This window comes from Lactiplantibacillus nangangensis, from assembly GCF_005405065.1.
In the GTDB taxonomy this organism is placed as follows: Bacteria; Bacillota; Bacilli; order Lactobacillales; family Lactobacillaceae; genus Lactiplantibacillus; species Lactiplantibacillus nangangensis.
The window spans coordinates 1-57,671 of the sequence record NZ_BJDI01000006.1 but is presented as its reverse complement, the minus strand read 5'-3'; the positions used below and the strand labels follow the sequence as shown (position 1 = coordinate 57,671).

Below are 57,671 nucleotides of genomic sequence, written 5' to 3'. Positions count from 1 at the left end.
CTATCGTGAAGTGGCCAAATTAGGATTAGCCCCCGTACTCTTCAACATCGGCGAACCTGTGATGTATGGCTTACCAACTGTTTTGAACCCACTACTGTTCATTCCATTTATTCTTTGTCCAGCAGTGCTTTCTGGGGTCGCTTATGAAGCCACTGCCTTAGGTTGGGTTCAACCCGTCACTCAAAATATCACTTGGGTGATGCCACCAATTCTTTACGGCTTCTTTGCAACTGCTTTCGACTGGCGCTCAATTGTCTTATCATTAGTCAACTTAGCCCTAGCAACCTTCATTTACCTCCCATTCGTAAAAATGGCCGATCACGAAAAAGTTGCTGATTAAGCAAAAACATCTTTAGACGAATTGAGGCTGTGGCACTTGTCACAGCCTCATTGTCAATTATAAAAAGGGATTTGATATTTGATGAAATTTGAAGTTAAAGACCAATTTGAACTCAACGGTAAACCGTTCAAAATTCTTTCGGGCGCCGTCCATTACTTTCGGATCCACCTTAGTCAGTGGGCTGACACGTTATACAACCTGAAAGCCCTGGGATTTAATACAGTTGAAACCTATATTCCTTGGAACTTCCATGAGCCTCAGCCCAATCAGTTTGATTTTAGTGGCCAACTCGACATAGAAAAATTCATTCAGACTGCTCAAGCACTCAATCTATATGTTATTTTACGGCCAAGCCCATTTATTTGTGCCGAATGGGAATTTGGTGGCCTGCCAGCTTGGCTACTAAACCAGCCCAATAGCCGTTTACGTGCCAATGACCCACAATTTTTGGCAGCCGTTGAACGCTATTACCAGAACTTGCTCCCTCATTTAGTCCCTTACCAAGTGGACAATGGTGGCCCCGTTTTAATGATGCAAATTGAAAATGAATATGGCTCATTTGGCGAAGACCAGGCTTATCTCAAACAAGTTCGTGACGATTTAAGGGCTGGTGGGGTCACGGTGCCGCTCTTCACTTCCGATGGGACTTGGCCGGAAGCTTTAGCAGCCGGAACGCTCATTGATGACGACGTATTAGTGACTGGTAATTTTGGCTCGCATGCGGTTGAAAATTTTGACGCAATGACCGCATTCTTTAATGCCCATCATCAACAGTGGCCATTAATGTGCATGGAATATTGGGACGGCTGGTTCAGTCGTTGGGGTGAACCCGTCATTCGTCGCGACATTCCGGAAATGATTGCTGATTTAAAGGCCCTGCTACAACGTGGTAGTCTCAACTTATACATGTTCCGTGGTGGGACTAACTTTGGCTTCATGAATGGTTGCTCGGCCCGCAAAAACCACGACTTACCACAAGTCACCAGCTATGATTACGATGCAATCTTATCTGAAGCGGGCGTGCCAACCAAGAAATACTTTGCGCTACAAAAAATGCTAAAAGAACTCTGGCCGAACTTACCACAAGCGACACCGCGGACACCCAAGTTAACGGCCTATGCAACGGTTGCGGCCGATGGACAAGTTGGCCTGCTGACTTGTGCCGATTACTTTACGACGACCATTAGTCGTTATCCGTTATCGTTTGAACAATTGGCCCATTATTATGGTTACGTCCTCTATCGCACGACTGCGAATACGCCGCGGCCGACCGAAGCCTTAAAAGTAATCGACGCCAATGATAACGTCCAACTGTTCGCAAACCAACGTCTATTAGCTAGTCAAACGGGTGAAGCCATCGGTGATGAGCTCACCTTTGCTGCGCCAAAAACAACGACTCAAATTGACGTGCTCGTCGAAAATCAAGGTCGCGTCAACTACGGTTATAAATTACAAGCACCTTCACAACGCAAAGGTATCAAGGGTGGGGTCATGGTTGATCATCAATTTCAAATCAACTGGCAACAAATTTTAGTTGATTTTGATCAGGAATTACTCGCGCGATTACCATATCAACCGGTCACCACGCAACATCCAACACAACCAACCTTGACCCACTTTACGGTTCATTTGGCACAGGTTCAGAGTACTTTCATTGACTGCTCCGAATATGGTAAAGGCTGTATCATTGTTAACGGCACTAATATTGGGCGCTACTGGGCACGTGGGCCAATTCATTCTTTATACGTTCCAGCTGGACTATTAAAGCCAGAAAATGAAATTGTCGTTTTTGAAACGGAATACACCAGAGTTGACTCACTCAAATTTCTCGACCATCCCTTAATCGATCAGGAAAACCCAAGTTAACTCAGTCGTGTTTTTCAACCAGCTGGGCTAAAATGACCCTGTAATCTAATTTTGCTTTTGAAAGGATGTCAAAAATGGTCAAACGACTTTTGGATTGTACTGCTAGCGACTATGCTGCCATGTCTGCGGCTGACTTAAAACAAGCCATTTACGCGGCGGAGGGCCGCACGATTCTGTCTGAAAATGTGGTTAGTTTGCAACCGATCGTGGACAGTGTGACCAACAGTGAAATCGCCGCCTTCGCAGGTGCCGACCTCATTTTGCTCAACGCAATCGACCTCAATCAGCTTGAAATCAAAGGGCTACCTGCCACTGACGGCAACCCGATTAGTGCTCTGAAACGCTTGGTCGGCAAGCCGATTGGAATCAATTTGGAACCGGTGGCACACGAGGGACTCATGAGTACCCAACAAGCGATTAGCACCGGGCGGCAAGCCACCCTCGCAACGATTCAGCAAGCTGAAAAGCTCGGTGTTGATTACATCTGTTTGACTGGTAATCCTGGCACCGGAGTCAATAACGCCCAAATCCTAGCCACTATCAAATTAGCTAAACAACATTTCAGCGGGCTGATTATTGCTGGTAAAATGCACAGCTCGGGTGTTGATGAACCAATCATCAACGCCAAAATTGCCACCGACTTTATTGCCGCTGGCGTCGACATTTTACTCGTGCCCGCCCTTTACACCGTCCCACGTATCACCAAGGCCTTACTTGCAGAAGTCATTCAAGTTGTGGACGCCCACAATACACAAGTGGCTAATCCTGCTGATAAAGTGCTCACGATGGCCACGATTGGGACAAGTCAGGAAAGTAGTCCAACAGAAGTTATCACTAAAATTGCCTTAGAAGACAAAGCTTTAGGAATCGACATCCATCATATCGGCGATGCCGGTTACGCTGGGATCGCCTTTCCAGAAAACATCAACGCTTTAGGCTTAGCTGTTCGTGGTGAACGACATCAATTACGAATTCGCGCCCGCTCATTACGACGTTAACTAAAAAAATGCGCTTCGTCGCGGCTACCAACAGCCAATGACGAAACGCATTTTATTTTGAGTTAATTTTAACGAACCACTAAGACTGAAATGGGCGCATGTTTCGCCATATACGCGGCTTGTGAACCAAAATACTTCCGCACGCCTTGCTTAGAAATGGACCCAATCACGAGTAGATCCGGTTTAATTGCGGGAATAATATCCTTAACAATCGTTTCGCCGGGATCGCCTTCATCAACGATCGAGCGCACTTCTTTGACGCCGAATTGCTTGGCTAGCTTCTCATATTGCAGCACATGTTGTTCCAAATCAGCCCGTTGACCATGCACAAAATCCTTGCTCATGGCTTCGTAAACATTCATATTATCCTGTTCCAAAATTGACACGATCGTCAACTTAGCACCATCCGTTTTGGCCCGATTAATCGCATACCGAAACGCTAATTGTGCATCATCTGAATCATCAACACCAACTAAAATATGCTTAAATTCCTTAGGACTCATTTCTGACATTAATAATGCCCTCCCCAATTGGTTCAAATTTAGCTTGCTATTTAATGGTCAATTTCATTTTCACCGACTCTGATACAGTTGTCAACCTAGGCGTTTGGTTTGTTTTCTTTCAAGACCCGGGCTGGATTGCCGACCACGACCACGTTGTCTGGGAATGAGTGCGTCACAACTGACCCCGCACCCACGACCACGTTATTACCTAACGTGACCCCGGGTAAAATCATGGCACTCCCACCGATCCAGCAATCATTACCGATCGTGATTGGTGCCGTCCGTTCAGCTTCAGTCCGCCGAACTGTGGGATCAAGTGGGTGAACTGGCGTGTACAACCCGACCTTGGGGCCAAATTTACAATCATTACCAATTGTCACGCGACCTTCATCACAAATTTCAACACCATGGTTGGCATAAAAATGATTACCAATCGTAATATTCACACCGTAGCTAAATTCAAAAGTTGGTTCTACAAAGAACCGGTCGCCAACCGAACGTAACAGTGATTTCATACCGGCATTACGTTTGTCGTTATCGGCAATTTGATTATAAGCCATGATCTTAGTCCGCACATCATTACGCAATTTAAGTAATTTAGGTGATTCCATATACAATTCACCGTTGATCATTTGTTGATAAGCTGGGTCATTATCGATTTCCATACTGAACTTCCTTTTAAAAATATTTTAGTCCTTAAATCTGTTGATAGTCTTTTCATTGCCACTCTGGTTGGGTCAGAATCGGCTGGAACGTGGTGGCCACGTTTGTGAGCCAAAGTGCGGTCTCACAAGCCGGGCTTTATCTAAGCCGCAAAACCAGCGACTAAGATAAATAACACCACTGAGCCAATTCTGACCCGCCCGACGTTCAATCATCTTGAGCCATGACATCAAGCTACCCATTAACAATCAACTAAAGTGTCCACGACCATTGAGATGTTTTAGCTGAGTACTAGCTCATTTTTTAAATGGTCGATGCCATTCTAGAATTTTATCAACCAACTAGTCAGAAACGGCCAACCGACGACTTTTTCTTAGTAACTGTCAGTCGTTATCTGACTATTCTTACCATTTAAGCATACCACACTGAGCGAAGTTGCTGTATGATGACCCTATCAAGGAGGTCCTTCACGTTGAACGAAGCAACTTTAGAACGACAAAATCATGACAAGCGTCAAAAAACAATCACGGCTGAACAGTGGGCCGCAGAACGAACACGGACTGAAAACTTTCCATTAAGCTCAGGTGAAACCGCTAAGCTTTACATTCACGAACCCAATTATGTCCCTTCAAAAGGCATTATTATTGATTTCCATGGCAGTGGTTTTGTGCATTTGCACAACGACCATGACAGCTACTTCTGTAAACGAATTGGTATTGCGACCCAATATACAGTGCTCGACTTCGACTACCCATTAGCGCCGGAACATCCTTTTCCAGCTGCGTTAGATGCCTGCGATGAACTCGTCCAAGCGGTCCAAGCACATTACTCGGACTACTGTGCGGCAATCCCACAGAAACTCATTCTCATCGGCCACAGTGCCGGTGGTAATTTAGTTGCCGGCACTCAGATGCGAGCGCTCAAGGCTGGCCGACCAGTCGCAGATCTCGCCGTTCTAGACTACCCGGCATTAGATTTAGATACTGATCCGGACGATCTGACCTATCCAACTGGCGCCGTCATTTCTGCTGAACAGGCAAAACGGTTTAATCGCTTCTATCGTGCAAACACGCCGCTGGGTAATCCAGAAGTCTCACCAGTGTTAGCCTCAGTTCCATCACTAGTTGGTTTTCCACAGACAGTCATTCACACGGCTGATCATGACACGTTGGCTCCTGAAGGTGAAACTTTTGGGCATCATTTAGCCTTAGCGCATACACCAGTCACGACTAAACGCTATGCCAACTCACTGCATGGCTTTACCGTCTCATTGACCGGCGCGTATCAGGAGTCATTTAACGACATGGTCCAACAAATTCAACGACTAGTTTAGAAAAGAGTTATCCACATGCTAAAATACGTTATTTTTGATTTAGACGATACGCTGCTCGATTTTAGTCGTGGGGAACATGAAGGCCTCACCTACCTGTTGAAAAAGTATGGTATTACAGATTTACAACACGGATTACAGGTCTATCAAGCCCATAATCATTGGCTTTGGGGACAAATTGAACAAGGTGCGGACCCAGAACCCCTGCTGAATCAACGGTTTGCCGTTGTCTTTCAGCAGCTCGGCATGACGGTGAACGGCCCTGCCTTGCAGCATGAATACAGTGCCATCCTAGATCACAACTTTTACGTTTTACCCGGTGCTACCACTTTATTGGCCAATCTACAACAAACTGGACTTAACTTAATTGTTGGTACCAATGGCGTGAAAACGACCCAGTTAAGCCGTTTACAGGGCTCGGGCTTGGCTCAGTACTTTCCACAGGTCTTTATTTCGGCTGACTTGGGCGTAGCGAAACCAGATCCGCAGTTCTTTACCGCAATTTTTGATCAGAATCCAGCCATGACCCATGACAACACCATCATGGTTGGGGATAACTTAGGTTCAGATATCAACGGTGCCATCCACGCACAACTAAAAAATATTTGGTTTAATCCACAGCATCGTCCTAATCCGAAAAGTTATCAACCGACTTATACTGTGGATAACTTTCAACAACTAGAAAAATTATTACTGAACTAAAAAAAGACGTCATCATGACGTCTTTTTTGACACTTCTAATGAATGATACTACTCTTCGATTTGAACAAAGTGCGTGTTGCCGAGGCCACCACCGACTTGCATCACACTGCCACCATGTCTGAGCTTGCCTAAGTTAACGGGCCGAAAATTCAATGGTCGCACTAATGCCGCAAAGGCTTTCTTCGCGGCAACATCGTCACCGGCATAAAAGAGTACCCGGCGACCCTCACCAACCACATGACCATCCATAAACTTTGGCGGCAACGTATTGAAAGCCTTAATCACGCGAGCATTGTGGGCGGCTTGTGCAACCACTTCACTACCAGTTAATGGTGCCGTTTTAATTTTCTTAAAGTCAGCCGTAAATTGGTTCGTAACATCGACCACGATCCGCTGATCGTAATCTGCCACTTGCCGTAAAACCACGGGTGCTTGCTCAAACGGGACAGCAATAATAACTAACGGTTGTTGCAACGCTACTTCGACTTCTACAAACGTTACTTTGGGCGAAAATTCCGCGCGCCGGGGAACTAAACTCGCAACACCACTGTGCCGACTGAGTTTCACTTGGTTGTCGCCGCGCGCAAAAGTTTGTGCTAAAACGGTACCGACAGTGCCAGCACCAACAATTCCAATTTCCATGAACTCACCTACTTAACCATGATTTAATAAGTTCATTTTAACGAAAAGGCCACTCAAAAGGAAATCTTAAGGAAGTCATCGTTTAAACTGTTCTGAAAATCAGCCAATAAAAAGTAGCACGCAAGTTATTTCAGCCATAACCAGCACACCACCTTTAACCATTTAGTTTTGGGTCATATAAGCTTCGATACCAGCCTGCAACCGTTGCAGCCCATCCGTCAACTCTGCTGTTGGACAAGCAATGTTGATTCTGAGAAAATGCTGCCCGTCGCCACGATAGACATCACCCGCAGATAGAAACAGCCCGGTCTTGGCACGAATGAAATCGGCTAAATCACTCGCATCCGCCGCAACCTGGCTAATATCTAGCCAGATCAAATACGTTGCTTGTGCTTCAATAACTTTGACTGCTGGCAGATTATCAGCCACAAAAGTCTGCAATTGACGCTGATTGGCGGCAATTTTTGTCCGTAATTCAGCAACCCACGCATGACCATCCCGATAAGCAGCTAAACTCCCGGGAATCGCAAACGAGTTGGGTTCAGCCAATTCATCGTTATTGATGGCTCGACTCACGCGTTCTCGAATCGCCTGCGCTGGCATAATCAACGTTGCTGCGTGTAGAGCCGCAACGTTGAAAGTTTTGCTAGGTGAAATACAGCTAATACTATTTGCTGCCACATCAGCACTCAACGATGAAAATGGCGTGTAGTCATGATCATTTAACGTCAAATCACAATGAATTTCATCGGCTAATACTAACACATGGTGTTTTAATGCTAGCTCGCCGATTCGTTGTAAGTCTGCTCGTGACCAGACTATCCCAATCGGATTCTGTGGATTGCATAAAATCATCATGGTCGTCAGTGGTTCAGCCATCTTCTGAGCTAAATCGTCAAAGTCAATTGTATATTGACCATCACGTTCAACTAAATCACTTGATAAAGTGTGCCGGCCATTATTTTCAATTGAATGATAGAACATGTTATAAACCGGCGCTTGCACCAAAATGTTATCTCCAGGCGCGGTCATTTTACGCACAATTGACGAAATTGCTGGCACGACACCGGTACAGAACATCAGCCAATCGATTTGTGGTCGAAAATGATGCTCAGTCGCCCACCAATCGGCAACGGCCTCATAGTATTCAGTGGGGATCTCTTCATAGCCGAAAATACCAAACGCTGCCCGCTGCTTTAAGGCCGCAGTAATCTCTGGCGCCGTCTGAAAATCCATATCGGCGATCCACATTGGTAATTCACCGGGTTTAACATCCCACTTTGCGGAATTCGTGTGACGGCGGTCGATCACGGTATCAAAATCATACGGCATGGCGGGCACGGCTTTCATTGTCCACAGAAATCACCGCTTGATGCGGATCGATTTCTGGGTCGTCCATGATGATTTTTTGAATCGCAGTCGCATGAATCTTACCGCTGATTGGATTCTTAACACTGTCGATGCTTGAAACGATATCCGCATCAATATCTTTACAGTATTCAAAGGCCAAATCAGTGTTTAATAACGTGCAGTTTTCAAGTGTCAGCCCGTCCATGTAACAGAGGCCTTGATCACTTTCAATCGTACAGTTTACAAAGCGAACATTTTTAGAATTCCAACCTAAATATTCACCAACTATTTTTGAATCATAAACTGTGACATTCTCACAGTTCCATAACGCATCCTTCGTCATTAACGTTGCGTTGTGGATCTCGATGTTTTTAGCCCCATCAAACGCATAGTTCCCGACTAAGTCAAAATCACGAACCTGAATATTTTCGCTATTCATGCCAAAATAATCACCCGCGGCTTGGACATCATGAATTTCAATGTCGTGACTGTTCCACAACGTTTCTTCAGCATGTGGCATATGCACATGATCTAGCTTAATATGACTTGCCCGCCGGAATAATTTAGGCGCTTGGAGCGTACTGTTCGTAATCGTAATATCATCGGTATACCAAATACCAGACCGTGACATCTCTTCAAAAATCGAGTTATTGACCCGAATATGACGACTGTACCAAAGTGGGTATTTCCACTTAAAAATTGATTGTTCCAATTCAATGTTGCGGCTTTCTTTTAATGGTGACTCGCCGTTAGCAAAAGTGCTATTTTCAATGTGTAAATCGTGCGCCTTAAATAACGCCCGTTCACCAGTTAATAATTGTTGGTTAATATTCTTCATCTGATCAAAACTTCCTTTTCCAAATAACCATGCTAATTAAGACTACGTTGATTACTTTACTAGCTTCTAGTTGGTCTAAGGCAAGTGTTTATCCTGAAAAATTTAAAAATAAATCAATCTGGTTCCTGAACGGCCTGATCAACCGGCTGATTTCTGAAAACCAGTTGAATCAGACCAGTCGCTAAAAGTAGGCCGCTTCCTAGCACAACTAGAGCCCATGACCCCGTCCATTTCACCAATTGTGGGGCTAAATAGGCCCCTAAAGCCGTCGTGCCATCTGTAAAAACTAGCGTCAGAGCTAAGAGGCGGCTGACAAATGCGACTGGGACGCCCGTTTGTAAAGTCGTATAAAATTTCAAATTAAATAAGCCGCGCAAACACCCTAACATCCCCATCCCAATAGCTAGTAACGGTGGCGATGGCACTAGTAATCCCAAGCTCAACGGTAACCCATAGCTGATTTTAGTCATCGCTAGGGTTGGACCCCAACGCTTAATTAGTGGTGCCATAATAATGCCGGCCGCTTCACATCCCAAATAACCACTCAAAGCAAGCTTCGACTGCCAAGTAGTTATGACGAGCCAAGGAACAAATACCGCAACGATTGCATCCGCTAAACAACCGATAATTGCCAGGCTGGTTAATTTTGCTAAATCAGGGCGATGCCAAAAAAGCCGCCAAGCAGGGGCTAATTTAGGCCGAACGACTGTTTCACTAACTGCCTGTGGGCGTAACTGAAACTGATGATCTAACCAAGCGGAGCCTAAAAATGCCAATCCCATGACTAAAATCAAACACCGCGCAGAAATCACCAACAGCAAACCAGCTATGATCATCGAAGCACTAATAATCGCCACTTGCCGAACTTGCGTCTGAACACCATTCACTTTCATAATCTGCGTTGGGGGAAATAATTGCGGCACAATCGTTTTATTACCTAGTTTGTAAAAGACCCCAATGACCTTATTGACAACTGAAACCGTCGCTAAAACCATGACTTGCCATGTCGGATTAGCCATCATAACGGCCGCCCCAACAAAGAGTAGCCCAGTCAATAAGTCAGTCACTAACATAACAATTTTGGGATTGGTCCGTTCAATCAGGATCCCCGCCACCAAATTCAACACCAAGGCTGGTGCCATTGTTAATGCCAAGACGTGCCCCAACAAATTCGGGCTTCCGGTTGCTTCAATTAATTGCACGGAAACCAAATACATAAACCCATAAAATCCAAAGAACGTAATCGCCATACTGCCTAAATAACAGTTAAAGTTACGCGTTGTTTGCCGCATCAGTTAATACTCACCACTTCCACTATCATCTCTTTAAACGTTGTCAGTTTTTGACTGGAAATTTTCATTAACCAGCTTATCACTGTCCTATACATGAGTGACGCAACCAACAAATTTGTAATAACTCTATTGTACGCGTCACAAATCTTGAAAACTAGCGTGTTTATTTTTATATTTTTGAATAAATTTACTGCTAAAAAAAAGAGGTTGGATTTCTCCAACCGCTACTAATAATTATGATCAAAACGGACAATAAAGTGCCGTTCACGCTGTTTACTTTAATTTGACCTTAACTTTAATCTTCTTAGGATACGGTGACTCTCGGACTCGCAAAACTGCAATCACCAAGTTAAATCCACTCAACAACCACATGGCACCAGCAGTTAAAACGGCTAACTTTCGTAACATTCACGCCACCTCACGTTCATTTTACGTCCAGCTTAACACAGTTCTACTTAGCGTGCGCCGAGTTTTGTAATTGAATCATATCGTAGTAATAACCCTGTTGCGCTAACAAGTCATCATTAGTCCCACGTTCCACAATTTGACCTTGATTCAAGACTAAGATCAGGTCGGCGTTTTGAATCGTGGACAACCGGTGCGCGATCGCAATTGTCGTCCGGTTCTGTTGAATCCGACTTAATCCGGTCTGAATCATCTCTTCGGTTTCCGTATCCACGTTCGCCGTCGCTTCATCCAAAATCAAGATTTTAGGATCCGTCACGATCGTCCGCGCAAATGAAATCAGTTGACGTTGGCCCGAAGAATAACTGGCACCACGTTCAATCACTCGTGAGTCATAGTTTTGTGGCAACTCATCAATAAATTCATCCGCAGTCACAAATTTTGCCGCAGCTTCCACTTGCTCATCCGAGATCGTGTCATCAAACATCCGAATATTTGACTTAATGTCACCATAAAACATGAATGGTTCCTGCAAAACGAGACCCAGCTTTTGCCGCAACTCTTTAGCTGGATACTCACGAATATCACGGTCATCGATCAAGACCTCACCAGACTGAAATTCATAGAAACGCATCAAAACATTGATTGTCGACGTTTTACCGCTCCCAGTCTGACCAACTAAGGCCACGGTTTGACCAGGTTCAGCGACAAAAGAGACGTCTTTCAACACTGGATTGACCCCATCATAGGCAAAGGTCACGTGTTTAAATTCAATTTTGCCACGCGTAATTTTTGCCGCTGGATCAGCGTGCTGGGCTGGTGCAATCGTTGGGTCGTCCATCACTCGTAAGACCCGTGAACCAGCAACGACCCCATCTTGGAAGTCAGAAAGGTTATCCATCATTTGCGTCATCGGATTATAGAAATTATCCAGATAAGTGATAAACGCGTAAACGACCCCAGCTGCCACGTAACCATTGAGGCCACGAACCCCAAAGAAGCCCAAAATCATGACGGTTCCTAAGGCATAAAACAAGTTAATGATTGGACTCAATAACAGTGAGTTGGTCCGAATCATCGCTTGACGTGTCTTGAAGTAAGCATTATTCGTCGTATCAAATTCATCGTTGATCCGTCGCTCTTGTCGGAATTGTTGAATCACACTGATTCCAGTAATCGCTTCGCTTAATTTGGTATTCAATTCACTCAAACGTTCCCGCATTCGCCGGTAGACCCGCGAACTGTAACGTTGATAATACCAAACAGATACCGCTAAGAACGGCATAAAAACGAGCAACCATAAGGCAATTTCACTATCCGTAAAATACATCGCCAAAAACGACGAGATCACGGCGAAAAACGCAGTAAAGAGCGTATTAAATAGTGCCCAGAAGTTCGAAAACGACATCGTATCATTGGTCAACCGTGACAAAATCGACCCACCTGGGACTTGGTCGAAATAACGCATGCCCATCCGATGCAACTTTTTGAACATTTGGCGTCGCACATTTTCCAACATGTACTCGGCACCCATCGTACTCGTGTAGTTCTGGAAGAATTGCATGGTGACCCGTACAATCATGCCAAAGAAATATAAGCCCGCGAAATACCACATAATCGCAATCGTCGCATGCCCGGTCCGTAAATAGCGGTCAATAAACAATTGTAAGACTTTCGGTAAATAAATATTAACTAAACTAATTAAACCCGACATTAAAATCGTCGTAACAAAAAACCACTTGAATGGCTTGGCGTAAGGTAACAACCGGCGAATAACGGTTAGCTGCTCTTTGACCGGCATGCTCCGCGCCCAAACAGATTGACGTTCTGCCATTATTGCACCGCCCCTTCCACTTTAGTTTCTAATTGTTGGCGCTCAAAAATTTCTTGATACCAACCGTGTTGCTGCATTAATTGTGAATGCGTCCCACGTTCGACGATGCGACCTTCATCCATCACGATGATTTCATCCGCATTCATGACTGAGCTTAATCGGTGCGCCGCGATAATCGTCGTTTTGTCAGCACGTTCTGCTTTCAAATTGGCAAGAATTTCAGCTTCCGTTTCCGCATCGACCGCTGACAACGCATCATCCAAAATCAACAATTCCGGATTAATCAATAACGCCCGCGCAATCGCCAAACGTTGCCGTTGACCACCAGAAAGTGAGATACCTTGTTCACCTACCTGTGTATCATAGCCGGCCGTCATTGACGCAATCTGACCGCTCAAATCACTCTTAGCGGCGACGTCTTCAACAGTGGCTTGTGAAACTTTGGGATCAGCAAACCGAATATTTTCGCGAATCGTATTTGAAAAGAGAAAACTATCCTGAGGCACATAGCCAATCGCTGGTAAATAACTGTCGAGCGCATAATGCTTGATATCATGTCCACCATATTGAATCTGGCCGTCATAATTATCAAACTCGCGCAAAATCAATCGCATAATCGTCGACTTACCGGAACCAACCCGGCCAACGATCCCTAACGTTTGACCGGCCTTTAAGTCAAAGTGAACCTCACTCAGACTCGTCCCAGCGTCATTAGGATAATTAAACTTATCGACGGCATAGTGCATCCCGCCAGTTGGCCGTTGCGCTATACCATTTTTGCGATCAATAATCGCACTTTTTTGATTTAATAATTCCATCACGCGATCATATGAAGCATTACCACGTTCCATCGTATTAAATAGCATGCCGACCGCAAACATCGGCCAAACCATCATCCCGAGGTACGTAATGAAGGATACCAAATTACCAATCGTGATTACGTGGTTCACCACATACATCCCACCAAGGATGATGGTCGCCGCATAGGACAACGCAATAATTAACGTAATCGCTGGATCAAACAACGAATCTAAAAAATTAACATGTCGATTAATTTTAATCGTCTGATCAATCTGATCATTAAAGTCATCGACATCCGCTTTTTCTTGACCAAGCGCCTTGATAACTTTAATCCCACTGATACTTTCCTGAGCCTTATTATTTAGTCGTGAAAAGGCTGCCTGTGAGGCACGGAAGGCAACGTGGATTTTTTGACCTAAATACCATGAAACTAAAGCTAATAAGGGAAAAGGTACAACCGCAATCAAAGTTAGACGCCAATCAATCAACATCATCATCGCAATCAAGGTTGTCCCACCGGTGATAATGGAATCTGCGAATTGCAAGATACCCCCACCGGCAACCCGTTCAACGGCAGTTAAGTCATTAGTGGCATGCGCCATCAAATCCCCAGTCCGATACTTTTGATAAAAAGTCGCATCCATCTTCATAAAATGCCAAAAAAGTCGTTCGCGGAGTGTCCGTTCAAGACCAGCTGCGCCGCCCCAAATCGCATTACGCCATAAATAACGCGTCAGATACTGTCCAATTGCGGCGGCCGCGATAATCGCTAAATAAATTGTCAACGACTGGGCAGTCAAGCTATGTTGATTAATCCCATCGACGACATCCCCGATAATTCTTGGCGGCACAATCCCGATGACCGCCGTCAAAATAAGACCAATTACTCCCGCCAAATAAAGCTTCCATTCCCGGCGAAAATACCAGCCTAACTTTAAAAATATGCTCAAAATTGCGCCTCCAAAATAAGAAAATTAAAATTCACTGTGACAACAAATAAGCATACCACACTTAGGCCATAAACTAAGCGTTGCTGTTCGCAAACTGCTAACTGTTTGCTGGGGCCATTTGGGCAAACGAAAAGCCCCAAGTAGCGAACCACTCAGGACTTATCGATTAAATCTTATTTGCCAGCTTTCATCTGAATTGGTGCTTCAGCTGATTCTTGCATGTTGTGTTTCTTCAAGAAGACCATTGAGACCCACAAGAGGAACAATGCGACAATGGCAAAGATTGCCAAGATAACGATCGATGAGACGAACGTCCCGTTGCCCCAGCCACCAGTTAAGGATTGCCGGAACGCGAGAATCGAGTACGTCAAAGGTAAGAATGGATGGATCACATTGAAGAAATGGTTCGTGATTTCCATTGGGAAGGTCCCACCAGAACCGCCCAATTGAAGCATCAATAAGACCATCGCAACAAATCGACCTGGATTATCGAATAACATCGACAAGAACATGACGATGAACATCGACGCCAGTGCGATCACAATCGCCGTCGTGAAGTAACCAGCCATGCTGATTGGCTTCAAACCAACGATGAGTAAGGCCACACATTCAATAATTGCCATCAAGATAGCAACCGGTGCGCCAACCGCAATCTTGCTTAAGAACCATTGTGTTGGTGTCCCATCATCGTCAGACATCCGCCGAATTGGGTAAGCGAAGTTGAAGACGATTGCCCCAACATAGAGGGCTAAGGACAAGACATATGGCGCTAAGGCATGACCATAGTTTGGCACATAACTGTAGTTAGAATGGGTCAACTTAGAAGGCGTTGCGAACATTTGCGCATTCGCATTCTTCAATGGCGTTGCATTGACCGTATCGGCACCACTCTTCAAGGAAGTGGCTAAAGTGCCATTTCCATTCTTGATTTTCTTGTTACCAGCCAATAACTTGGCTGAGTTGGCATCCAATTGATCAGCACCATCAGCGAGTTGTTGAACGCCACCGGTTAATTGACCAGTGCTGCCTTGTAATGTTTGCAAGCCAGTGTTTAATTGACCAGCACCGGTATCAAGTTGTTGAACACCTGAAACTAACGTTGGCACTTGACCGTTCAGTGTATTCAAACCAGTAGTCACTTGACTAGAGCCACTGAACAACTGTTGAACACCGCTTACTAAAGCTGGAACTTTGCCATTCAAGGTTACTAAACCACCAGTCACTTGACTAGAGCCAGCCGTTAACTTCTTAACGCCAGAAACCAAAGTAGGCACCTTGCCATTTAACTGAACAAGGCCAGTCGTTACTTTACCAGAGCCGTCGACTAATTTGACAACTCCGATTTGGACAGTGCCAATACCATCAGTAACCTGCTTAGAACCATCCGTCAAGGCGTTGATTCCAGTAATCATAGCAGGCACACTGCCATTAACTGTCTTCAAACCACCCGTAACTTGTTGTGAACCAGCTAATAACTGTGTTACACCAGAAACTAGGGTCGGCACACTAGTATTGAGCTGGTTTGCACCAACAGCAAGTTTCGTTGAGCCAGCCGTTAACTCAGCTGATTTAGCAGTTAAGGCTTTAGCACCGGTACTTGCTTGGCTAATCCCACCAACCAATGCAGGAACTTTATCATTCAAGCCTGCTAAGCCAGTACTAATCTGACTAGCGCCACTATTTAGTTCTGCTGATTTAGCAACCAACTTAGTCGTGCCAGTAGCAAGTTTTGTTGAACCATCTGATAAACCATTGATTCCGCCAACTAAGCCAGGAACTTCACCATTCAATTTAGTCAGGCCAGCACTTAAGTTTGCAGTTCCTGCTTGTAATTGTGTTAAACCGCCTGTAATTTTAGCTGAATTAGTTCCTAACTCATTAATCGCATCAGCCATTGAATCCACGCTAGTCGCTAAACTATTAACACCACTTTCGAGGGTTTCAAAGTTCTTGATTAGACTCGCCATTGAGTCATCCGTTGCTGCCTTATTCGTTGCTAGAACGGATTGTAATTCGGTCATGTTTGACTTCAAATCACTGGCAGCCTGCGTATTAGGCTTCGTCTGTGTCTGACTAACACTAGCCAAGCTAGCTTCCAATGCTTTAACCTGTGCATCAGATAAGTTTTGTGAGGCCTGTAATGCTTCAATTTTCTCATTGATTTGCTTAGTAATCGCTGAATTATCAGTCGTCGCATTACTATCAGTCGTCGTTAATTGGGCCACATTGTTTTGCATATTGCTCATTAAACTATTGGCTTTAGTCGTACTTGCGCTGGCTTGAGCCTTAGCAGCCATTTGTGCTTGAACGCCTTGCAAAGCCTTGTCCATTTGAGCCATACCAGTCTTCAAAGTAACAATTTGCGCCTTAGCATCATCGCTGGTTACCGTCGCATAAAGATCATTTAACCCTTTTGTCACTTGTTGACTACCATCCTGCAACTCAGCTACCGTTGCATCTGCGGTACTAGCACCGGTACTTAAGCTTGAGACACCAGTGGTTAAGTCACCAGTATTACGCTTCAATTGAGATAAGCCATCATTGACCGACTTAGCACCATCATTAGCAGTAGAAACGCCGGTAGTGTAATCAGAAAGTCCTTTGGTCAACCCGCTAGCACCCTTAGTTAATAAGGTCACACCACCAGAAAGTTCACCAGTCTGACTATCCATCTTTTGTAGGCCTTCAGAAAGCTGATAAACACCATTAGTATATTGCACCACACCAACTTTTAAAGCCGTTGAACCACCAGCAAGTTGTTTAGCACCACTTGTCAGGTCACCAGTTTTACCATTTAGAACAGTTAAGCCACCAGTCACTGCTTTAGACCCCTGATAGAGTTTTTCAATACCAGCAGGTAGATCCTTAGTCTGTGTTTTCAGTGTGACTAAGCCATTAGTTACTTTTGCTGAACCTTTTTTTAGTGCTGGTAACTTGCCATTCAACTGTGTTAAACCACCAGTGACTTGGCCAGATCCCTTGGTCAACTCACTAACTCCGCTAGCCAACTGCCCAGTACTGCCATCTAGCGTTTTCAAACCAGTCGTTACTTGACCAGAACCATCAACTAACTTTGTGACACCAGTTGCTAATTCACCAGTGCTACCGTTCATGGTCTTCAGCCCATTAGTGACTTGGCCAGAACCATCCGCCAACTTGGTCACACCGCTAGCTAATGCGCCGGTACTACCATTCAACGTATCTAACCCCGTCTTCAAGGCACTCCCGCCATTTGCTAATTTAGCGATACCAGCTGGTAATTGTTGCACTTTAGTATTGAGTTCAGTCGTGCCGTCCTTCAACGTATGCACACCAGTTGTGTAAGTGGTCAAACCATCTTGTAAGACGACCCCACCATCTTTCAACTGCTTAGCGCCATCTGCAGCTTTACTAAAGCCTTTTCCAGCAGTTTTCACTTGGTCAAACATTGCTAAGGCATAAGCTTTAGTCACTGAGGCCCGCACGTTTTGGTTCAGCTGGGTCGCACCAGCATCACTAATCACTTTAGCAATGTAATTCAGCGACGCGTTAGTTGAGTAATGTAACTTCATCTTTTGCGGATGCTTACTCGTTACCGTCGTTGCGTGTTTTGAAAAATTAGCTGGAATGGTCACAACCGTATAATACTTGTGATCAGCTAAGCCGGCTTGGGCTTCGTCCGCCGAAACGAAGTGCCATCCGAGTTGGTCATTTTTCTTAATGTTCTTGACCATCTCTTCCCCAACTGCTAATCGTTTACCTTGATAATTCACCGGTTTATCGTTATTGACAACCGCCACCGGTAAATTCTTTGTATCCCCGTATGGATCCCAGACCGAAGTCAGGAAGAAGACACTATACAAAAATGGAATTAAAACCATGACCGCCACCGAAATCCATAGAATCTTACTATGGAAGATCGACCGCCATTCTCCACGAATCATTTTCACAACCTGAAACCTTCCTTCACAGAATTTAAATATGTTGTTCTAGTGAGAACAACGACGCTAACGTTGTCTCAATTGCTGCCTGAATTTTTGGATCACCACCGTCACGGCGATCGTTATTTAACCATTGCACAATACTAGTAATGGCCCCACTAACTAAGTAGGCTGTTAAATCTGGCTGGCGCGCATTTCGAATCATGACAAAGACCCGATCCATGGCCCCAGTGTGCGCAATCGTCAAGAAACAGTCATTGATCACTTGTTGCGAGCGCGCATTATCACCCTCGGTATTGGTCACCAACAAATGTCGCAAAACTTGGGTGTGCGTCCCGATATATCGCGACATCACCACTGAACCAGCGGCATCCGTCTGTTCAACGGCCAATAACTCTTCTAAGGCGCGCATGACCATCTGGGCCAATAAATCAAACTTGTCAGTGTAGTAGCGATAAAAGCTACTCCGATGAATCAACGCTCGCTGACAAATTTGTTCCACTGTAATTTGTGAGATTGACTGCCGTTCCAATAACTCGTACATCGCACGTTGAAGATCCAGCTCCGTCCGAATTGAAATTGCCACCACCCCTTTTTATGGTATTCGTTAATTCGAATATAGGAATATAATAGTCCGAAAACAACGTTGCTCCCGCGGCAACGACTTTAGTCCCCTAATGTAAATATGGCTTTAACTTGAGATCTTCTCGTAAAGTATGAATTAAATGTTCAACTTTAGTTAACGGACCATCAAACGTCACACGATAGTAATTACGCGTGCCTTGACGTTCAACACTAACAAAATGATGATCTTTTAACGTTTTAAGTTGATGGGACACCGCTGGCTGCGAAATCTGCATGATTTTGGTCAATTCCCCGACCGTTAACCCCTGAGCATGCTGAGTTAATTCAATCATGATCTGCTGCCGGCGTTCATCCGCTAAGACTTCAAAAATCGGAATCGTTTCGCGGAATTCTTGCAAAGCTGCTTCGTTTGGATTCATTTAGTTTCCTCCTTATATTCTTATATTCAAATATTAGAATGAATCAATATTACCCCCATTTTCCACTTTTTGCAACAGTTAATTGAAACTGTCTGATTTCAATACAGATTGACTAAAATGGTCTTCTTAGCACAATAGATAGCGCTTACAATTAGACCAAATCAACTTGGAAGGCGTGTTCAGATGAAACCATTAAATCAAGATGCCATCATTTTACGTTTAGGCTTAGTGACCGGTTGCTGGTTACTCGTCCAATTACTATTGCTTCCTTCAGCCTTGCACGCTAATGCAACCGTGCTACAACTTTCTGGCGTGGCACTCCTCGCAATCATTGCCACGATTGGCCTGCTCGATTGCTATCGGGCCTGGAAACAACGGCTCAATTGGTGCTATGCAGGAACTGACTTAGCCTTATTGATCTTAGTTGCACTCTTGTTATGGTAAACTCCGACACCTAAAAATCTCGAAGCAACATGTGCATCAGTTGCTTCGAGATTTTTTACGATACTATCGATTTGATTGTCGTTGGTTAAAATGATCATAGATCGAACGTTTGTTGACAATTAAGTCAACAATTTCATCAGCGCTTGTCACTGCAATATTTTTTCGAGCTAAAAAATTAATGAATTGTGGAAAGAATTGTCGCAACTGTGCCGTCAATGACAAGATAAACACTTGTGTGGCTGTCTTAATTTGCAAGTCAAAAAAATCGGGATTAAAGTCAAACGGTGAAAATCGCTGGCGCCGCTGATAAATAATTTTTGCCTCAATGATCTCATTATAGTCAATGACGGTCGTCGTTGGATGATTGGTTAGCAACTGTCTTAATTTTCCTAAGTTACTGTGTTCGTAGCTTGTAATATCAAGTTCCTTTTGTTCAATGACCCAATAGTCATGAACAGTAACTGGCAAGACAAACACCACACCTAATAAAAATACGCCAAGGGTCAGCCAAAACGGTTGGTAACCAAATCCCGTCAAAAAAGCCGTAATGCCCGCCCATAAAACCATTGCCAACAATGCTTTAAAGTAACTATAACGATGACCAACCAAGTAGGGCTTCTTAAAAAACGGACTTCCCTGAACCAATTCATCTAAAGAAACGTTATACAAATCAGATAAAGCTAAAAGATTATCAATCGATGGCACAGCTTGACCCAGCTCCCACTTAGAAACCGCCTGCGTTGACACAAATAGTTTTGCGGCAACTTGAGCCTGCGTGTACTGATGTTTCAATCGTTGCAGCTTGAGAATAGTCTGAATTAACATTTAAATCCCCCCACTTCTTTAGCCTCAGTATGGCGTTACCCCGACATTTTTTCAATCAACTCATGGTTGAATTGGACTAAATAGCCATTTACACGCAATTAAAAAAATTATCTGTGTCACAACTACAACCCGTGACTCGTGTATTAATTATGCGAATCGGCTTGGAACCTAAACGCGTCCGACTTCATGAAATTACGCTACTTTTTTAATCGTGCGATTGACGCAACAAAAAAACGCCTGACAAATTGTCAGACGCTACAAGGGTCTTAATTCCAATCAGACTGATTGAATAGTAATAACATGGTTGGGAGCCACGTTAGTTATATGGAAAAATCACAGGATTCTGGGAAGGAATGACCAGTGATCAGAGTCTAATTTACTGACTAAGCGTTACTTGCTAATTATATGAGAGAAAAATTGCAATTAACGGCGGTTAAGCAACGCTATGGCATTAGTATAGCGAGTTTTTCTATCTTTGCCAGCACTAAAAGTCCTCGGTTGTCGCAGAATACGACAATTTTCAAAGATTGTCGTAATTTTCATTACTAATCGCCCAATCTATTGCTAATGGAAACGGTTAATGGGACAATCTGATTGCACTTAAAAATCTTATGGAGATGAAGCTATGCAATCAAAATTTTACCCATACCTCGCCTTTGATAACGCCAAAACTGCGATCGACTACTACCAACGAGTCTTTGGCGCGACTGACGTTTATCGCTTAAGTCCTAAACCAGAACAGGCCCAACAATTTGGGTTACCTACTGACGCTAATTTAGATGACTTGACCATGCACGCTGGCTTTACCGTGTTAGGTGTTGAAATCGAATGCGCTGATGATTTTCGTCACACGGCCAAACCGACTGATCAAATTACATTGATGATCGATATTAACAGTGAAGATGAAGCGACGGCCCAAGCCGCCGACGACTTTTATCAACACTTAGTTGATTCCGGTGAAGTCAAGATTACCATGCCATTTGCCGAACAATTCTGGGGTGGCAAAATGGGGCAATTCACCGATAAATTCGGTGTTAATTGGAGCCTACACACCTCACCTTGGTCCATCGCGTACGATCACCAGCCAGAATAACAGCGACAAAATCCCAGCTAACTGACAACTCCTTAGCTGGGATTTTCTGATTAATTGAGTGCTTTTTTAACCGCTTTATAGCCATACTTGACCAATTCACGTTCCACTTGTTTGGACGTCGTCGTACTGCTTGAATAACGACTCGCCTTCGTATTAGCCGTACTCGTCACTTTGTCTGCACCAGCGACCTGCATATTGCTGTCGGCCTTACCTCGGCCAGTCGCATAGTCAAAGCTGACGCCTGGCTCAACGTTCCAAATATACACATTAAAATTGACGCTGCCATCCGTCGAAACGGCCTGTGACCAGTAACCGCGTGGCATCAATTCATTGCCTCGGAAAACGGTCGTCACCCGATAGATGACCTTTTTACCTTGTTCCAGCGCAGTCCGCACCTGATCTTCATAGATCTGCATTGTCCGCTGGTTAGAATAAGCCGTTTGCGTGGCTAAGTTCTTAGGGTTATCCAGACTGCCATCCTCGCCGGAACGATACTGACCGTCTTGCGTTAAATTGAACGTAATCGTATACGCAATCAAATGGCCCCGATTTTGTGGGTAGACCCGCTTGCCATTGACGGTAATTGGTTGATTATGCCACCCCGTTGGACTCCAGTTTTGCGCTGCCCGGCCAGCTGAACGGCCTAAATTAGCTTTGCTCAAATAAGCCGTATCCGTGGTCGTTCGATTCAAGCTATCCAAGTTGCCATAGTCGATCTTCGACTTTTTCCACAAACTACTCTTTAAGGTACTCTTACCACTATTGACTTTGATCGCCGCTGCGCCACCAGATTGATAGGTTTGCTTCGCCAAACTTGCATAGGTGGCTTTGTCATTGCCAGTCGTGCTGGCAGCCGAACTTGCCGTAGTCGTCTGGCGACTGCCAGAACTGCTATCCGACGTCAGTTGGTCCAGTGTGCTGCAACCACTGAGTAAGACTGTCAAGCCAATGAGCCCCATCAAACGCGCCAATCGCATTCGTTTCATCATGTCATTTCCGCCCCATCTTTTTTAGATTACAGTCTCTATGATAACCTACTTCCACGAGGGGAACAAATGTTTTTTAATTAGATTTTAGGGTGGCGGCGCAACCAGTCTGTCCGTAAGATACCGTACTTCATTGAGTCGTAATACTGCCCCTGCCAATACCGTACTTGTGGAATCTGGCCTTCTAAGTTCAAGCCAACCGCAGTCGCTAGATGCGTCATACGCGTATTTCCTGACCAAGTCGTCAGACCAATATGCGGCAAAGCCGTGCCGACCGTAAATAAATGCGTTAGCCACTGTGTGAGTGCCTGCTGCCCAATATGCTGGCCCCAATGTTGATCATCATAAATTAAAATGCCGACCTCTAGCCAGCGTTGCAAGGCGCCATCGACAAAGTGCTGATTGACACTGCCGACAATCTGACCGTCAACTGTGATCACCCAATTTTTCTGGTGAATCAACCAGTCACTGGGGCCAATCACCGTTTCAAAATCTGATTGGCTTGGTAACACATCATGAAAATACGGCCCATTCCATTTGGTCCAGGCGGCCTGCGGATCACTAAAGCCTAATTGCCAAATCGTCGTTAATTCCGTCGCTTGAGCTGGTCTAATTTTGACACTTGTCATGCACTCATCCCCGTTTCAATTTAGGCACAGTATAGAAAAAAGCCACTCTAGAAACAACTAAAGTGACCGTTAGCTTAACTTGGATGGTGCGCAAGCTTCGATTTTTCTACAAAATGGGGCCGTTTGGATTGCGCGGGCCGGAACACGAAAATGTTCACCGCCACCCCAATCACAAGTAGCACAAAGGCCAGCGCCATAATGTGATGCAACCCATTATGCAAAATGGCCCGCATCGCTGGTAATAACTTGGCTGGTAGCCCTTTGGCACTGTTAGCATCACTCAACTGATTCATCATGTTCATGGAAATTTTACCGTTTGATTGCGCCACGCCTTGCGTTAAGGAATGATTCAAGACAACACTGTAAATCGACGACATGAACGTCTGACCCAGCATCCGCACTAACAAACTAAACGACGTCGCAATTGGGACATCACGATGCGCCGCCTGTTGCTGAACGCTGACTTGCAAGACCGTAAAGCAAATCCCAATCCCGCAGCCTTGAAAGGCCCCGGCAACTAATAGCAACCAGTAATTGGTCTGCTGACCAGCGAGGGCCAATAAACCAGCCGCAATCAACATGCCAGCGAACCCAATCATGACCACGGTCCGTGTTGACCATTTACGTTCCAAATTCGAACTCCACTGTGCCCCCATAAAGTTGGTGATGGAACCCGGGATCTGTGTGACCCCACCAATGACAGCGGTCGTTCCGAGCAAGCCTTGCGCCCACATCGGCACGTATACGTTGAACCCGACGAAGAAGCCATAAATCAGGAAGAACATCACAAACGACGCCACTAGATAACGATTTTTAAATAAGCGACTAGGTATGATTGGATCGACCGCCTGCGCCTCCGCTGCAACCAAACCAGCTAATAAGACTAATGCTAAGGCCATAATCGCGCCAACCCCAAGCAGTGGTAGTTTACCAATCATTTCAATCCCAACTAGCAAACTGACCAACCCCGTCGTCAATAGCGCCGCGCCGAGATAATCCACTTTCGACGCCGCCACTTTGACCTTTGGCGCTTGATACAACCATTGAATAATGGCAATCGACGCTAGCCCAATTGGGACATTGATATAGAAGACCCAGTGCCAGCCAAAGTTATCCACAATAAAGCCACCCACTAATGGACCAATAATGGCAGCTGTACTGAAGCTCGCCGTGACATAACCAAAGACCTTACCACGTTTAACGGGATCTTTGTAAATTTCAGCATAAATAATATACGGAATTGCGGTCATCCCGCCACTCCCAATCCCCATAATCGTCCGGGCAATAATTAGAAAATAAATATTCGGTGCGAGACCTTCAAATAGCGCCCCTAACACAAAAATGGTGGTCGAAATTTGATACGCCCGTTTATTCCCAATCCGTTCGCCCAGCTTACTCCACAACGGGGTCGTGACGGCACCACCCAACAAGAAGACGGCAACGATCCACCCCATCAGCTGAATCCCATGTAAATCACTAATAATCGCTGGTAAGGCAGTACTAATAATTGTACTATCCAGCCCATTCATCGCATTTGACAGCAGCAATGCCACTGTCACGATCATAACTACTTTCTTCGACAACTTACTTCCTCCAAAATGCCTATGTACGACAATAAACTTAAATCAGCGATTACCAACTTATTCTAAAATAACCGTTATCTACTAGACTACACTATTTTCTGAGTAGCGACTACGATTTTTCTGAAAACAGGCCAGACAAAAAGCGTTCCCAATCCGGCTGAAGGACTGAGAACGCAACTATTTAGGACGATTCTAGTTAAATGCTGCTGAGCATTTAACGCTGAGGCTTACTCAACGTTTACAGCATACGACCTGAAACGCGTTTCAAGTCAAGCACTTTTGGCAATTAACCAGTCTTTTTTCGATAAGGCATACCGCATGACGTGAATCAGTTCACCATCATCTAAAATGAAGGTGTCCATCTCGCCAAGATCATGCATGCCAAGCTTCGCCATCACTCGGCCAGAGCGTGGATTGACGCTAGCGTAATGGGCCTCAATCCGGGAATAATTCAACGTTTCAAAGCCATAGGCCATCAAAGGACGCCCCGCTTCAGCGACATAGCCATGGCCCCAAGCGTCAGGACTGAGCGCATAAGTCAGCTCACCCGTCGTTGCCTCAGAATGGAATTCATAAAAACCAATTAATTGGTGATCACTTTTGCGTTCAAGCCCAAAGACCGTGTGCGCATCCGCTAAAAAGTGCGTTTTAAAACTTTCAGTAAATTGGGCGGGCGTTTGCAGCACGCGGTAACGTAAATAAGCCACCACGCGTGGATCTAACAGCATCGCTTGTAAGGCGTCATGGTCGGTTGGCCGCATTGGTCGAACGATCAAACGGTCCGTTTCAAATTGTGTCACTCGGGTCACCTCAAATTAGAATTAATGCCAATAAGTTTATTTCAATGACCTGACTTTTTCAATTATTTTGTTCACTAAACACCCAAGGTCAAGCGGGCGGCCCGTGACATCCGCGCAATTGACCAAGCAGGTGACCAAACCAAATTGATGTCAACTGTCTGAACACCAGGCAAGTCCTGCATCGCGGCGGTAATGTCATTCGCCAACACGTCCGTTAACGGACAACCCATCATCGTTAAAGTCATCGTGACCACACAATGACCGTTATCGTCCAGCGTCACATCATAGATCAAGCCGAGTCCAACCACGTCAACGCCCAATTCTGGGTCAATCACGTGGGTTAACGCCGCCATCCCGGTCGCTTTAAAAGTTGCCATTAGCCAATCGATCCTTCCATTTCAAAACTGATCAAGCGGTTGAGTTCCACGGCATATTCCATCGGAAGCTGTTTCGTAAATGGTTCCACAAAGCCCATGATGATCATTTCCGTGGCTTTTTGTTCAGAAATCCCACGACTCATCAAATAGTACAATTGGGCTTCCGAAACTTTCGAAACTTTCGCTTCATGTTCCATCGAAACATTGCCATTTAGAATTTCATTATACGGAATCGTATCACTTGAAGATTGGTCATCCATGATAATCGTATCGCATTCCACATGCGCAAACGACCCATCTGAATGCCGGCCAAATCGGACCGTCCCACGATAGTCTACCGCGCCGCCATCCTTAGCAATCGACTTGGAAACAATCGAAGACGTCGTATTCTTCGCATTGTGAATCATCCGTGCCCCCGTATCTTGGTCAACGTTATGCCCAGCGACGGCAATCGAGAGCATCGTTCCGTGGGCCCCTTCACCGTTCAAATAAACGGACGGATATTTCATTGTAATCTTCGACCCAAGATTACCATCGATCCATTCCATCGTGGCATGTTCAAAGGCTTGCGCCCGTTTAGTTTCCAAACTATACACGTTGTTCGACCAATTTTGAATCGTGGTGTAGCGACAAGTGGCGTTCGCCAGTACATTCACTTCAACGACCGCTGCATGCAAGCTATCTGAATCATAGCTTGGCGCCGTACAGCCTTCGACATAATTTACGCTGGCGCCCTCATCAACAATGATCAGCGTCCGTTCAAATTGACCGGTTTTCTCCGCATTCAGTCGGAAATACGCCTGAATCGGGGTCGTCACTTTGACACCCTTGGGCACATAAATGAATGACCCACCTGACCAGACGGCGGCGTTCAAAGCCGCATAGCGATTGTCAGTTGGCTTCACGAGTTGCCCAAACCACTTTTTGAACAGCTTCGGATAGCTTTGTAACGCTGTATCAGTATCGGTAAAAATAATACCACTCTGTTCGAAAGTCTGTTGCATCCGGTGATAGACAACTTCCGATTCATATTGTGCACTCGAACCCGCTAAATACTGCCGCTCAGCTTCCGGTACACCTAAGCGGTCAAAAGTTTGTTTAATTTTATCCGGCACATCCGCCCAATCACGGTATTGTTTGTCAGTTGCTTTTTGGAAATATTTCATATGGGCCATATCCAGTCCTGATAAGTCGGGGCCAAACTTGGGCGCTGTCGAGTTTAAATAAATCGCGTACGCGTTGAGGCGGTAGTCTAACATCCACTGTGGCTCGTGTTTTTCGGCTGAGATTTGCCGGACTACGGCTTCACTCAGCCCTTCACCCGTTGAATAGACCGGTGTCACGTCATCATGAAATCCATACTCGTAATTTTCAGTCCCATGCACAACGTCGTTCAGTTTTTCACTCATGTTTGCTTGCCTCCTCTAATCCTTGCGCAGCCGCATGCCAGGCCAGCATGGCACAGCGAATACGAGTTGGAAATTCTGCCACACTCCCTAGCACCGCAGCGTCACCGAGTTCCTTTTGGGATGCTGCTGAAATCGGCTCACCCATGACCAACTTTGAAAACTCCGCAATTAACGCCTGAGCCTCAGGTACTGAATGACCCAGCAAAACATCCGTCATTACGCTGGCCGACGCTTGCGAGATCGTACACCCAGTTCCCATAAATTGTAACTGGTTGATTTTGTCAGCGTCGACAACGAGCTGAACTGTAATGACATCGCCACAGGTCGGATTATTCAGCGTTGTTTTTTGCACACCGAGTAACTCACCCTGATGATGTGGCGCTTGCGCATGTTCCAAAATCACCGTTTGATATAATGCGTTCAGTTTTAACAAGCTCATCGCTGAAAGAACTCCTTTACTGCCTGCAAGGTCGTCAAAAAATGGTCGATCTCAGTGGTTGTATTGTAAAAGGCCACACTCGCTCGCACCGTCGCGGGGACTTGTAATAATTGCATCAGTGGTTGCGCACAATGATGACCCGCTCGAACTTCAACGCCGCCCAAATCTAGACCAGTTGCCAAATCGTGGGGATGAATTCCCGCCACGTTAAACGCAACCACCGGCCCGTGTTGTGCCACTGATTGCGGGCCATAAACCGTCACCGCTGATTGCGCCAATAAGCCGTTCAGTAAAGCTTCAGTCAAAGCTTGTTCTTGCGCTTGAATCGCCGCAAAACCGATCTGTTGTAAATAGGTCAAAGCGGCCCCTAAACCAATCACCCCACTGATATTCGGCGTTCCGGCTTCAAACCGTTGCGGGATTGGGGCAAATTCTGTCCGCTCCCAAGTCACATCGCTGATCATTTCACCGCCAAATTGAGCCGGTGTGAGGGTCTGTAACAGACTGAGCTTACCGTATAAAACGCCAACACCCGTTGGCCCATAAATCTTATGGCCTGAAAAAGCATAAAAATCAGCGTCAAGGGCCTGCACATCAACGGGTTGATGGGCCACCGTCTGCGCCCCATCGACCACGATAATGGCCCCATGTTGATGCGCCACTTGCGCTAACACCTTGATTGGATTCGTGACGCCTAAAACATTGGAACTGTGCGCCACGGCCACTAAGACGGTTTTGTCACTAATGAGTTGCCGGGCTGAAGCTAAATCTAGCTGACCATCCGGCTGTAATTGAATCACGCTTAATTTGGCCTGCTTCCGTAACGCTAACTGTTGCCACGGGACCAAATTACTGTGATGTTCCATGGCCGTCACCACGATTTCGTCGCCGGCTTGTACAACTTGTTCACCATACGTTTGAGCCACCAAGTTCAAACTATCCGTCGTCGACCGTGTAAACACAATACTTTCCCGTTGTGGCGCATGGATAAAAGCGGCCACTTGGTCCCGCACCGCTTCATATTGCGCCGTCGCTCGCGCCGCCAACGTATAGACTCCACGATGAACATTTGCATTATCCGCCGTATAGTAGGCGCTAATGGCATCGATAACGGCTTGTGGCTTTTGAGTTGTCGCAGCATTATCCAAATAAATCAGTGGTTCATCATTAATTTTAGTTTTTAAAATAGGAAAATCAGCCCGAAACTCAGTGATTGCCATCAGTTAGCCGCCTTTCAATTAACCCGTTCAGTTCAGTTCGCAATTGTTGCGATCTCAGTTCAGTAATGACCCCTGCTAAGAACCCACGAATGACCAAACGTTCAGCGACAGGCCGTGGAATCCCGCGACTGAGCAAGTAATAGAGCTGCTTTTCATCGACCCGCCCAACACTGGCAGCATGACCGGCTTCCACATCGTTTTCATCAATTAACAGGATTGGATCAGCATCTCCTCGCGCTTTGGAAGACAACATCAACAACCGATTCTCTTGATCAGCCTTCGCGCCGTGAGCGCCTTTGACGATGTGACCAATCCCATTAAAGATCAACGAAGCTTCATCTAAAACAATGCCACGCTGCACGATATTAGCCGTTGTTTGTTTCCCATAGTTTGTCACCCGGGTGTCGATTCCCTGGGTTTGTTGGCGATTCGCAATCGCAATCGTTTTGATTTGCGCCGCCGAGCCCCGGCCTTTTAGTTCAGTATCAAAGTCAGCGACCACGCGACCCGCATTCATTTCAGCCAGCTCCCAATTCAACTGGGCATCCGGCGCCAGCACCCCACGCCGATTCAAATAAGCCGTCGTATTCGCACTAAGTTGATCAATGCCCGCAAATTCAACTTGAGCTGCATCTGCCGCAACGACTTCCACCAAAACATGGGCCGCGTTGGCGTGTTCACCTAACGTTTTCAACCGTTGAACCACTTGAACCCGACTGTTTTCGCCCGCAATCACTAAACTATGATTGAAAAAGTTCTGCCGTTGCCGACTATCGACGAATTGGGTGATTTCAATTGGGGCCGTCAATTGCACATTAGCTGGCACATACAAGAAAAACCCGTTAGTCATGAGGGCCGTGTTCAAGGCAGTTAGTTTATCCGTCCCCAGTTGCAACGCTTTTTGCATTAAATAGCGTTGCACTAAATCACCATGCGCTCGAATCGCATGCTTTAAATCAGATAAGATGACCCCGCCTTGAATCGCTTCCGTTGATAAACTAAGCTGAATGGTCGTTGTGCCCACTGAGTAAAATTGCTGCCCAGCACCCAGATTTTCCACTGGTTCTGCACTCGATTGTTCAGTTGGCATCTCAAAATCAAATAATGGCCAATCACGATAATTAATTTTTTCAAATTTAGGCAGTGGCAGTTTCTGATAAACGGCGACGGCTTGTTCACGCAACTTTAATAACCAACTGGGTTCATGTTGCGAACAGGAATACGCCTGAACTCGCGCTAATAAATTTTGTTCAGTCATGACTCAACCTCGTCATCCGTCAACGCCACGTCCAGTCCAAGTTCATCGCGTAAGCCAGCGTAACCTTCCGCTTCCAAGGTATTGGCTAATTCAGCGCCACCAGTTTTCACGATACGGCCGTCCATCATCACATGAACAAAATCGGGAACGATGTAGTTCAGTAAGCGCTGGTAGTGGGTGATCATGAGCGTCCCGAAATCAGGCCCTTGCATCGCGTTTACCCCTTTAGCAACGACTTGTAAAGCATCAATATCTAACCCGGAGTCAATTTCATCCAGAATCGCAAACTTAGGTTGAATCATTAATAATTGCAAAATCTCATTGCGTTTCTTTTCGCCACCCGAAAAGCCTTCGTTCAGATAACGTTCAGCCATGGCATCTGACATATTCAATAAGGCTAAATTTTGATCCAATCGGTCTAAGAATTCCGTGACTGGCAATTGATCAGCCGCATCACGTTGGGCATTCACTGCGGCCCGTAAAAATTCAATGTTCGTCACGCCTTTAATTTCGGCTGGATATTGCATCGCTAAAAAGAGCCCGGCCCGTGCCCGTTGATCGACCGTTTGACGCAATAAATCAACACCGTCCAGTGTCACACTTCCACTGACAACGTGGTAGGCCGGATTACCCATAATTGTTTCTGACAAGGTCGATTTACCCGTGCCGTTAGGTCCCATGATGGCATGGGTCTCGCCGGTTTTAAGCGTTAAATTCACACCTTTGAGAATCAGCCGTTCTTGTTCGTTTTCTGTGACTGATACTTTTAAATCTTTAATGACTAATGTAGACATTGCAAGTTCCCCATTTCTAACAATCACTACTTTATGTAGTTGACCATTCCAGCTGGACTACTAGTGATTGTGTTTGAGCTAATGTTTCTAGTATACGTTATTGTCAGCAATTCTGGTGAGCCAATTGCAAACAAGTTAGTCAAGCTTAGCCAACTTTTTACCCGTTTGGACAGACACAATCAGTCGTTAGTTGGCGTTAAATTAGTGCCCGCTGAGCAGATAGTTTGGCCGTCCAATCCTAAACTGGCGCAACTTTAGTTAAAAAAGGTCGAAAAAAAAGCCGGCGAATTTGCCGGTTAGTGCTAATTACGAAAGCTGGTCAATCACTGTTTGTAACATCCGTTGCGCCACCCGTTCAAACTCAGGGTCAGGCAGTCGCTGAACATAACTCAAAATCCCCACGGCGCTTTGAAAAGTTAGCCAACTGGATGTCAGTGACGATAATGCTGGTAACGGCCCATACCCGTTCAAGAAAGCCTGTTGTAACGACTGGTCACCGGCAAAGTCTTGATAAAATAGTTTTTGAAAATCAACTTGTGGCACTCCAAGATGGGCTCGTTCAAAATCAATCAGCACGAGTGAGCCATTAACTAGTTGATAATTTCGGCAACCGGCATCACCGTGTAACACGACTGGCTTGACCTGACGCAATTCGGTTTCAATGACCGGCAGTTGTGACTCGTATAAATGCTGTAATTTCAACAACTGCGGGTAAGCCGGGGCCTGACGGAGACCGTTAATCTTAGTCATCACCATTGAAGGCTGATTGGTCGCTGCCGGTAAGTGCACCGTCCGATGAAAACGCGCTAAGACTGACCCCATTTGCTGCGCCAATTCGGGTGTCAATTCGGCTGATAACGGGGTCATAGGTAAATCGCGCATGACTAAAACCCACTCGCCCGTTGCCAATTGACTGCTCATCAACACCCGGTTATTCAGCTGTTCATTGACGGTTCGTTCGGTTGAAAACTTCCCAAAACGGTCTGAGGCAAACACTTTGACAAAGAGCTGGCACTGCCAACGGCGGCTAAAGCCAGTAAACATCGTATTGAATGACGGATGATCTAAGCGTGCCAAGTCGGCTTGTAGCAGCATTCCCAACGTTGTTTCAAGGGTCATAACAAACGTTACTCCTTTCTGAAACTAGCAAAAAAGACTCAAGCAAGTTGCTCAAGTCCTTTCCAACAATGATCGGTTATCCGACTACCAATTAAGATAGTTGCGATATGTGCCCCGTCATGAATCCTGCCCATTCCGAGAGGTATTAGCTGCCGCCAAACTTAACTTGTTCCATCTGAGGTGACCGATCCAACCATCGATAGCTAAATGTTTGGTGCAAAATATGTATAGGCCAGTTTTAACCATAAACTCAGTATAACTGGCTAATGTTGCTATAGAGTGTCGGTAATGTTACAAACAGATTACATCCAGTATAAATCGGTTAAAAACGGGGTACTTGCTTAGAAGTGCTCTGTCTGATAGGCATCCGTAGCCAGTTAATGAAAAAGATCCCGCATCGCGAGACCTTTTTCATTAAGTTAGTTGTGTTCCTGAACTAATTGTCATCCGTAAGCTGACAGTATGGGCTTACGGGCGTAACTGATGATCAACTTGAGCCTGCATCACTTGACGACGTCGACCGGTTAAAAAGAAAATCGTGATCAATCCAAAGACAATGACGGTAAAAAGAATTGTTTGCCATTCAAACGCGTCTGGCTTAGTCATCGTTTGTGACCCAGAAGCCATCATGCTGAAAATGTCGACCCCAGCATGAATCGTGATTGGCACCAACAGACTGCCAGAATATAAATAACTAACGGCCAAAAAGCACCCCAGTGAAGCGGCAAAAATCATTTGTTCAACAGTCGCCGCTAAGGATTGACCCGCCAAAGCATTCGTTAAGTGCCAGAGACCAAACAGCCCACTGCTCAAGCCGACAGACCAATCTAATTGATGACGACGATGCTCAAAAGCTTTCAAAAACAGCACCAAGACGGCAAACCGATAGAGCCACTCTTCCGCAATTCCCGGCTCCAAGCCACCTAAAAACATTTTCCAAGAGAGTGCCTGTAACTTAAAATCAAATTGGGTAAAGGTCGTCCGCCAAGTCTCCCCAACGCCGAATGCGTTCCAAATGATAAACGCCACACCAGCCAGCGCAATCAGTACAAGCCAATGCCAGTCGGCCTTTTTTGCCAATCGCCAACTTGGCCAATGAAAGCCCCAAGCAGTCGCTAACAAGCCGACAGTGACAACAAAGCCGATTGCGCCCAAGACACCACTATCACTAACCAGATTGAAAACTGCTGGTGCCTTTAGTAAAGGTAACGCCATAAACGTCGGCTGAGCACCAATCAAGCCACTAAACACCACTGAAATGAGCAGTAAGATTCGCCCAAGCAAGGATTTGACTGGTCCCATCGTGACATAGCCAATTGGCACAAACAACCACATCAGATAGAAGAACGCGACCGCAATCAGGCCTTGCTCATCCAGTGGCGTCCACCGTTTGAGCATGACGACCAAACTCATCAACAAAAATGGCATGAACATAAATTGAAAAATGGCTTGAAAATAATGATTAAAGCGTCGAAAACGCGGCCAGTCACGATAATCAGTTCCCGTTTCAAAAACTGGCAATAGGCCCCCTAAGAATAAGAGAATCAGCAGCAGACCGACAGTCGCGAAATAATCTCCATTTTGAATGATCAATAATTGTAACAACGCCGCCCCCATTAAGACAATGAGCTGACCTAGATACCAGCGACGCAACAACTGGTCCACCTCTGTGGTCATAAAAAAATCCCCCAATCTAGTTATGATGTAATCATAACAGATTGAGAGATTCGATTGGTCAGGATTTGTTTAATTTAAGCTGCGGATTTACTAATATAAATCCTGGACGCGGCCTTGCGTGGCTTCATGCGACAAATACTCGTCATAAGTGGTATCGCCACGGTCAACGACCCCTTTGGCACTCACTTCAACAATATGATCCGCAATCGTTTGGATAAATTCGTGGTCATGCGACGTGAAAATGATGGCCCCCTTAAAATCAATCAAGCTATCGTTCAAAGCCGTGATTGATTCCAAGTCCAAGTGGTTGGTTGGGTCGTCGAGCAGCAAGACGTTGGCCCGACTTAACATCATCTTAGACAACATCCCACGGACTTTTTCGCCCCCAGAAAGCACGTTTACCTTCCGTGTCACGTCTTCACCAGAGAATAACATCTTCCCTAAGAACCCGCGCAAGAACGTATTATCACTTTCTTCTTTAGGGGCATATTGACGTAACCAGTCGATAATCGTTAAGCTATCATCAGTAAATTCATCATTAATATCACGTGGCAAATACGTCCGCGACGTTGTTTGACCCCAAGTCACCGTACCAGCATCTGGTTCAACGGCGCCGGCAATAATTTGCATCAACGTGGTCGTTGCTAAATCACTGCGACTGATCAGGGCCGTTTTTTCATTAGGACGGAGTGTAAAACTGATATTGTCTAAAATCTTTACACCATCGATCGTCTTAGACACATTTTCTACCCGAACCAAGTCGTTCCCAATTTCGCGATCCGGCGTAAATTTAATAAATGGATATTTACGTGAGGATGGTTTGATATCATCCAGCGTAATTTTTTCCAATTGCTTTTTACGAGAAGTCGCTTGTTTGGATTTTGAAGCATTCGCACTAAACCGCGCCACGAATTCTTGTAATTCTTTGATTTGGTCAGCCTTTTTAGCATTGGCATCCGTTTTTAACTTCGCTGCCAATTGGCTAGATTCCATCCAGAAATCATAATTTCCAACAAATAACGTAATCTTACCAAAATCGACGTCACACATATGCGTACAAACTTGGTTCAAGAAATGACGGTCATGAGAAACGACGATGACAGTCTTGTTATAGTCAGCCAAGAAGTTTTCCAACCAACTAATTGACTGCACGTCTAACCCGTTGGTCGGTTCATCCAAGAGCAAAACGTCAGGACTACCAAATAAGGCTTGGCCTAGCAAGACTTTAACCTTTTGAGGTTCTGTCAATTCACTCATTTTTTGATGTTGCATCGATTCGTCAATACCCAAACTTTGTAACAACTGGTCAGCTTCGGATTCAGCATTCCAACCGTCCATTTCAGCGAATTCGCCTTCAAGTTCAGCGGCACGAATGCCATCAGCATCGCTAAAATCAGGTTTGGCGTAAAGGGCGTCCTTTTCAACCATGATGTCATAAAGCTTTTGATACCCGCGGATCACCGTTGATAAGACTTCTTCATCTTCAAAGGCGAAATGGTTTTGGTTCAAACTGGACATCCGTTCGTTAGGACCCATTGACACATTCCCAGAAGTTGGTTGAAGCTTGCCTTCCAAAATCTTCAAGAAAGTTGATTTACCGGCACCATTCGCACCAATCACGCCGTAACAGTTGCCCGGCGTAAATTTCAAATTAACATCATCATAAAGCTTGCGCGTCGAGAATTGCATACTGACATTACTTACGGTTAACATTCATATACCTCACTTTTTAAGAGTGCTAGCAGCGCCGTCCAGCTGGCGAGCATGGCCTAGCTAAGCGCCTGATGCGGTTTTAGCATCGGGTGATTAGCGTAGCCAAGCGGAACCCGCTGGCGCTGCTAGCACGTTTCGACAATATAATTAAGTACTAATCATTCAAACATATCGGTTTAACCCTCAAACACAATATAAAAGAGGTCAGGAGTTTGCTTCCCAGCCTCTGTTTCGTTTCCATCTAGTTGAAGTGTAGCATGGCGCCGCCCTATTTGGCAATCAAAAGCCTAGCCATTTTCAGAAATCAGCCCATTATTTTCGTAAAATTTCATTTTCAATGTAGGTTAAGACCCCGTCCTGCTCGTTCGATTCGGTAACAGTATCACCTTTCGTCTGCATTTCGACCGGTGCATTGCCCATCACAACACCCGTTTGCACGTAGCGGAGCATTTCCAAATCGTTGGTGCCATCGCCGAAAGCAACCATTTCAGTTGACCGAATGCCTAAACGATTACCCAATAGTTTCAAGGCCCGACCTTTATGCATACCTGGTTGGATCAGATCCATACTGCCCTGACCACCAGAAGCTGGCACCGCAATTTCAGCCAATTTTGGCGTCAGTTCATACACCAATTGATCCGTCATCGCAGGCGCACAAATAATGTCAAATTTTACCACTGGGTCGGTGACTTGCGTTAGCTCGTCAACAGTTTCCAATTGATAGTAATAATTTCCCATATCTGCCACGAAGCCTGGGTCCGCCTGTTTAAGCACGTGCACCGTTTTCGTGCCACATAGGGCAATCTGAATTTCTGGATAGTCCGCTAAAACGCTCAAAATTTGTTGCGTCGCCGCTGCCGAAAAGGTCTCAGCCGTTAGCCCAGCTTGCGCATTCATCAACTCGGCCCCGTTACCGCCAATCATCCACATGTCTGGGTAGTCTTTAAAGAAGTCGACCAACTCGACTGCTTGATGCCCACTGGCAATTACAAATTGAATCCCACGCCGCTGTAATTCGGCGTAAATTTTAGCAAAACGTGGTCGATTATAGTCTCCGTGATTGTTGAGAAAAGTCCCATCCATATCCGTAGCGATTAATTTTATTGTCATTGATCCTCATCCATTCGTTTCCATTTATGTAAGCCTTTACTTTGACAAGCGTACCGTTAATTGGACTGGACCGCAACCCTTTCCACTAGAAAGGTCGTCGGCCGACAAAAAGGGCCGTGACAAAACGCCACCGCCCTTTTAAGACATTCATTGCCTCAATTTAGAAAGCCCCGCCACCAGAACCGCCGCCGAAACCACCGGAACTGCCACCGGAGAACCCACCAGACCCACCAGATGGGGAACTGGCATTGTTCGAGGCATCGAGCGCACTGGAAAAGCTATTACTTAAAGCTCCTGACAAGTCAAAATCAAAGCCATCATTGGCGAAAAAGATTGGGTAGTAGACCCCAATACCAGTAGCTAACGCCGTGGTCCCAAAATCAACGGCCAGTTTGTACGCAACCTTTTCTGCCAACCCAAACGCCGCCGCATAAGGCAAAATTTGTTCCCACAAAATCAAATCACCAATTTCAGCGGTATTAAAATGACCGATGTCTTTCAACATTTGGCGAAACCCATTGATTTGATTGACTAAGGCAAGTCCCTCATCCGTATTGATCGTAATGCGGCGATAATTAATAATTGCTGTAGTCCAAGTCGTTGCCGTCAAAATCACGGCCACAATTCCAGTAATCAAGGTCGTGCGGGGACTTATCAAAGCGCCCGCTAAGGTGGCAATGGCACTTAAAATCGTTACCGCCACGCCAAAACCTAACCAGCGATTACGTAGCCGATAATTCGCCTTATCTTGGTACCCAGCCACAACTTGGTTAACCGTCTTTTGCCAGTGACCGAACCATTTATTCAAGCGGCCTTTTTGATCTTTTTTACCGTAAGCTTTTAATTGGTCCAGTTGCAACTCATTGCCTACCGCAATCTTATCAAAACAGTGCGCCAAAAATGAGTTGGAAATCGGCTGTAACTTTGTAATTTTAACGGTTGGCTGCCGTTTAACAGCAATCGGCTCTAACGTGATCTCTTTAGCTGCGGCAGCCACTAAAATTTCCGCCGACAAAGCCTTCGTATCTGGCGAAGCCGTTCGCCATAACGCTTGGGCCACAGCGGGTTGTACTGCTGGAACTTCAAACGAATGATTGATTGGAATCGGCCGCTCATGCTGATTTCGCGGATGACGCTTGAACCACCATAAGTAAGCCACCACCGTAATCACTAATACCGCCAGTGCTAAACCATAGATAATCTTGCTCATTAGCACTTGACGACGACGTTTTTGATTGGCCGCCGTGGCAAGGGCGGCTTCTTGTTTTTGAACCGCTGCTTTACGCTGCTTTGAACTTTTCCGTTGATTAAGTGGCGTCACACTTGTCGGAAAGAGCAAGTGGCTCTCGACAAATGAGTTCGCTGGATTACGTGGCAACGTCATGTTAACGCGACCAGCGGCCTTGTCGACAGTCGTTTTGCCAACTAGCGGACCATGTGTCCATGCTTGCAGTGCTTGGACTTTTTTACTTGGGAGTTGAATCGTTAACCGCACGTTTTTCAACGGCTCATCCCAGCCGGTCCCAATAATTTTCCAATTCAATTCGGCCGTATCAGCGTAATTCGTCACCACACCGAGTAATCGGTACCGATAAGTCACCCGTAATTCATCGTTGTCTTTGACTGAACGATAGAGTTTAACGCGAAATTTTTTGTCAGTTTGAGTCAGTTGATAAGTATTATCCGCATCGGTGGTTGCGGCCCGCGCCGTCTTCGTCATCCCACCATTTAAACGCGTGGCAACCCCTTGAAATTGGGCGCCTTGAACGCCTTGCAAATCTTGAACATTAAAGACCCCATGATAATCGTCATCAAAATGATAAGTCATGCCTTGACTCACATCGGCACTACCATCTTTTTGCACATCCACATGCACATCATAGTCGCTAATCGTATAATCCGCTAAAGCAGTCAGCGGTCGCCAATTGAGTGTGACGACTGCCAAAAACACACTCGCAATGATGAACCACCAAAGTCGTCGTTTCATATGCCACCCCTCATTTCCCCGATTTAGCTCAATTTTACCATACCAATTCAGGGGCACCTAATTTAACGATAAGCGGTTACATTTTCTTGCTTTTGCGACGCACAACTCATCATTGACTGACACTATAGTTAGTCAATTGAGCAATCCACCACTGAACATTGACTTAATCGAGTTATCCCTAAACGCCCACCAAAAATTAGAATTAAATTTGAATTTAATGAGAAACAAGTGTATTTTTGTTTATATTAAGAAAAAAGGTGGGTGGCAGCAAAATGCGCAATGTAACGCGAATTTTAACGCTTAAGAATGGGTATCATATTTGGACACATACGAACAATCTTGGGGGAAAAACCAAGCTACTCTGTTTACACGGTGGCCCTGGCGATACGCATGAAGTCTTTGAACGCTTTGGTCCCGAATTGGCTGACCTCGATATTGAAGTCACGATGTACGACCAACTCGGCTCATGGTACTCGGACACCCCCGACTGGGACGATCCCGCCATCAAGGCCAAATACCTCACTGAAGATTATTATTTGAGTGAAGTCGCCGAAGTCCGTCAATTACTGGGTTATGACCACTATTTCTTAGCGGGGCATTCCTGGGGTGGCATGCTCGCGATGACTTACGCTGCCCAACATCAAGACCAACTCGACGGCCTGATCATCATCAGTATGATCGACAATATTCCAGATTACGTCGATCATATCAAAGCGATTCGCGCGGCTGAATTTTCACCGGCGGAAAATGCCTTTATGCTTGATATCGAACAGCGCGGACAGTGGTCAAATCCGCACTATCGCGACTTAATCAAACAACTTTATCACGGTTATGTGAACCGGCGCCAACCCGAAATTATGTCACACAACGTCGATATTCAAGCCAAACCCGTCTACAACCATTTTCAAGGCGACAACGAGTTTGTGGTCGAAGGTGACCTCGGTAATTGGGACTTTTCAGACCAATTAAAAACGATCCAATTACCCACTTTGCTGGCTTTCGCTGACCATGAAACGATGCCGCTCGCCACAGCGCAACGCATGCAACGCGATATGCCAAACGCTCAGTTAGTCGTCACACCGGATAGCGGCCACAATCACATGGTCGACAATCCGGCTGTCTTCTTTACAAATTTGAAAAATTATTTCTTAGATTTACAACACGGCACATTCAACCAAGCTAAGGGGGAATAGCGAATGGCAGTTAATCACGTTCCAAGCGACCATATCGCTAAATTAAGCGATTTTGGTTATAAACAAGAACTCGACCGCACGCTTTCGGTCAAAGACTTAGTCGTCTACGGGTTGATTTTCATGGTACCAATCGCACCAATGGGCATCTATGGTTCCGTTATCTCAGCGTCACGTGGGATGATTGCCCTCACTTATGCGATTGGGATGGTCGCCATGTTTTTCACGGCGTTAAGTTACGGCCAAATGTCACGGGCCTTTCCCATCGCCGGTTCGGTGTATGCTTACGCCAAACTAGGCATCAATAAAACTATCGGCTTTTTGTCCGGCTGGATGATTATTTTGGATTACATTTTCGTACCCGCCCTACTTTACATTATTTCTGCAAACTCATTAAAATCCTTATTACCGGCCGTCCCGACTTGGATCTGGTTAGTCATTTTCATCACGATTAACACTTTGATCAACGTGCGCGGAATCGAATTCACCGCAATTGCTAACCGAATTTTCTTAATTGGTGAACTGATCGTGCTCGCGTTCTTCGTCATCATGGGCGTGTACGGCTTAATGCACGGTGTCGGTAACGGTTTTACGTTAAAGCCATTCTATGACGCCAAACAGTTCAATTTGAACTTTGTCATGACCGCAACTTCCGTGGCTGTTTTAAGTTTCCTAGGTTTTGACGGGATCAGCACGCTCGCTGAAGAAACCACTGGCGGTAATAAAACGGTCGGCCAAGGCATCATGTGGTCATTAATGATCGTCGGCGTGCTTTTTATCGCTCAAACGTATCTCGCAGCGCTGATCGTGCCTAACTGGCAGTCATTCAGCGACTTGGATACCGCCTTTTACGTTGTCGCTGGTAAAGTCGGTGGGCCATTCTTAATGTACATGACCACGATTGCGACCATTCTATCTTGGGGTTTTGCGAACGCTTTAGCAGCCCAAGCCGCCATCTCTAGAATCCTGTTCGGGATGTCGCGGGATCGTAATTTGCCAAAAGTCTTAGCCAAAGTGCACCCTAAATATAAGACACCGTATGTTAGCACCATTTTAGTCTCAGTCATTTCACTGATTGTCGGCCTGATCTTCATGAACAACAGCGGCGTGCTCTCAGAAATCGTCAACTGTGGCGCTTTAACAGCCTTTTTAATCATTCACGTCGCCGTCGTTAACCACTTTCTGATCAAGGGACATTCCCACGATTACTGGCACCATTTGATCGTGCCGATTATCGGCTTTGCGGTCATCTTATTCGTCATGATCAACTTGAACATCTTAGCGAAAGAAATTGGCGGCGCTTGGTTAGTGATTGGCCTGATTTACTACGGCATTTTGCGGCTGACTCAGCGGAATACTGAAATGAATCTCTAGCCTAATTCACCTTTGAAAAAGAAACCTAACTGTTATCATGACTGCTTTTACTGCTAGTCATGTTATGATCGAGTTAAGTTGAAAAGGTGGTTAATTATGAAAACGACTTTCTCACTGATGATAGCTTATCAAAACTTTGATAAAATTCTGCAACAACTTAGTCCTGGAAGCCAGCCCGTCACCATCCAAACGCAACAACATCGTCATGATTTAATTATAATAAACAAAAAAGATTATAACGCCCTACAAGAAACCCTATTCCTAGCCAACGACGGTACACTTGCGACAGTGGCAAAACGGGAAAAAGATGTTAGTGGCTTCACTAATATTGATAATCTGAATTGGCACGCATTATAAAAAAACTACTCAGTCGACGAGTTAACGTCAACTGAGTAGTTTTTTTGAGCTTTAAGCTAATTGTGCATCTTGTGGTAACTTTAATAATTGTGGCCGACTGAAATAGTAACCTTGCTTGAGCTTAATGCCTAATTGCTTGCTCAATTGGTTATCTTCATGGTCTTCAATACCTTCTAGCACCATCCGTAAGCCGTATTCTTGGCTAATGGCGTGCCAGAAATGAATTTTCTTTTGGATATTGGGATCTTTAAATTGTTTGTTAAAGTTCTGCAAGGCGAATTTCAATTCTGAAACAAGTGGTAATAAATCTTGAATTTCATTAAAATAATTATCACCGGTCCCAACATCGTCCAATGAGAGTTGCATCCCTTTGCTTAAGAATGTTTTTAGTTGTGGCAATAATTCAGCGATGGTGTACTTTTGCGGACCATCATCTTCAGTTAATTCAACCGTTAATTTGGTGGGATAAAGTTGTTCCTGACTCTTAATAATTGCCGCCGCAATGGACGTTGTCATCAGCTGTTCACGACTCACGTTAACCGAGCAGTAGCGCACTTTTAATGACAATACACGCGTCGATTCAACTAATAGGTCCGCGATGATCTGCGGATCAATGGCTGAAAATGACTCCGGTAAACGCCAGCCTTCTGGCGTCCATTGTTTCATCAGTAATTCATAACCAAAGATTGACTTAGTATCAGTATTAATTTGTGGTTGTACGAAAAAACGATAAATTGGCTTCAATAAATTTTTCTCCTATAAATATCGACCTAAAGGTTTAATTAAATTAACAGTATACTATAATAAAGTAACTAATTGTAGAAAGAAAGGACTATTTTCATGAAAGTTGTTGTAATTGGGTGCACCCATGCAGGCATCGCTGCAGTGTCCCAAATTTTGAAAAATTATCCCGAGGCAGACATCACCGTATTTGAGCGCCAGGCCACGATCTCCTATCTGTCTTGTGCAACTTATTTACATATAAAAGGAACTGTCAAAACCCTTTCAGATGCATTATACGCCGAACCGGCCGACTTTGTGAAACAAGGGGTTCATATGCAGATGCAACATGACGTGATTCGGATCGATTCACAGGCACATACGCTGTTAGTGCAAGACTTAGACACTAAGGCTATGGCAACCGTTGATTATGATAAATTAATTATGGCGACCGGCTCCGTCACCGCCATTCCCGCAATTACTGGGATTGAAAATCCAAAAGTCATGTTGTGCAAAACTTATGACCAAGCGCATGACCTTTGCCAAAACACTGCCGCTGTCAAACGCATCTTAATCGTTGGTGGTGGTTACGTTGGGGTCGAGCTCGCAGAAGGCTACGCTGATTCTGGGCACGAAGTCCTGCTGATCCAACAACCAACTCATTTGCTCAATGCCTACGTTGAACCAGAGCTTTCTGAAAAAGTCCAACAAGTGCTCACTGAACACGGTGTTAAAGTGGTCACTGGTACCACGGTCACTGCGTTTAAAGAAAACGATACCGGCGCAATTGATGTTGAAACAGACGACCAAGACTATCAAGTCGATATGGTCGCCATCAGTGCCGGCATCATTCCGCAAACAGACCTCTTACAAGGTAAAGTCAAAATGACGCGCAACGGCGCAATTGAAACGGACGGTTACATGCAAACGTCTGACCCAGACATTCTCGCAGCTGGCGATTGTGCCCTCGTGCATTTTAATCCAACTGGGACGATGGTCTATGCACCTTTAGCGTCACATGCCATCCGTCAAGGTGCCCTCGCAGGCCTGAACGTGTTTGAACGCCGGGTCCGTTCGATTGGAACGCAGGTTTCCACTGGGATGTACATCTTTAAGCACACGGTCGCTTGTACCGGTCTGACACTTGCTGCCGCTAAAGCCGCAGAATTGAACGCTGCTTTAGTCAGTTACACCGCGCCATATCGGCCCTCATTTATGCCTGACGCTTATCCGGTAACGGTCGAACTGATTTACGACCGCAATAATCGCCAAATTTTGGGTGCGCAATTAATGAGTGAACATGATGTGTCACAGTCAGCCAATGTCGTGTCGTCACTGATTCAAAATGGTGGGACAATCGACCAACTCGCTTTCTTAGACATGCTATTCTCGCCAAACTTCAATAATCCCTTCGATTACTTGAACATCGTTGGCCAAAAAGCCGTCGAACAAGAACACGGTTATCTCCGGACTTAAATTGATTTGATTGTGTTGAAAGTATTTGGTTTACTTTTTCATCTTGATATCGTATAGTGTGGTTATGGATATGGTTTTTACACAAAAATTGGTGATTCTCTACCGTAAGTGAGAACTTTAAAATTGGTGATTCTCTACCGTAAGTGAGAACTTTAAAATTGGTGATTCTCTACCGTAAGTGAGAACTTTAGTAGGGCTGGACATCAGCCCTTTTTTTATTACTTTTTTTGGGGGAAAGCAATGAAATTAGTCTATATTGACGATACTTATATCAAATATTTAAGACAATTCGATACTCGCGTACTTTGGAACAAAGAACGACGGCCATACGTTGGTATCCTACTTAGTGTAAATAATTTTACTTACTTTGCACCGCTAGAATCAGCCAAACAAGGTAAGCGTACCAATCGCCGGTTGGCTTTACAAATCTGGAATAGGATTAATATTGACAAGGATCCAATTAGTTTTCTGCTCATCAATGATATGATTCCAGTTAGTAAAACCAACTGGCGTCAAATAGACTTAGAGACTGAAAAAAAGCGTGATTTAAACAAATACTTGATGCTAATGAATGAACTTAACTATCTTCGTCCACGAGAAGTACAAATTATAAAACAAGCACACTCTGTTTATAACAACACCACAGTTAAAAAAGTTCCTTTCTTTAAAAAAATGTGCCTTAACTTTAAACTATTAGAAACAAAATCACTCGTGTTTGACAATCGAAATAATAACACTAATTTGTGATCAAACACTCGTTCAACAACTGAATTAACCCTCGCCAAGGCCGACCAATCAGCCACGTTGAAAAGACAATGGTCCTTGATTGACGCTGTCAGTGATAACCGCTACGCTTAGGCTATCAATCAATCTGGAGGGATCATTCATGCCAATCACACCAGCTCACGCGCAAGACGTTTGGAAAGACGTCGGCGAACACGTTCAATTCACCGTTCTTAACCTGACCCGCGAAAATCAGCAACAAGCTCAAGCCGTTTTCCAAGAATTTGCCGACCGTTCTCAAGCCATCATCCGTTCATTGCGCATCCGCGATGCCAAGCCGGAAACCGGCACACAACTCAAAGTGAGCATCGGTATCAGTAATGCCGCTTGGGACTACCTCTTCCCGAACGCCCCGAAACCCCACGAGCTTGAAACTTATACCACGTTATCGGGGCCCGACTATACGATGCCAGCTACGGCGGGTGATTTATTCTTTCACATTCGCGCCAGTAACGAAGCGGTCGTGTACGAATGCCAAACGCAATTCCGACGCGTCTTAGATGCAATTACAACGGTAGTGGATGAAACTAAGGGTTTTCGTTACTTCGAAGGCCGTGCCATTATTGGTTTTATTGATGGCACCGAAGCGCCGGCAGTGGAAGACGCGGCCGACTACGCCTTAGTTGGTGATGAAGACCCCAAATTTGAAAACGGTTCTTACGCATTTGCTCAGAAATGGCAGCATGACATGCCCGTTTGGGATCACCTGCACACCGAAGAACAAGAAAAAGCGGTTGGTCGTGAGAAGTTCAGTGATTTCGAACTCGCCGATGAAGACAAATTTAAGAACGCTCACAACGTTGCGTCCAAATTTGAAATCGACGGCGTTGAACAAAAAATCGTCCGCATGAATGTGCCGTTCTCCAATCCCGCCGCTGGCAATACTGGAACTTATTTCATCGGCTATGCTCGGCACTGGTCAGTGACCAAAGGCATGTTACAAAACATGTTGGCTCAAAACGACTTCCTGTTAACCTTTTCAACGATTCTTTCAGGACAGTTGTTCTTCATTCCGTCACGCGACCTGTTGGCCCAAATCGCCGAAGACGACTTTCATTAAATTCAACTAGCGCTAAAAAACAGCAGTCTCGGAATTTTAACTCAATTTTCGAGACTGCTGTTTTAGCTTTGTTCAGATAACTGTTCGTAGCCAACCACTTACAACTGTTCACCATTAGTTGCAATAACTTTTTGATACCAGTAGAATGAGTCTTTCTTTGATCGGTCTAACGTCCCTCGACCTTGATCGTCTTTATCGACGTAAATGAACCCATACCGTTTTTCCATCTGTCCAGTTCCCGCAGAAACCAAGTCGATCACGCCCCAAGGTGTATAGCCCATTAAATCGACGCCATCTTCATCAACTGCGAGTGCCAATTGTTCAATATGCCGTTTGAGATAATCAACGCGATACGGATCATGAATCTGACCGTCCGCTTCCACCTTGTCAGGTGCGCCCATACCGTTTTCCACAATAAAGAGTGGTAAGTGATAACGGTCTGTCAGCCAATTCAAACTATAACGGAGCCCCACTGGATCGATGGGCCAACCCCATTCAGTTGCCTGGAGATGCGGATTGTCGACGTTGAGATCAGCTGATCGCGTCATAAAGTTCGCTGGTTCGTTGGCCGCGGCCTTAATCGCTCCCGACGCATAGTAGGACAAACCGATATAATCGACCGTGCCCGCTGCCAACGTCTCCAGATCTGCCGCCGTGATATCTAAATCAAATTGCTGCTTAGCTTGATACCGTTTGAGCCAGTTCGGATAAGTGCCCCACACGTGCACATCCGAAAACCAGTAATTTGCTTGGGCAAAGCGTTCGGCTTTCAACACGTCGCGCGGATCTGACGAGGCCGGATACGTTGGCCAAACTGCGATCATGCAACCAATCTGCATGGCTGGATTGATGGCATGCCCAATCTGAACCGCCTTAGCGCTCGCAACCAGTTCATAGTGACCGACTTGATAGAGAACCTTTTCAGGATCTTCATCCGCCTTGAGCAACACCCCAGAATTCGTAAAAAAGGCCCACTTGTTCAGTCCATTTTGATTATTGATTTCATTGAACGTCATCCAGTACTTCACTTTATGCTGATAGCGTTCAAATACGGTCGCGGCAAAATGGGTAAAGAAATCGATGACGCGCCGGTCGCGCCAACCACCATAAACTTTGACCAAATGATAGGGCATCTCAAAATGTGATAACGTCACAACCGGTTCAATACCGTGGGCCAATAAATCGTCAAATAGATCATCATAAAATTTCAATCCCGCTTCATTTGGCGTGGTTTCATCGCCATTTGGGAAAATCCGTGTCCAGGCGATCGACGTCCGAAAACAGGTCAGCCCAAGCTCGGCAAATAAGGCCACGTCTTCGTGATAACGATGATAGAAATCAATCGCTTCATGATTCGGATAATTTTCGCCGGGACACACGCCATCGGTAATTTTGCGATCAACCCCGTTGGCCCCCGCCGTCATCACATCCGCAATCGAGACCCCTTTACCGTCTGCATCACTGCCACCTTCCAGTTGGTGGGCAGCTACCGCACCACCCCATAGAAAACCTTTTGGTAACTTACTCATGATGAGTCTCGCTTTCTAAACGTTTTTTGATCTGATACGCCGCGCCAATCAAGCCGGCATCGTTGCGCAATTTTGCCGGCTTAACGTGCCCCAACGCAATGTCCTTAATGCGATTCAAGCTTTCATGCCGACTGATCAGTTCTGTCAACTTGGCTTGTAACAAAGCCAGAAAGTCTTCGTTAGCGCTGATACCACCGCCAACTAAAATCAATTCTGGATCAAAGTTAGCGAATAGGTTCAACAACATGATGGCAACATCTTGAACAAAGTTGCCTACTTCCGTCTGAGCGATTGACTCGCCACTTTTAGCCACGGCTAAGATCACACGTGCATCCGTCACCGGTTCAAAATTAGCATCAACTTGTTGGTGACTGCGATTATAGCGATCAATTAAACCGCTTACAACTGCCGCATGCTGATTGAGTGAAACCCCTTCTAATTCATGGATAGGATCAACATCGTGAATCACGTTCCAGCCGAATTCACCAGCCATCCCATGACTCCCACGGTAAACATCACCGTTGATCACAATCCCGCCACCGACGCCAGTTCCTAGCACGACCGTCAAATAGTTTTGGCACCCCACGGCATTACCTTGCCACTGTTCCGCAATCGCCGCCGCATTGGCATCATTTTCAACAGCCACGGGTAAGCCGGTCTGTTCAGAAATCGCCTGTCCCAACGGATAACCATTGAACGCTTGAATCGCCCCACCCGTCACCATGAAGCCATCATGGCGGACAATGCCGGGTGCCGAAATACCGATTCCGGCGACTGGTTGCTTCGCCGTGTACTTTTTAACGACTGCGACCATCTGACTGATCAATTGAGCCGCATCGTCCACCGTTGGAAACGCAGCCTTTTCAGTCACATGTCCCTGTTCATCCACGTAAGCATACTTGATGGTCGTCCCACCAACATCAAAACTCAAATAAGTTGTCATTTTACTTCCTCCAAATCAAGCGTGTATAAAAGCGCTTTTATTATTTTTTAAAAAATTAATTTTGAAACTTGGCTGTCGAAGACCGAACTATCAGCTTGCCTGGCAACACTTGCTGCTGTCCCCGAGCCTTGGTCGTTAACAACCCAACCAGTTCTTTAACCGCCAGCTGGGCTTGTTGTGTGATTGGATTCCGCACCGTCGTTAAGGCCGGCTGAAAATAACTGGCCATTTCGATATCGTCGAAACCAATCACACTATAGTCGTTAGGTACCTTATAACCTGCCGCCGTAATCGCCTTGATTGCGCCAAGTGCGCTCAAATCATTCCCAGCTAGAAACGCAGAAACAGGTTGCCGCGTTGGGGTCGCCAAATAAGTTTGCAGCGCTTGAAAAGCGGCCTTTTCCTCGAAGAGTCCTTTCAAAACAACCGTATCAGCTAAGCTTAAACCGGCATTCAAAATTGCCTGTTTAAAACCAGCGAACCGTTCATGATTATCTCGATTATGATCATAACCAGCTAAGTATCCCAGTTGCCGATGCCCAAGCTGTAGCAAGTACTGAGTCGCCAGATAACTTTCATTAAATGAATCAAACACAATACTGCTGAGCTGCTCCCCAGAAACGGGTCGATCCAGCATTACCACGGGAATCCCTTGCCCAGCTAAATGTTCCAAGTCACGGTCGTCCAACCGATGATCAAAAATGATGGCCCCATCACAAGTGTTGCCGAGTAACCCATTCATGAGTGCCGTATGATTATTCGCTAACGTGACGCTCATGCCATAATGTTGATCTGCCAACGTTTTTGAAATGGTTTCAATCAACTGATAAAAATACGGTCCAGCCACACTATCGGTAAAGACCCCAATCGTATTGGTCTGTCCTGAGCGTAACTGCCGCCCCATCAAATTAGGCGAGTAATTCAATTGGTGAGCCGCTTTTAACACCCGCGCTTTGGTTTGCGGTTTGACCACATTGACCCCGTTGAGCGCATTTGAAACGGTTGAAATGGAAACTTGCGCTAACCGCGCGACATCCTTAATCGTTGCTTTTTTCAAATTAGTCACCCTAAATAAAAACGTTTTTATTACTATGATTGTATCCGGTTCCACTATGAAATACAAGACAGTAAAAAAGCCATCTCAGCTTAACGCCAAAATGACTTGAATTTAAGATCTTTTTTCACTTAAATGTGGCAATGCCAAGAAGATGACCAACCCAATCAGAAACAGCACGCTTAATGAAGCCGCACCAATCGTAGATTTACCAGTCATCTGCGTCACGATACCAACTAATACTGGACCCATGACGGCCGAAAACTTGCCAAGGATATTATAAAAGCCGAAGAATTCACTCCCCGATTGTTTAGGAATCAAGCGGCCAAAGTATGACCGACTGAGCGCTTGAATCCCACCTTGACTCGTCCCAACTAACACCGCTAAAATCCAAAAGTCCGTCACAGATTCTAACCGCAACGCGTACAAACAGATTCCGAGATAAATAACGATGCCAATTAGGATGCCCGTCCGCGTAGACGTTTTACGCGCAATCCAACCATACAGAATTGAAAATGGAAACGCCACTAGTTGCACGACTAACAAGACGAGCATTAGCGTGGTTGTCGTGATGCCCATGTCCATCCCAATTGAAGTCGCCATCGTAAAAATCGTATCGACGCCATCAATATAGAAGAAATAGGCCACCAAGAACCAAGCAGCAGCCTGATATTTCTTAATGTGTTTCAAGGTCGACCAGACCCGTTTGAAGCTGGACGCCACCGGATGCGCATTTGGTTTCAGCGCATAAACTTGGCGCACATTTTTCAACAAAGGAATATAGAAAATAATCCACCAAACGGCCGCTAACACGAAACTCCAGCGTGCCACGCCATAGCTTGAGAGTTGACCGAAGCCACTCGTTAATTGCAAGACTAAGAACAGAATGAAAGCTAAGACGCCACCTAGATACCCAAAACCATAACCATAAGATGAAATCCGATCCATTTCTTGGTCCGTCGCCACGTCGGTCAGAAAACTGTCATAAAAGAGGTTCCCACCTGAGTAACCAATGATCGACAAGATATAGATACCCAGCAACCATTTCCACGCACTCGTGGGCGCCAAACTCAATCCCAGCGTCATCAACATGCCGACCATCGAAAAAATATTGAGCATCCGCTTCTTAGCTTTTGGATAATCCGCCAAAGCACCCAATACCGGTGCCAAAATCGACACTAATAACGTCCCGATACTGTTGGCGTAACCCCAATAGGCCGTCGCATTCGCCGCGGAGACACCGTTGCTCTGCGCAATCGCTTTAAAATAAACCGGTAAGACCGCCGTGGTGACAATAATGCCATAACCGGAATTTGCCCAATCATAAAAGATCCAACTCCATTGTGGTTTGTTAAATTTCATTCGCGGTCTCCTTAAAGATGCCATCTAAACACTGTCCAGGCATGGGGCCGTCAAAATGTAACCCTAATAAGCGCGCAAAAGTTGGGGCTTCATCAACTAAGTTGGCGGCTTCAATCCGGGCACCAGCTTTAACGGCTGGACCATTAAAGAGCAAGGTCGTTTGGTAGTCCGGCTTCGTGGGATCATACCCATGGACGCCATGATAGCGATCTGGCTGTCCCAACGTGGCAGGATGAACTGGTTCAACCACTAACGGCCGGCGACTCTCATCCGTAAAGTAATAGCCTTCCTTCGCTTCCACCATCAAGGCGCAGGCTGGGTCAGCGCCGCGTTTGGCAGCCTGCTCACCAGTAATGACCGTTTCGACACCTTCAACGTTTTCAATTAATTTTTTCAAGTCGTCTAACTCGTCAAAGTCGCGCGTGTAAATGTAAGTCGAACCATCAGCGGTTTTGGCCATTACGGACCAATCGTCCTCAAACATCTGATCTTGGCGTGGCGTTAACCAGCCTTTTTGCGCAAACAACGTGTTCAAATGAATCATATGATCGACGTTAATTTGATAATGGTCACCTAAAATGACAAAGTTTGTATCTGCAAACGTACCAGCACGCTTGGTGGCATCGATCAATTGACCAACATGCTGGTCCAAACGGTGCAATGCCGCCATGGCTTCTTTTGACCGAACGCCATAACGATGCCGCATACTGTCCATATCGACCAAATGAATCATCGTTAAGTTAGGCTTTTTGTTTGTCAAGGTGTCGACTGCACAAGCCGTAATAAAAGCATCCAGCTGAGGTTGTTTGATACCATTGCGTAAATGGCCGTATTTCTGGTTCATTTTAAGTAAGAACAACGGCGAGCTCGCTTTCAGCGAAACGAGGACTTGATTCGTCCAAATGCGGTTGGGGAAGATTTCTGCCAAGTTGTATGTAATCTTGCTACCAGCTGTAACCGGCCACAAAAAAGCGGCCGTCGTTAATTTTTGCTGCCGCGCTAGATCATACAAGGTTGATACTTTGACATCTTTCTGATACCAATACCAATCTGGTGACCGCCGTTTTGGCTGCAGTTTGGTGTTGTTAACGATGCCGTGGACTGCTGGATATTGTCCGGTAATGATCGTCGTGTGAGATGGATACGTGAGCGTTGGATAAATTCCTGTCACTGACTTGACCCAAGCGCCACCAGTCATCAACTGATTTAATACAGGTAACTCGCTTTGGTGCTCACGCAAATCGCGAAAGCCCAGCGCATCTAACGAAATGATCACTAAATGCTGATTTGTTGCCATTGTTACCGCCCCTTTTGTCCTATTTATGGTTCAATTTTAATGATACGATTATATTTCAAGAAGATACTTAAAATTATACCGCAGAATTTCACCCGATGTCAGCAGTAGTTAGGGATCAGTGAATTGAGGTTGCTTGCCGCCTACCGGTCGGTTCGTTTAGGGCTGGAACGCTGTGAATCGTTTTCGAGCCAAAGTGCGGTCTCGAAAGCCGATTTTTGACTAACCGCGGCAAACCACCGCGCTAAGTCAAATGCCACGGCTGAGCCCTAAACGAACCGACCTCACGGCTAAATTGAGTGCTAAGGTCCAAATTCATATACCCCGAAACGCTTGCCAAAATTCTTGTTAAAATGCCACAACTAAAAGTCGCTTACTATAATTTTTTGCCAGTTTATATAATTGTTGTTACATTAAAAAACTCGTATTAGCAAAAAGACGAGTGCGAACAGGCAATGGCAAATGGTCATGCAAATCAACCACACTCATCCTTTAACATCCTGTTTAAGTCTTAAATTTAGCATTCAAACGGTTATATTAGGCGGAGGTTGCCACTGATGGCATCGGTCGTGAAGGTGGCGTTTGGTTGGCTGATTTTTGCCAGCCTTACACCACGGATCGGTCGGGACAATCGCGATTTTGGCAACTGTTCCGGGCGAGGGGCGAGACGTTTCTCAGGCTCGGACCGGTCCCACGACCGCATGTCATCAGTGGCAACCGGAGCCGACAACTTAAGCGAATCCTGCCACTCAAAAAGCCCGCGCTGTGCGCAGGCTTTGGGGGTTAGCTTAATTTTCATCGTGCAAATAACCTTGTAACTGTAACCAGCGCACCGCTAATTGTGTCCAGTGCGCGGCTTGGTCATTCAGATACTTCGTCTTATGCGGTTTTTTCGTCACATGGTTGGCTAGAGCTAACCCATGAATGCCGGAACCAAACAAATGATATTCAACTTCAAGTCCTAACTGAGTCAAGGCTTGCACATACATCAACGAATTGATTGGTGGCACTAATTCGTCCGTCACCGTTTGCCAAACAAATGCTGGCTTGCTATTGGCAGTTAACAACTTTTGTGTGGCGAAAAGGGTCGGATCCGTCGTGATTTTGTCGCGTTCAGCCACACTAGTCGGAAAGCCAGCGTTCAAGTCAATCACCGGATAACCCAATATCATGGCCGCATGCTGACCGGCGTATTGATCCAATTGATACTTTGCACGTAACTTGGCATCTGTCGCCACACCGTTAAACGCCGCTACCACATGACCACCAGCAGAGAAGCCCGCTAAGATGATCCGATTAGTATCAATATGGTGCGTCGCCGCTTGCTTGGTCAGCCAATCGAGCGTGGCCCCAACTTGTTGTAATGCCCAAGGATAAACCTGACTCGTTGGTGTTTCCAATTGATAATTCAGCACCACCGCATGCATCCCTTCAGCCACGAACCGCATCGCAATCGGTGCTTCTTCACGTCCTGAATGATAAGTAAACCCGCCACCAGGACAAATGACGATGACTGGATAGTCCACCGACTCTCCAAAATCAGAAACCTGATCTAGCCAATATCCCGTTACTTTAAATGGATGCTCATTAGCCACTAACGTTTGTTGTTCAACTTGCATACTACTCGTCCCCCATTAATGTTAAGTTTGTTAATACCCCAAAATAACCCACATCGCTTAATGTCTACGCTTACATTATAAGGATTTACAACCTCATCTGTCAATTTTGTTCGAATAAATAATTTAATTTGTTCGGATATTTATCACAACCGACTTAAATTTTGTTATAATAAGCTTAACAATTAAGCGTGTGAAGGTGACAATTATGACTAAAAATACATTTGATTCCATTTATAAAACATTAAAAGAGCGTATTTTAAAGGGAACTTACAGCATTAAAATGCGGCTCCCCATTGAAGATGATTTAATTACTGAATTTGACAGCAGTCGTTATGCCGTCCGTAAGGCCATTAAACAACTGGCTAACGAAGGCTTGGTTTATAGTGTAAAAGGCCGTGGCGTTGTCCTGCTAGAACATACCCCACAGACGCAACAATTTAATTTAAACTTGGGTGAGTTGTCCGGCATTCATACCAGTGAACCCGACCAAACTTTTGACTATCAAACGGCTCTGGTTAGCTTTGACCAAATCATCGTTGATCAAGCCTTGAGCCAACAAACTGCCTTTGAAGTTGGCATCCCCGTCTATGCCATCAAACGGGTACGCTCAATCAACGGGACGCGCGCAGTGATCGATATTAATTACTTTAACGCCCAACTGATTCCAGGCATCACGCCAAAAATCGCCAAAACGTCAATCTACGACTATATCCAAAAAACATTAAAGATTAAAATCGCCGTGGTCAAACGATTACTCCGAGTCGATTCGGCACTACCGGTTGATACCGACAATCTCGCACTTGGTCAAAACAATTGTGTCGGCAACATGATCAGCATTGCTTTTAATGACTCCGGACGTCAATTTGAATACACCGAATCACATTTCATTCCAAATGAACTCGCCTTTACCCAACTTATTCGTAACTAAACCTTACCAACCGAACCTTAGTCGACCATCAACTGATGGCCGGCTTTTTTCGTGTTAAATCAAGGTTTCATAGCCCACATTAATTTTGAAATAAATTTATTCTATTTCTTCACATTACTATTCAAAATATATTCGAACAAATATTGACTATTTAATACATTTGTTTATAATGATACTTATAAAAGCTAATGGGGGTTAGCCTTTGTACCGCCCACCGACAAAGTCAGCGGTTGCTCAATACGGTGCCAAGGAATTAGGCGTGGTCACTAGGAGTGAAAACTAAAAATAGTCGCGGAACAGCTAGGTGTTCCGCGACTATTTTTATGTTCCTGACTCATTCACTACTCGTTAAATGACCCTCTAGTGTTCACGCCGTAGTCGGATTGCGCCGAACAAACCGATCGTCGTCAAAGCCAGAATTCCCCAAATATTAGTTGGCCGCTGCTCGCTTGTTTGCGGTAACTTTGCAGCGACAACTAAATTTGTGGCCGGTTTAGTAGCCGGTGCAGCCGACAATTGTTGCCGTACTGGTGGTGCTAAACGGATCTGAGTCCGAACTGGCTTGATATGAATCGTCATTGCAACTGGCGTTGACGCACTTGGTTGCCCCGCCGCACTTGGCTTAGTCGTCGATACTGGCGCCGCAACCGGTTGACTCGGGCTAACGGCCGGACTTGCCGACTGTTTATCCGGCGTCACTGGTACTACTGTTGACGTAGTAGTTGGTGCAGCTGCGGCTGAAGTTGGCGTAGTAGTCCCTGATGTTGGCGCAACAGCATCTGGTTCATAATAGAACGCAACGGTTGCGGCTGGATCGTCATAATGACCAGTGATGGTTGGTGCCTCATTGGTGACTAAATGATAACCAGTAATTGCCGGTGCCACCGCATCATACGGCGTCGCCATATCACCAACTAATTCAGCACTTGGTTTAAGCGCCTTGGCAGTCCGTGCCAAATAGTAATCAACCGTGATTCGACCAGTCTTCGGCGCATAGGTAACGGTCTGAGCCAAGTCAGCACTATCACCAGTCACTGACACAGCTGGGATTTCGGCCAAATCTGGTTGATAGTTAGCAATCGTTGGTGCAGTAACTGCTTCAAAAGTCGTCGTGCCAACTGGCCGCCACGCTGTATATGTCGTTTCACCAGTAATCGCATCTCGAACTGCATTACGAACAAAGGCAACTTGCCGGACAACATTTGGCGCCGCAACTGTCCCATCCGGATACTTAAAGGCGATATTTTGTGTCACATTATGTGTCAAAATGACACCAGCTGGTAGCGTATCTCCGGGTTTAAGGGCAACTAGCTGATGCGTAAATAGTACCCGATATGATTTAATCAGTGCGGCTGATTGCGCTGAAGACCCGTCCGTTGGATAGCCGTTGCTGACCAGTTGATACCCTTTCGCCTCGTAGCTCGCAATTGCTGCCGCAGTTGGATCTGGCATTGTTGATTGATACGGCACCGTCAACGTGGTGCTGCCAATATTTTTGTTCGCGATAGCGTCCAAATAATTGATGACTCGCGTCACGGTGATTGGATCGTACTCATAGACGATCGATTCTTTTTGAAGCGGCAGCGTCCCACTAGTTGCGGCACTATCAGTCGTGACCTGCTTGAAGACGTAATTGCCAATCGTGACTGGTTTCGCCGTATAGCTGTCACCGACATCGCCACTGATCTGTTCAGGTGGCACAATCGGTTCGCCGTCCGGATCAACGTAAGACATCGTGATGCCACCAGCAACGACGGCATCCCTTTCAAAGCGATAGTTCAGATATTGCGGATTCTGGGAATAAGTCCCACTCGTGGCACTACTAAATTCTGGCAATAACGTGTAACCGGGAACTGTCGTTTTGGCCGTGAAGTCGAACGCATCTCCAATCTTAGGACTTGTCGACTGAACTTCTGGCTCAATTGCTTGGCCAGTCGTATCTTCAAACGTTGCCGTAATACTTGGCGCAGATTGCCAATAGGCGGCTTGGAAAATCATACTATCATACAGCAATTGAACCCCACTAGGATAAGTGATATTCAAATAATCGGCAGTATTCCCAAGGGTAAACGGTGCACCTCTAAACCCATAAGCAAACCAATTTGCTCCTGGTTGTGCCGCATAGGCCGCTGGAATTTCAAAGTTGTGGTTGCCAAGTGAAACTAAGGGCGTTTCAGTTGCCGCTGCTTTTGAAATATCCGTGCCATTCCAAGTGTTTTCGTAATGCGAGGTTAAGTCTTCGCCCTCAACCCCGGTAATCGGAGTCGCTGTGAAAGTTGCCGGTTGGCCGGTAACGAAATTAACGACCGTATTAATTGTCTGAGATTGACCACCAGCGGCAATCGTCACTGGTTTAGTGAACCCTTTTAGCGGCGAAAAATCAGTTAACGACCCATCACTGAAATCAAAGTACTTCGTTAGCCCACCAGGACGGGTGACGTCATTATTGTCGATGGCCGTCAACCATGGCGCCAATTGTGCTAATTGAGCGTTAGTCATTCCTTGCGAGTTCTGTTGATAGGCATCGCCACTACCGCAGCTAATCAAGTTGACTTGACTAATCTGGCTAGGATCGATTTCAGTTAATGGTGCTAAATTGACCGCACTCATATCGGTAACATCCACCGTTACCATGCTAAAGCGCAGTGGAATCAGTGGCGTTAAGTCAATGTTAGGACTAGCAAAGTTCACATCCATGCTGATCAATGTGGTCTTTGGTAAGAACTGTAAACATTGTAAGCCGGCTAACGTTCCGGTAACCGTTAAATTATTGCCCGCGATCGTAAAAGTACTGCCTTTGAAATTACGAATATCACCAACGGTAACTGGGCCAGTGACACCTAATTCTTTTTGTACGGCGGCTGCAATTGCTGGATCACCAAATGTCACCACGGTTGAATCTGGCACTGCTGGTGTCGTGTCAGTTGAAGAACTAGCTGTACTGCCGGTAGCCGAAGTTGCAGTTGAGGCGGTGCTACTTGCTGCTGAAGCTGTTTCACTAGCTGTCGAAGCTGCACTTGCTGGCATTGAGCTCGTGCTCGTTGCTGCTGAAGTTACTTCACTGGCCGCCGAAGCGCTGCT

Annotated in this window: 50 protein-coding genes (1 of these 50 running past the window's edge); 14 read left to right on the top strand and 36 right to left on the bottom strand. The window is 45.6% G+C overall.

Features of this window, described 5'->3' with window-relative positions; genetic code table 11:
* The 3 genes from FFM70_RS06495 to FFM70_RS06485 all read left to right on the top strand — a co-directional run.
* Nucleotides 1–340 carry the final stretch of a PTS sugar transporter subunit IIC gene (locus tag FFM70_RS06495; protein ID WP_137616035.1) on the top strand. It extends 1,016 nt beyond the left edge of the window, so only the last 340 of its 1,356 coding nucleotides appear in the window; the start codon falls outside the window, past its left edge; the stop codon is at nucleotides 338–340.
* Nucleotides 341–418: 78 nt separating this feature from the next.
* Nucleotides 419–2,206, top strand: coding sequence for a glycoside hydrolase family 35 protein (locus tag FFM70_RS06490; protein WP_137616034.1), 1,788 nt, complete (start codon nucleotides 419–421; stop codon nucleotides 2,204–2,206).
* 74 nt (nucleotides 2,207–2,280) lie between these two features.
* Complete coding sequence (locus tag FFM70_RS06485) at nucleotides 2,281–3,204, top strand: DUF7916 family protein (RefSeq protein WP_137616033.1); 924 nt, start codon at nucleotides 2,281–2,283, stop codon at nucleotides 3,202–3,204.
* A gap of 68 nt (nucleotides 3,205–3,272) precedes the next feature.
* On the opposite strand, the gene FFM70_RS06480 is transcribed toward FFM70_RS06485, so the two are convergent.
* Both FFM70_RS06480 and FFM70_RS06475 read right to left on the bottom strand, forming a co-directional pair.
* A complete protein-coding gene (locus FFM70_RS06480; RefSeq protein WP_137616032.1) occupies nucleotides 3,273–3,716 on the bottom strand; it encodes a universal stress protein in 444 nt (147 codons plus the stop codon).
* An 86-nt stretch (nucleotides 3,717–3,802) separates the two neighbouring features.
* Nucleotides 3,803–4,372, bottom strand: a complete 570-nt coding sequence (locus FFM70_RS06475) for a sugar O-acetyltransferase (protein ID WP_137616031.1) — start codon at nucleotides 4,370–4,372, stop codon at nucleotides 3,803–3,805.
* A 470-nt stretch (nucleotides 4,373–4,842) separates the two neighbouring features.
* Here FFM70_RS06475 and FFM70_RS06470 point away from each other — a divergent pair, with 470 nt between their 5' ends.
* Nucleotides 4,843–5,703 (top strand): alpha/beta hydrolase fold domain-containing protein, encoded by an 861-nt coding sequence (locus FFM70_RS06470; protein WP_171002317.1) that lies wholly within the window; start codon nucleotides 4,843–4,845, stop codon nucleotides 5,701–5,703.
* Nucleotides 5,704–5,718: 15 nt separating this feature from the next.
* Nucleotides 5,719–6,402: a YjjG family noncanonical pyrimidine nucleotidase gene (locus FFM70_RS06465; RefSeq protein WP_137616029.1), complete on the top strand. Its 684-nt coding sequence runs from the start codon at nucleotides 5,719–5,721 to the stop codon at nucleotides 6,400–6,402.
* A 48-nt stretch (nucleotides 6,403–6,450) separates the two neighbouring features.
* On the opposite strand, the gene FFM70_RS06460 is transcribed toward FFM70_RS06465, so the two are convergent.
* The 10 genes from FFM70_RS06460 to FFM70_RS06420 form a co-directional block, all read right to left on the bottom strand.
* Nucleotides 6,451–7,044, bottom strand: coding sequence for an NADPH-dependent F420 reductase (locus FFM70_RS06460; protein ID WP_137616028.1), 594 nt, complete (start codon nucleotides 7,042–7,044; stop codon nucleotides 6,451–6,453).
* A 162-nt stretch (nucleotides 7,045–7,206) separates the two neighbouring features.
* On the bottom strand, nucleotides 7,207–8,376 hold the full coding sequence (locus tag FFM70_RS06455; protein WP_137616095.1) for a MalY/PatB family protein: 1,170 nt from the start codon (nucleotides 8,374–8,376) through the stop codon (nucleotides 7,207–7,209).
* Nucleotides 8,366–9,232 carry a DUF3737 family protein gene (locus tag FFM70_RS06450; RefSeq protein ID WP_137616027.1) on the bottom strand — a complete coding sequence of 289 codons (867 nt, stop codon included), beginning with the start codon at nucleotides 9,230–9,232 and terminating at the stop codon, nucleotides 8,366–8,368. The genes FFM70_RS06455 and FFM70_RS06450 overlap by 11 nt, the downstream gene beginning before the upstream one ends.
* 113 nt (nucleotides 9,233–9,345) lie before the next feature.
* Nucleotides 9,346–10,524 (bottom strand): MFS transporter, encoded by a 1,179-nt coding sequence (locus FFM70_RS06445; protein ID WP_137616026.1) that lies wholly within the window; start codon nucleotides 10,522–10,524, stop codon nucleotides 9,346–9,348.
* Nucleotides 10,525–10,797: 273 nt separating this feature from the next.
* Nucleotides 10,798–10,932, bottom strand: a complete 135-nt coding sequence (locus tag FFM70_RS14050) for a hypothetical protein (protein WP_263390603.1) — start codon at nucleotides 10,930–10,932, stop codon at nucleotides 10,798–10,800.
* Nucleotides 10,933–10,975: 43 nt separating this feature from the next.
* The gene (locus FFM70_RS06440; RefSeq protein ID WP_137616025.1) at nucleotides 10,976–12,763 is read right to left on the bottom strand and encodes an ABC transporter ATP-binding protein; all 1,788 of its coding nucleotides are present in this window, start codon (nucleotides 12,761–12,763) and stop codon (nucleotides 10,976–10,978) included.
* Nucleotides 12,763–14,514 carry an ABC transporter ATP-binding protein gene (locus FFM70_RS06435; protein ID WP_137616024.1) on the bottom strand — a complete coding sequence of 584 codons (1,752 nt, stop codon included), beginning with the start codon at nucleotides 14,512–14,514 and terminating at the stop codon, nucleotides 12,763–12,765. Before FFM70_RS06435 ends, FFM70_RS06440 begins: the two co-directional genes overlap by 1 nt.
* Nucleotides 14,515–14,687: 173 nt before the next feature.
* Complete coding sequence (locus FFM70_RS06430; RefSeq protein ID WP_137616094.1) at nucleotides 14,688–18,437, bottom strand: YhgE/Pip family protein; 3,750 nt, start codon at nucleotides 18,435–18,437, stop codon at nucleotides 14,688–14,690.
* Nucleotides 18,438–18,468: 31 nt separating this feature from the next.
* Nucleotides 18,469–19,020 carry a TetR/AcrR family transcriptional regulator gene (locus FFM70_RS06425; RefSeq protein WP_137616023.1) on the bottom strand — a complete coding sequence of 184 codons (552 nt, stop codon included), beginning with the start codon at nucleotides 19,018–19,020 and terminating at the stop codon, nucleotides 18,469–18,471.
* 88 nt (nucleotides 19,021–19,108) lie between these two features.
* Nucleotides 19,109–19,438 (bottom strand): ArsR/SmtB family transcription factor, encoded by a 330-nt coding sequence (locus FFM70_RS06420; protein WP_137616022.1) that lies wholly within the window; start codon nucleotides 19,436–19,438, stop codon nucleotides 19,109–19,111.
* Nucleotides 19,439–19,621: 183 nt separating this feature from the next.
* On the opposite strand from FFM70_RS06420, the gene FFM70_RS06415 reads away from it, so the two are divergent.
* Nucleotides 19,622–19,882, top strand: a complete 261-nt coding sequence (locus FFM70_RS06415; RefSeq protein ID WP_137616021.1) for a hypothetical protein — start codon at nucleotides 19,622–19,624, stop codon at nucleotides 19,880–19,882.
* Between the two features lie 63 nt (nucleotides 19,883–19,945).
* Here the strand turns inward: FFM70_RS06415 and FFM70_RS06410 are convergent, their stop codons facing one another.
* The gene (locus FFM70_RS06410) at nucleotides 19,946–20,707 is read right to left on the bottom strand and encodes a helix-turn-helix domain-containing protein (RefSeq protein WP_137616020.1); all 762 of its coding nucleotides are present in this window, start codon (nucleotides 20,705–20,707) and stop codon (nucleotides 19,946–19,948) included.
* Nucleotides 20,708–21,332: 625 nt separating this feature from the next.
* On the opposite strand from FFM70_RS06410, the gene FFM70_RS06405 reads away from it, so the two are divergent.
* A complete protein-coding gene (locus tag FFM70_RS06405; protein ID WP_137616019.1) occupies nucleotides 21,333–21,800 on the top strand; it encodes a VOC family protein in 468 nt (155 codons plus the stop codon).
* Nucleotides 21,801–21,850: 50 nt separating this feature from the next.
* On the opposite strand, the gene FFM70_RS06400 is transcribed toward FFM70_RS06405, so the two are convergent.
* From FFM70_RS06400 to FFM70_RS06330, 15 genes are all read right to left on the bottom strand, one after another.
* The gene (locus FFM70_RS06400) at nucleotides 21,851–22,789 is read right to left on the bottom strand and encodes a DNA/RNA non-specific endonuclease (RefSeq protein WP_137616018.1); all 939 of its coding nucleotides are present in this window, start codon (nucleotides 22,787–22,789) and stop codon (nucleotides 21,851–21,853) included.
* A gap of 77 nt (nucleotides 22,790–22,866) precedes the next feature.
* On the bottom strand, nucleotides 22,867–23,415 hold the full coding sequence (locus FFM70_RS06395) for a GNAT family N-acetyltransferase (protein ID WP_137616017.1): 549 nt from the start codon (nucleotides 23,413–23,415) through the stop codon (nucleotides 22,867–22,869).
* 74 nt (nucleotides 23,416–23,489) lie between these two features.
* Nucleotides 23,490–24,998, bottom strand: a complete 1,509-nt coding sequence (locus FFM70_RS06390; RefSeq protein ID WP_137616016.1) for an MFS transporter — start codon at nucleotides 24,996–24,998, stop codon at nucleotides 23,490–23,492.
* A 269-nt stretch (nucleotides 24,999–25,267) separates the two neighbouring features.
* A complete protein-coding gene (locus FFM70_RS06385; RefSeq protein WP_137616015.1) occupies nucleotides 25,268–25,798 on the bottom strand; it encodes a GNAT family N-acetyltransferase in 531 nt (176 codons plus the stop codon).
* A 74-nt stretch (nucleotides 25,799–25,872) separates the two neighbouring features.
* Nucleotides 25,873–26,175 (bottom strand): metal-sulfur cluster assembly factor, encoded by a 303-nt coding sequence (locus FFM70_RS06380; protein WP_137616014.1) that lies wholly within the window; start codon nucleotides 26,173–26,175, stop codon nucleotides 25,873–25,875.
* Nucleotides 26,175–27,584: a Fe-S cluster assembly protein SufB gene (sufB, locus tag FFM70_RS06375; RefSeq protein WP_137616013.1), complete on the bottom strand. Its 1,410-nt coding sequence runs from the start codon at nucleotides 27,582–27,584 to the stop codon at nucleotides 26,175–26,177. The genes FFM70_RS06380 and sufB overlap by 1 nt, the downstream gene beginning before the upstream one ends.
* Nucleotides 27,577–28,023, bottom strand: coding sequence for a Fe-S cluster assembly sulfur transfer protein SufU (gene sufU, locus FFM70_RS06370; protein ID WP_137616012.1), 447 nt, complete (start codon nucleotides 28,021–28,023; stop codon nucleotides 27,577–27,579). Before sufU ends, sufB begins: the two co-directional genes overlap by 8 nt.
* Nucleotides 28,020–29,243, bottom strand: a complete 1,224-nt coding sequence (locus tag FFM70_RS06365) for an aminotransferase class V-fold PLP-dependent enzyme (RefSeq protein ID WP_137616011.1) — start codon at nucleotides 29,241–29,243, stop codon at nucleotides 28,020–28,022. Before FFM70_RS06365 ends, sufU begins: the two co-directional genes overlap by 4 nt.
* A complete protein-coding gene (gene sufD / locus FFM70_RS06360) occupies nucleotides 29,230–30,501 on the bottom strand; it encodes a Fe-S cluster assembly protein SufD (protein ID WP_137616010.1) in 1,272 nt (423 codons plus the stop codon). The genes FFM70_RS06365 and sufD overlap by 14 nt, the downstream gene beginning before the upstream one ends.
* Nucleotides 30,498–31,295, bottom strand: a complete 798-nt coding sequence (sufC, locus tag FFM70_RS06355) for a Fe-S cluster assembly ATPase SufC (RefSeq protein ID WP_137616009.1) — start codon at nucleotides 31,293–31,295, stop codon at nucleotides 30,498–30,500. The genes sufD and sufC overlap by 4 nt, the downstream gene beginning before the upstream one ends.
* 306 nt (nucleotides 31,296–31,601) lie before the next feature.
* Nucleotides 31,602–32,414 carry a phosphotransferase gene (locus tag FFM70_RS06350; protein ID WP_137616008.1) on the bottom strand — a complete coding sequence of 271 codons (813 nt, stop codon included), beginning with the start codon at nucleotides 32,412–32,414 and terminating at the stop codon, nucleotides 31,602–31,604.
* A gap of 468 nt (nucleotides 32,415–32,882) precedes the next feature.
* The gene (locus tag FFM70_RS06345) at nucleotides 32,883–34,091 is read right to left on the bottom strand and encodes a CPBP family intramembrane glutamic endopeptidase (protein WP_137616007.1); all 1,209 of its coding nucleotides are present in this window, start codon (nucleotides 34,089–34,091) and stop codon (nucleotides 32,883–32,885) included.
* 90 nt (nucleotides 34,092–34,181) lie between these two features.
* A complete protein-coding gene (locus FFM70_RS06340) occupies nucleotides 34,182–35,804 on the bottom strand; it encodes an ABC-F family ATP-binding cassette domain-containing protein (RefSeq protein ID WP_137616006.1) in 1,623 nt (540 codons plus the stop codon).
* A gap of 312 nt (nucleotides 35,805–36,116) precedes the next feature.
* The gene (locus FFM70_RS06335; protein WP_137616005.1) at nucleotides 36,117–36,914 is read right to left on the bottom strand and encodes a Cof-type HAD-IIB family hydrolase; all 798 of its coding nucleotides are present in this window, start codon (nucleotides 36,912–36,914) and stop codon (nucleotides 36,117–36,119) included.
* 160 nt (nucleotides 36,915–37,074) lie between these two features.
* Nucleotides 37,075–38,901, bottom strand: coding sequence for a DUF2207 domain-containing protein (locus FFM70_RS06330; protein WP_137616004.1), 1,827 nt, complete (start codon nucleotides 38,899–38,901; stop codon nucleotides 37,075–37,077).
* Between the two features lie 272 nt (nucleotides 38,902–39,173).
* On the opposite strand from FFM70_RS06330, the gene FFM70_RS06325 reads away from it, so the two are divergent.
* The 3 genes from FFM70_RS06325 to FFM70_RS06315 all read left to right on the top strand — a co-directional run bounded on the left by FFM70_RS06325 (nucleotide 39,174) and on the right by FFM70_RS06315 (nucleotide 41,822).
* Nucleotides 39,174–40,094, top strand: coding sequence for a proline iminopeptidase-family hydrolase (locus tag FFM70_RS06325; RefSeq protein WP_137616003.1), 921 nt, complete (start codon nucleotides 39,174–39,176; stop codon nucleotides 40,092–40,094).
* Between the two features lie 3 nt (nucleotides 40,095–40,097).
* Nucleotides 40,098–41,465 (top strand): APC family permease, encoded by a 1,368-nt coding sequence (locus tag FFM70_RS06320; protein WP_137616002.1) that lies wholly within the window; start codon nucleotides 40,098–40,100, stop codon nucleotides 41,463–41,465.
* 96 nt (nucleotides 41,466–41,561) lie between these two features.
* Complete coding sequence (locus FFM70_RS06315) at nucleotides 41,562–41,822, top strand: Rossmann-fold NAD(P)-binding domain-containing protein (RefSeq protein WP_137616001.1); 261 nt, start codon at nucleotides 41,562–41,564, stop codon at nucleotides 41,820–41,822.
* Between the two features lie 51 nt (nucleotides 41,823–41,873).
* On the opposite strand, the gene FFM70_RS06310 is transcribed toward FFM70_RS06315, so the two are convergent.
* Entirely contained in the window at nucleotides 41,874–42,566 is a 693-nt protein-coding gene (locus FFM70_RS06310) for an EAL domain-containing protein (RefSeq protein ID WP_137616000.1), read from the bottom strand.
* Between the two features lie 96 nt (nucleotides 42,567–42,662).
* Here FFM70_RS06310 and FFM70_RS06305 point away from each other — a divergent pair, with 96 nt between their 5' ends.
* The 3 genes from FFM70_RS06305 to FFM70_RS06295 all read left to right on the top strand — a co-directional run bounded on the left by FFM70_RS06305 (nucleotide 42,663) and on the right by FFM70_RS06295 (nucleotide 45,861).
* On the top strand, nucleotides 42,663–44,018 hold the full coding sequence (locus tag FFM70_RS06305; RefSeq protein WP_137615999.1) for an FAD-dependent oxidoreductase: 1,356 nt from the start codon (nucleotides 42,663–42,665) through the stop codon (nucleotides 44,016–44,018).
* A 240-nt stretch (nucleotides 44,019–44,258) separates the two neighbouring features.
* Nucleotides 44,259–44,765 (top strand): type III toxin-antitoxin system ToxN/AbiQ family toxin, encoded by a 507-nt coding sequence (locus FFM70_RS06300; RefSeq protein WP_137615998.1) that lies wholly within the window; start codon nucleotides 44,259–44,261, stop codon nucleotides 44,763–44,765.
* 139 nt (nucleotides 44,766–44,904) lie between these two features.
* Nucleotides 44,905–45,861, top strand: coding sequence for a Dyp-type peroxidase (locus FFM70_RS06295; RefSeq protein WP_137615997.1), 957 nt, complete (start codon nucleotides 44,905–44,907; stop codon nucleotides 45,859–45,861).
* 98 nt (nucleotides 45,862–45,959) lie between these two features.
* Here the strand turns inward: FFM70_RS06295 and FFM70_RS06290 are convergent, their stop codons facing one another.
* The 6 genes from FFM70_RS06290 to FFM70_RS06265 all read right to left on the bottom strand — a co-directional run bounded on the left by FFM70_RS06290 (nucleotide 45,960) and on the right by FFM70_RS06265 (nucleotide 53,662).
* Complete coding sequence (locus FFM70_RS06290; protein ID WP_137615996.1) at nucleotides 45,960–47,390, bottom strand: 6-phospho-beta-glucosidase; 1,431 nt, start codon at nucleotides 47,388–47,390, stop codon at nucleotides 45,960–45,962.
* Nucleotides 47,383–48,333, bottom strand: coding sequence for an ROK family protein (locus FFM70_RS06285; protein ID WP_137615995.1), 951 nt, complete (start codon nucleotides 48,331–48,333; stop codon nucleotides 47,383–47,385). Before FFM70_RS06285 ends, FFM70_RS06290 begins: the two co-directional genes overlap by 8 nt.
* 55 nt (nucleotides 48,334–48,388) lie before the next feature.
* Nucleotides 48,389–49,390: a LacI family DNA-binding transcriptional regulator gene (locus FFM70_RS06280; protein ID WP_171002315.1), complete on the bottom strand. Its 1,002-nt coding sequence runs from the start codon at nucleotides 49,388–49,390 to the stop codon at nucleotides 48,389–48,391.
* Nucleotides 49,391–49,501: 111 nt separating this feature from the next.
* Nucleotides 49,502–50,749 (bottom strand): MFS transporter, encoded by a 1,248-nt coding sequence (locus FFM70_RS06275; protein ID WP_137615993.1) that lies wholly within the window; start codon nucleotides 50,747–50,749, stop codon nucleotides 49,502–49,504.
* The gene (locus tag FFM70_RS06270) at nucleotides 50,739–52,046 is read right to left on the bottom strand and encodes an alkaline phosphatase family protein (RefSeq protein ID WP_137615992.1); all 1,308 of its coding nucleotides are present in this window, start codon (nucleotides 52,044–52,046) and stop codon (nucleotides 50,739–50,741) included. Before FFM70_RS06270 ends, FFM70_RS06275 begins: the two co-directional genes overlap by 11 nt.
* Before the next feature lie 785 nt (nucleotides 52,047–52,831).
* A complete protein-coding gene (locus tag FFM70_RS06265; RefSeq protein ID WP_137615991.1) occupies nucleotides 52,832–53,662 on the bottom strand; it encodes an alpha/beta hydrolase in 831 nt (276 codons plus the stop codon).
* Nucleotides 53,663–53,867: 205 nt separating this feature from the next.
* Here FFM70_RS06265 and FFM70_RS06260 point away from each other — a divergent pair, with 205 nt between their 5' ends.
* Nucleotides 53,868–54,590, top strand: coding sequence for a GntR family transcriptional regulator (locus tag FFM70_RS06260; protein ID WP_137615990.1), 723 nt, complete (start codon nucleotides 53,868–53,870; stop codon nucleotides 54,588–54,590).
* A 360-nt stretch (nucleotides 54,591–54,950) separates the two neighbouring features.
* Here FFM70_RS06260 and FFM70_RS06255 read toward each other — a convergent pair.
* On the bottom strand, nucleotides 54,951–57,671 hold a 2,721-nt coding region (locus tag FFM70_RS06255), incomplete at its 5' end, for a mucin-binding protein (RefSeq protein WP_223877450.1).

What these genes read in the sequence shown, in the direction of transcription:
- FFM70_RS06420 (WP_137616022.1), bottom strand. Translation starts at nt 19,438, where the DNA reads ATGAATCCAAACGAAGCAGCTTTGCAAGAATTCCGCGAAACGATTCCG.
- FFM70_RS06300 (WP_137615998.1), top strand. Translation starts at nt 44,259, where the DNA reads ATGAAATTAGTCTATATTGACGATACTTATATCAAATATTTAAGACAA.
- FFM70_RS06405 (WP_137616019.1), top strand. Translation starts at nt 21,333, where the DNA reads ATGCAATCAAAATTTTACCCATACCTCGCCTTTGATAACGCCAAAACT.
- FFM70_RS06295 (WP_137615997.1), top strand. Translation starts at nt 44,905, where the DNA reads ATGCCAATCACACCAGCTCACGCGCAAGACGTTTGGAAAGACGTCGGC.
- sufU (WP_137616012.1), bottom strand. Translation starts at nt 28,023, where the DNA reads ATGAGCTTGTTAAAACTGAACGCATTATATCAAACGGTGATTTTGGAA.
- sufB (WP_137616013.1), bottom strand. Translation starts at nt 27,584, where the DNA reads ATGAGTGAAAAACTGAACGACGTTGTGCATGGGACTGAAAATTACGAG.
- FFM70_RS06335 (WP_137616005.1), bottom strand. Translation starts at nt 36,914, where the DNA reads ATGACAATAAAATTAATCGCTACGGATATGGATGGGACTTTTCTCAAC.
- FFM70_RS06445 (WP_137616026.1), bottom strand. Translation starts at nt 10,524, where the DNA reads ATGCGGCAAACAACGCGTAACTTTAACTGTTATTTAGGCAGTATGGCG.
- FFM70_RS06275 (WP_137615993.1), bottom strand. Translation starts at nt 50,749, where the DNA reads ATGAAATTTAACAAACCACAATGGAGTTGGATCTTTTATGATTGGGCA.
- FFM70_RS06460 (WP_137616028.1), bottom strand. Translation starts at nt 7,044, where the DNA reads ATGGAAATTGGAATTGTTGGTGCTGGCACTGTCGGTACCGTTTTAGCA.
- FFM70_RS06380 (WP_137616014.1), bottom strand. Translation starts at nt 26,175, where the DNA reads ATGGCAACTTTTAAAGCGACCGGGATGGCGGCGTTAACCCACGTGATT.
- FFM70_RS06350 (WP_137616008.1), bottom strand. Translation starts at nt 32,414, where the DNA reads ATGACCCTTGAAACAACGTTGGGAATGCTGCTACAAGCCGACTTGGCA.
- FFM70_RS06260 (WP_137615990.1), top strand. Translation starts at nt 53,868, where the DNA reads ATGACTAAAAATACATTTGATTCCATTTATAAAACATTAAAAGAGCGT.
- FFM70_RS06455 (WP_137616095.1), bottom strand. Translation starts at nt 8,376, where the DNA reads ATGCCGTATGATTTTGATACCGTGATCGACCGCCGTCACACGAATTCC.
- FFM70_RS06285 (WP_137615995.1), bottom strand. Translation starts at nt 48,333, where the DNA reads ATGACAACTTATTTGAGTTTTGATGTTGGTGGGACGACCATCAAGTAT.
- FFM70_RS06290 (WP_137615996.1), bottom strand. Translation starts at nt 47,390, where the DNA reads ATGAGTAAGTTACCAAAAGGTTTTCTATGGGGTGGTGCGGTAGCTGCC.
- FFM70_RS06305 (WP_137615999.1), top strand. Translation starts at nt 42,663, where the DNA reads ATGAAAGTTGTTGTAATTGGGTGCACCCATGCAGGCATCGCTGCAGTG.
- sufD (WP_137616010.1), bottom strand. Translation starts at nt 30,501, where the DNA reads ATGACTGAACAAAATTTATTAGCGCGAGTTCAGGCGTATTCCTGTTCG.
- FFM70_RS06315 (WP_137616001.1), top strand. Translation starts at nt 41,562, where the DNA reads ATGAAAACGACTTTCTCACTGATGATAGCTTATCAAAACTTTGATAAA.
- sufC (WP_137616009.1), bottom strand. Translation starts at nt 31,295, where the DNA reads ATGTCTACATTAGTCATTAAAGATTTAAAAGTATCAGTCACAGAAAAC.
- FFM70_RS14050 (WP_263390603.1), bottom strand. Translation starts at nt 10,932, where the DNA reads ATGTTACGAAAGTTAGCCGTTTTAACTGCTGGTGCCATGTGGTTGTTG.
- FFM70_RS06320 (WP_137616002.1), top strand. Translation starts at nt 40,098, where the DNA reads ATGGCAGTTAATCACGTTCCAAGCGACCATATCGCTAAATTAAGCGAT.
- FFM70_RS06330 (WP_137616004.1), bottom strand. Translation starts at nt 38,901, where the DNA reads ATGAAACGACGACTTTGGTGGTTCATCATTGCGAGTGTGTTTTTGGCA.
- FFM70_RS06480 (WP_137616032.1), bottom strand. Translation starts at nt 3,716, where the DNA reads ATGTCAGAAATGAGTCCTAAGGAATTTAAGCATATTTTAGTTGGTGTT.
- FFM70_RS06415 (WP_137616021.1), top strand. Translation starts at nt 19,622, where the DNA reads ATGAAACCATTAAATCAAGATGCCATCATTTTACGTTTAGGCTTAGTG.
- FFM70_RS06430 (WP_137616094.1), bottom strand. Translation starts at nt 18,437, where the DNA reads ATGATTCGTGGAGAATGGCGGTCGATCTTCCATAGTAAGATTCTATGG.
- FFM70_RS06475 (WP_137616031.1), bottom strand. Translation starts at nt 4,372, where the DNA reads ATGGAAATCGATAATGACCCAGCTTATCAACAAATGATCAACGGTGAA.
- FFM70_RS06485 (WP_137616033.1), top strand. Translation starts at nt 2,281, where the DNA reads ATGGTCAAACGACTTTTGGATTGTACTGCTAGCGACTATGCTGCCATG.
- FFM70_RS06410 (WP_137616020.1), bottom strand. Translation starts at nt 20,707, where the DNA reads ATGTTAATTCAGACTATTCTCAAGCTGCAACGATTGAAACATCAGTAC.
- FFM70_RS06440 (WP_137616025.1), bottom strand. Translation starts at nt 12,763, where the DNA reads ATGGCAGAACGTCAATCTGTTTGGGCGCGGAGCATGCCGGTCAAAGAG.
- FFM70_RS06265 (WP_137615991.1), bottom strand. Translation starts at nt 53,662, where the DNA reads ATGCAAGTTGAACAACAAACGTTAGTGGCTAATGAGCATCCATTTAAA.
- FFM70_RS06465 (WP_137616029.1), top strand. Translation starts at nt 5,719, where the DNA reads ATGCTAAAATACGTTATTTTTGATTTAGACGATACGCTGCTCGATTTT.
- FFM70_RS06365 (WP_137616011.1), bottom strand. Translation starts at nt 29,243, where the DNA reads ATGGCAATCACTGAGTTTCGGGCTGATTTTCCTATTTTAAAAACTAAA.
- FFM70_RS06345 (WP_137616007.1), bottom strand. Translation starts at nt 34,091, where the DNA reads ATGACCACAGAGGTGGACCAGTTGTTGCGTCGCTGGTATCTAGGTCAG.
- FFM70_RS06325 (WP_137616003.1), top strand. Translation starts at nt 39,174, where the DNA reads ATGCGCAATGTAACGCGAATTTTAACGCTTAAGAATGGGTATCATATT.
- FFM70_RS06340 (WP_137616006.1), bottom strand. Translation starts at nt 35,804, where the DNA reads ATGTTAACCGTAAGTAATGTCAGTATGCAATTCTCGACGCGCAAGCTT.
- FFM70_RS06400 (WP_137616018.1), bottom strand. Translation starts at nt 22,789, where the DNA reads ATGATGAAACGAATGCGATTGGCGCGTTTGATGGGGCTCATTGGCTTG.
- FFM70_RS06450 (WP_137616027.1), bottom strand. Translation starts at nt 9,232, where the DNA reads ATGAAGAATATTAACCAACAATTATTAACTGGTGAACGGGCGTTATTT.
- FFM70_RS06270 (WP_137615992.1), bottom strand. Translation starts at nt 52,046, where the DNA reads ATGGCAACAAATCAGCATTTAGTGATCATTTCGTTAGATGCGCTGGGC.
- FFM70_RS06395 (WP_137616017.1), bottom strand. Translation starts at nt 23,415, where the DNA reads ATGACAAGTGTCAAAATTAGACCAGCTCAAGCGACGGAATTAACGACG.